46 protein-coding genes are annotated in these 51048 nt (G+C 72.3%); 22 read left to right on the top strand and 24 right to left on the bottom strand.

Annotated elements, in window-relative coordinates; translation table 11 throughout:
* From IEZ31_RS25260 to IEZ31_RS25175, 18 genes are all read left to right on the top strand, one after another.
* Positions 1 to 324 (top strand): hypothetical protein (locus IEZ31_RS25260; protein WP_229835828.1); only part of this gene is annotated, 324 nt, incomplete at its 5' end.
* Positions 321 to 1676, top strand: a complete 1356-nt coding sequence (locus IEZ31_RS25255; RefSeq protein WP_190252440.1) for a YcaO-like family protein — start codon at positions 321 to 323, stop codon at positions 1674 to 1676. The genes IEZ31_RS25260 and IEZ31_RS25255, both read left to right, overlap by 4 nt.
* On the top strand, positions 1651 to 2337 hold the full coding sequence (locus tag IEZ31_RS25250) for a CPBP family glutamic-type intramembrane protease (RefSeq protein ID WP_190252439.1): 687 nt from the start codon (positions 1651 to 1653) through the stop codon (positions 2335 to 2337). Before IEZ31_RS25255 ends, IEZ31_RS25250 begins: the two co-directional genes overlap by 26 nt.
* Positions 2334 to 3095 carry a CPBP family intramembrane glutamic endopeptidase gene (locus IEZ31_RS25245; protein ID WP_190252438.1) on the top strand — a complete coding sequence of 254 codons (762 nt, stop codon included), beginning with the start codon at positions 2334 to 2336 and terminating at the stop codon, positions 3093 to 3095. The genes IEZ31_RS25250 and IEZ31_RS25245 overlap by 4 nt, the downstream gene beginning before the upstream one ends.
* A 15-nt stretch (positions 3096 to 3110) precedes the next feature.
* The gene (locus tag IEZ31_RS25240; protein ID WP_190252437.1) at positions 3111 to 4070 is read left to right on the top strand and encodes an ABC transporter ATP-binding protein; all 960 of its coding nucleotides are present in this window, start codon (positions 3111 to 3113) and stop codon (positions 4068 to 4070) included.
* Position 4071: 1 nt separating this feature from the next.
* Complete coding sequence (locus IEZ31_RS25235) at positions 4072 to 4794, top strand: ABC transporter permease (protein WP_190252436.1); 723 nt, start codon at positions 4072 to 4074, stop codon at positions 4792 to 4794.
* Positions 4791 to 5594: a class I SAM-dependent methyltransferase gene (locus tag IEZ31_RS25230; RefSeq protein WP_190252435.1), complete on the top strand. Its 804-nt coding sequence runs from the start codon at positions 4791 to 4793 to the stop codon at positions 5592 to 5594. The genes IEZ31_RS25235 and IEZ31_RS25230 overlap by 4 nt, the downstream gene beginning before the upstream one ends.
* Before the next feature lie 57 nt (positions 5595 to 5651).
* Positions 5652 to 6059: a four-helix bundle copper-binding protein gene (locus IEZ31_RS25225; RefSeq protein WP_190252434.1), complete on the top strand. Its 408-nt coding sequence runs from the start codon at positions 5652 to 5654 to the stop codon at positions 6057 to 6059.
* A gap of 99 nt (positions 6060 to 6158) precedes the next feature.
* A complete protein-coding gene (locus IEZ31_RS25220; protein ID WP_190252433.1) occupies positions 6159 to 6800 on the top strand; it encodes a hypothetical protein in 642 nt (213 codons plus the stop codon).
* A 319-nt stretch (positions 6801 to 7119) separates the two neighbouring features.
* Positions 7120 to 8235, top strand: coding sequence for an AI-2E family transporter (locus IEZ31_RS25215; RefSeq protein WP_190252432.1), 1116 nt, complete (start codon positions 7120 to 7122; stop codon positions 8233 to 8235).
* Positions 8236 to 8357: 122 nt separating this feature from the next.
* On the top strand, positions 8358 to 8744 hold the full coding sequence (locus IEZ31_RS25210; protein ID WP_190252431.1) for an SHOCT domain-containing protein: 387 nt from the start codon (positions 8358 to 8360) through the stop codon (positions 8742 to 8744).
* Between the two features lie 52 nt (positions 8745 to 8796).
* Positions 8797 to 9303, top strand: a complete 507-nt coding sequence (locus tag IEZ31_RS25205) for a DUF1269 domain-containing protein (protein WP_190252430.1) — start codon at positions 8797 to 8799, stop codon at positions 9301 to 9303.
* Positions 9304 to 9354: 51 nt separating this feature from the next.
* On the top strand, positions 9355 to 10800 hold the full coding sequence (locus IEZ31_RS25200; protein ID WP_229835827.1) for an MFS transporter: 1446 nt from the start codon (positions 9355 to 9357) through the stop codon (positions 10798 to 10800).
* A gap of 71 nt (positions 10801 to 10871) precedes the next feature.
* Positions 10872 to 11558, top strand: a complete 687-nt coding sequence (locus IEZ31_RS25195) for a FadR/GntR family transcriptional regulator (protein WP_229835826.1) — start codon at positions 10872 to 10874, stop codon at positions 11556 to 11558.
* On the top strand, positions 11555 to 12757 hold the full coding sequence (locus IEZ31_RS25190) for an MFS transporter (protein ID WP_190252428.1): 1203 nt from the start codon (positions 11555 to 11557) through the stop codon (positions 12755 to 12757). Before IEZ31_RS25195 ends, IEZ31_RS25190 begins: the two co-directional genes overlap by 4 nt.
* Before the next feature lie 473 nt (positions 12758 to 13230).
* Positions 13231 to 14034 carry a WecB/TagA/CpsF family glycosyltransferase gene (locus tag IEZ31_RS25185; RefSeq protein WP_505661131.1) on the top strand — a complete coding sequence of 268 codons (804 nt, stop codon included), beginning with the start codon at positions 13231 to 13233 and terminating at the stop codon, positions 14032 to 14034.
* Positions 14035 to 14082: 48 nt separating this feature from the next.
* A complete protein-coding gene (asnB, locus tag IEZ31_RS25180) occupies positions 14083 to 15966 on the top strand; it encodes an asparagine synthase (glutamine-hydrolyzing) (protein WP_190252427.1) in 1884 nt (627 codons plus the stop codon).
* 46 nt (positions 15967 to 16012) lie between these two features.
* A complete protein-coding gene (locus IEZ31_RS25175; protein WP_190252426.1) occupies positions 16013 to 17026 on the top strand; it encodes a sugar transferase in 1014 nt (337 codons plus the stop codon).
* Here the strand turns inward: IEZ31_RS25175 and murJ are convergent.
* Complete coding sequence (murJ, locus tag IEZ31_RS25170) at positions 16965 to 18599, bottom strand: murein biosynthesis integral membrane protein MurJ (RefSeq protein ID WP_190252425.1); 1635 nt, start codon at positions 18597 to 18599, stop codon at positions 16965 to 16967. The genes IEZ31_RS25175 and murJ overlap by 62 nt on opposite strands.
* A gap of 24 nt (positions 18600 to 18623) precedes the next feature.
* Positions 18624 to 19856: an LCP family protein gene (locus tag IEZ31_RS25165; RefSeq protein ID WP_229835824.1), complete on the bottom strand. Its 1233-nt coding sequence runs from the start codon at positions 19854 to 19856 to the stop codon at positions 18624 to 18626.
* Between the two features lie 336 nt (positions 19857 to 20192).
* Here IEZ31_RS25165 and IEZ31_RS25160 point away from each other — a divergent pair, with 336 nt between their 5' ends.
* On the top strand, positions 20193 to 21824 hold the full coding sequence (locus tag IEZ31_RS25160) for a DUF2142 domain-containing protein (RefSeq protein ID WP_190252424.1): 1632 nt from the start codon (positions 20193 to 20195) through the stop codon (positions 21822 to 21824).
* 60 nt (positions 21825 to 21884) lie between these two features.
* On the opposite strand, the gene IEZ31_RS25155 is transcribed toward IEZ31_RS25160, so the two are convergent.
* Positions 21885 to 24734 (bottom strand): M36 family metallopeptidase, encoded by a 2850-nt coding sequence (locus IEZ31_RS25155; protein WP_229835823.1) that lies wholly within the window; start codon positions 24732 to 24734, stop codon positions 21885 to 21887.
* A 785-nt stretch (positions 24735 to 25519) separates the two neighbouring features.
* Between IEZ31_RS25155 and IEZ31_RS25150 the strand changes: the two genes are divergently transcribed.
* Positions 25520 to 26884, top strand: coding sequence for a glycoside hydrolase family protein (locus tag IEZ31_RS25150; RefSeq protein WP_190252423.1), 1365 nt, complete (start codon positions 25520 to 25522; stop codon positions 26882 to 26884).
* A 41-nt stretch (positions 26885 to 26925) separates the two neighbouring features.
* On the opposite strand, the gene IEZ31_RS25145 is transcribed toward IEZ31_RS25150, so the two are convergent.
* The 3 genes from IEZ31_RS25145 to IEZ31_RS25135 form a co-directional block, all read right to left on the bottom strand.
* Positions 26926 to 27072 carry a hypothetical protein gene (locus tag IEZ31_RS25145; RefSeq protein ID WP_190252422.1) on the bottom strand — a complete coding sequence of 49 codons (147 nt, stop codon included), beginning with the start codon at positions 27070 to 27072 and terminating at the stop codon, positions 26926 to 26928.
* A gap of 83 nt (positions 27073 to 27155) precedes the next feature.
* Positions 27156 to 28616, bottom strand: a complete 1461-nt coding sequence (locus IEZ31_RS25140; protein ID WP_229835822.1) for a multicopper oxidase family protein — start codon at positions 28614 to 28616, stop codon at positions 27156 to 27158.
* Positions 28617 to 28619: 3 nt separating this feature from the next.
* Positions 28620 to 29051, bottom strand: a complete 432-nt coding sequence (locus tag IEZ31_RS25135; RefSeq protein WP_190252421.1) for a COX15/CtaA family protein — start codon at positions 29049 to 29051, stop codon at positions 28620 to 28622.
* Positions 29052 to 29328: 277 nt separating this feature from the next.
* On the opposite strand from IEZ31_RS25135, the gene IEZ31_RS25130 reads away from it, so the two are divergent.
* Positions 29329 to 29949 carry a helix-turn-helix domain-containing protein gene (locus IEZ31_RS25130; protein WP_229835821.1) on the top strand — a complete coding sequence of 207 codons (621 nt, stop codon included), beginning with the start codon at positions 29329 to 29331 and terminating at the stop codon, positions 29947 to 29949.
* A 16-nt stretch (positions 29950 to 29965) separates the two neighbouring features.
* Here the strand turns inward: IEZ31_RS25130 and IEZ31_RS25125 are convergent, their stop codons facing one another.
* Genes IEZ31_RS25125 through IEZ31_RS25100 form a run of 6 tightly spaced genes read right to left on the bottom strand, consistent with a single transcriptional unit; the run spans position 29966 to position 34984 of the window.
* The gene (locus IEZ31_RS25125; protein ID WP_190252420.1) at positions 29966 to 31024 is read right to left on the bottom strand and encodes an alpha/beta hydrolase family protein; all 1059 of its coding nucleotides are present in this window, start codon (positions 31022 to 31024) and stop codon (positions 29966 to 29968) included.
* Positions 31021 to 32046 carry an LLM class flavin-dependent oxidoreductase gene (locus IEZ31_RS25120; RefSeq protein ID WP_229835820.1) on the bottom strand — a complete coding sequence of 342 codons (1026 nt, stop codon included), beginning with the start codon at positions 32044 to 32046 and terminating at the stop codon, positions 31021 to 31023. Before IEZ31_RS25120 ends, IEZ31_RS25125 begins: the two co-directional genes overlap by 4 nt.
* Positions 32043 to 32366 carry a TIGR04076 family protein gene (locus tag IEZ31_RS25115; RefSeq protein ID WP_190252419.1) on the bottom strand — a complete coding sequence of 108 codons (324 nt, stop codon included), beginning with the start codon at positions 32364 to 32366 and terminating at the stop codon, positions 32043 to 32045. Before IEZ31_RS25115 ends, IEZ31_RS25120 begins: the two co-directional genes overlap by 4 nt.
* Before the next feature lie 4 nt (positions 32367 to 32370).
* Positions 32371 to 33345: a zinc-binding dehydrogenase gene (locus IEZ31_RS25110; RefSeq protein ID WP_190252418.1), complete on the bottom strand. Its 975-nt coding sequence runs from the start codon at positions 33343 to 33345 to the stop codon at positions 32371 to 32373.
* Positions 33342 to 33770: a nuclear transport factor 2 family protein gene (locus tag IEZ31_RS25105; RefSeq protein WP_229835819.1), complete on the bottom strand. Its 429-nt coding sequence runs from the start codon at positions 33768 to 33770 to the stop codon at positions 33342 to 33344. Before IEZ31_RS25105 ends, IEZ31_RS25110 begins: the two co-directional genes overlap by 4 nt.
* A complete protein-coding gene (locus tag IEZ31_RS25100) occupies positions 33767 to 34984 on the bottom strand; it encodes an amidohydrolase family protein (protein ID WP_190252417.1) in 1218 nt (405 codons plus the stop codon). Before IEZ31_RS25100 ends, IEZ31_RS25105 begins: the two co-directional genes overlap by 4 nt.
* A 56-nt stretch (positions 34985 to 35040) precedes the next feature.
* Here IEZ31_RS25100 and IEZ31_RS25095 point away from each other — a divergent pair, with 56 nt between their 5' ends.
* Positions 35041 to 36345: an RNA-guided endonuclease InsQ/TnpB family protein gene (locus tag IEZ31_RS25095; RefSeq protein WP_229835818.1), complete on the top strand. Its 1305-nt coding sequence runs from the start codon at positions 35041 to 35043 to the stop codon at positions 36343 to 36345.
* Between the two features lie 14 nt (positions 36346 to 36359).
* Here IEZ31_RS25095 and IEZ31_RS25090 read toward each other — a convergent pair whose 3' ends face one another.
* From IEZ31_RS25090 to dmpG, 12 genes are all read right to left on the bottom strand, one after another.
* A complete protein-coding gene (locus tag IEZ31_RS25090; protein ID WP_190252416.1) occupies positions 36360 to 38018 on the bottom strand; it encodes a hydantoinase B/oxoprolinase family protein in 1659 nt (552 codons plus the stop codon).
* The gene (locus IEZ31_RS25085; protein ID WP_190252415.1) at positions 38011 to 39690 is read right to left on the bottom strand and encodes a hydantoinase B/oxoprolinase family protein; all 1680 of its coding nucleotides are present in this window, start codon (positions 39688 to 39690) and stop codon (positions 38011 to 38013) included. The genes IEZ31_RS25090 and IEZ31_RS25085 overlap by 8 nt, the downstream gene beginning before the upstream one ends.
* The gene (locus IEZ31_RS25080; RefSeq protein ID WP_190252414.1) at positions 39687 to 41723 is read right to left on the bottom strand and encodes a hydantoinase/oxoprolinase family protein; all 2037 of its coding nucleotides are present in this window, start codon (positions 41721 to 41723) and stop codon (positions 39687 to 39689) included. The genes IEZ31_RS25085 and IEZ31_RS25080 overlap by 4 nt, the downstream gene beginning before the upstream one ends.
* On the bottom strand, positions 41720 to 43612 hold the full coding sequence (locus IEZ31_RS25075) for a dipeptide ABC transporter ATP-binding protein (protein ID WP_229835817.1): 1893 nt from the start codon (positions 43610 to 43612) through the stop codon (positions 41720 to 41722). The genes IEZ31_RS25080 and IEZ31_RS25075 overlap by 4 nt, the downstream gene beginning before the upstream one ends.
* A gap of 10 nt (positions 43613 to 43622) precedes the next feature.
* Positions 43623 to 44480, bottom strand: coding sequence for an ABC transporter permease (locus IEZ31_RS25070; protein ID WP_190252413.1), 858 nt, complete (start codon positions 44478 to 44480; stop codon positions 43623 to 43625).
* The gene (locus IEZ31_RS25065; RefSeq protein WP_190252412.1) at positions 44480 to 45490 is read right to left on the bottom strand and encodes an ABC transporter permease; all 1011 of its coding nucleotides are present in this window, start codon (positions 45488 to 45490) and stop codon (positions 44480 to 44482) included. Before IEZ31_RS25065 ends, IEZ31_RS25070 begins: the two co-directional genes overlap by 1 nt.
* Positions 45491 to 47125 (bottom strand): ABC transporter substrate-binding protein, encoded by a 1635-nt coding sequence (locus tag IEZ31_RS25060; RefSeq protein ID WP_190252411.1) that lies wholly within the window; start codon positions 47123 to 47125, stop codon positions 45491 to 45493.
* 255 nt (positions 47126 to 47380) lie between these two features.
* On the bottom strand, positions 47381 to 48373 hold the full coding sequence (locus tag IEZ31_RS25055) for an amidohydrolase family protein (protein ID WP_190252410.1): 993 nt from the start codon (positions 48371 to 48373) through the stop codon (positions 47381 to 47383).
* The gene (locus IEZ31_RS25050) at positions 48370 to 48888 is read right to left on the bottom strand and encodes a 3-hydroxyanthranilate 3,4-dioxygenase (protein ID WP_190252409.1); all 519 of its coding nucleotides are present in this window, start codon (positions 48886 to 48888) and stop codon (positions 48370 to 48372) included. The genes IEZ31_RS25055 and IEZ31_RS25050 overlap by 4 nt, the downstream gene beginning before the upstream one ends.
* Positions 48881 to 49294 carry a RidA family protein gene (locus IEZ31_RS25045; protein WP_190252457.1) on the bottom strand — a complete coding sequence of 138 codons (414 nt, stop codon included), beginning with the start codon at positions 49292 to 49294 and terminating at the stop codon, positions 48881 to 48883. The genes IEZ31_RS25050 and IEZ31_RS25045 overlap by 8 nt, the downstream gene beginning before the upstream one ends.
* Positions 49294 to 50034 (bottom strand): 2-keto-4-pentenoate hydratase, encoded by a 741-nt coding sequence (locus IEZ31_RS25040; RefSeq protein WP_190252408.1) that lies wholly within the window; start codon positions 50032 to 50034, stop codon positions 49294 to 49296. Before IEZ31_RS25040 ends, IEZ31_RS25045 begins: the two co-directional genes overlap by 1 nt.
* Positions 50031 to 51044 (bottom strand): 4-hydroxy-2-oxovalerate aldolase, encoded by a 1014-nt coding sequence (gene dmpG / locus IEZ31_RS25035; RefSeq protein ID WP_190252407.1) that lies wholly within the window; start codon positions 51042 to 51044, stop codon positions 50031 to 50033. The genes IEZ31_RS25040 and dmpG overlap by 4 nt, the downstream gene beginning before the upstream one ends.
* Positions 51045 to 51048: the final 4 nt, after the last annotated feature.

Here is a 51048-nt window from a genome sequence, read left to right as displayed (position 1 = left end):
CGGCTGGAGGACCACGTGTCCTACCACGACTTCGCCCGCTCGCCGGTCGGCGCCGCGGCGCCGCGCGCGGCGGACGCGCCGATGATGAGCCTGCTGACCACGATGGCGCTCACCGAGGGCTACCTGCACGCGGCGGTGGGGGTGTCGCGGCTGTCGGGCCGGGTGCTCAGCGTGCACCTGCCCACGCTGGAGATCCAGACGCAGGACCTGCTGCGCATGCCCGCCTGCCCGGCCTGCGGCAAGGTGTCCCGCCAGCGCGTGCGCGAGATCAACTTCAACAGCCGGGCGGCCGTGGACCGCATCGTCGGCGGGGTGCTGCGGTGAGCAACCTGGCGCACTACCCGCCGATGAACCGGCTGCTGCGGCGATACCAGCACCTGGGCGCGAACCAGACCGGCATCATGCCCGGGTTCTTCGTCGCCGTCGCCGACATCCCGGGCGAGCCGCAGATGCGCGCCATGACCGCGACCATGCCGCACTACCACCGTCTGATCATGGACGACCCGCACCTTCAGGTGCAGTATCACCTGAGCGGTTACGGCCTCTACCAGGAAGAGGCCATGATCAAAATGATGGGCGAGAGCGTCGAGCGGTACGCCGCGATGGTCGCCATCCGCCTGTTCGACCACGACTTCCGGTACGCCTCACGGCGCGAGCTGTCCAATGAGGGCGAGTGCCTCCCGCTGGAGTACCTGGGCATCCTCGACCCGGAGCAGCAGCGCGTCCTCAGCTCGCGGCTGCACCGGTACGCCGACCGGCCGCCGACCGAGGACGACGTCATCGCGTGGGTGCGCTGCCCGGCGCTGACCCGGCCGGGCGAGGACCTCTGGGTCCCGGCGCAGCTGTTCTTCCTCGGCTTCACCACCTCGGCCACGCACGGCGACCTGCTGTTCACGCCGTCGTTCTCCACCGGCACGGCCGCCCACGTGAGCCTGGAGAACGCGCTGCGCAACGCGCTGATCGAGGCCGTGCAGATCGACTCGTTCATCCTCAACTGGTACACCCCGAATCCCTCCCCGGCGGTGGTCATCGACGATGACGACGCGCTGCGGGTGCTCGCCACGATGCGGCTCGGGCCGGACTCCGACTACCGGGTCAAGGCGATCCACCTGACCCGGCCCGACCTGCCGCTGCCGACCATCGGCGTGTACATGGACCGCAAGACCGACGCGCTGCCGATGCTCAGCTTCGGGGTGCAGGGCGACGCCGACCCGCGCTCGGCGCTGCTGCGCGGGGCGATGGAGAGCGCGGCCATCCTCGGCCTGGGCATGTACAGCGCCATCTTCGACACGACCGCGGTGCACGCGGCGACGAACACCTCGCCGTACCTGGACCTCGACTCCAACGTGCTGTTCTACGCCGGTCCGCAGGACGCGGAGCACAAGCGTGCCATCATCGCCGAGCGGTTCAGCGGCTCGGTGAAGCTGTCGGAGATCGCCCCGCTGTCCGGGCCGTCGACGCTCGAGTCGCTCGTCGAGATGGTGGCCGGGGTGAGCCGCTGGGCGACCTACCTCGACATCACCCCGCCGGAACTGGCCGACACCGACTGGAAGGTGGTCCGCGTCCTCATCCCCGAACTGCTGAGCATGTGTCTGCCGGGGATGCCACCCAAGGCCCATCCGCGCATGGTCGCGCACGGCGGAGTGACGAATGACCACCCGCACCCTCTGCCTTAGTGTGCTGGTCCTGCTCTGCGCGGCGTTCCCGGCGCAGGCGTTCCGGCTGACCCTCGCCGGCGTGGTCGGCGGCACCGGCGCGCCCGGCTGGGCGCCACGCCGGCTCGACCGCGCGGTGACCGGGCAGCTGGTCTTCACCGTGGCACTGATCGCGACGGCGGCGCTGGTAGCCACGCTGGCGCCCATGCGATGGGAGCTCTCCTCGCCCGTCGACTGGCGCTGGTACGCCGCCGCGGTCGCCTTCGGGGCGATCGCGCCGGTGCTGGAATGGGCCGCCGGCGCGGGCCTGCTGGCGATCCGGCACCGGCGGCTCGCCCGCATCGCGCTGCATCGCCTCGCGGGCGACCGGTCGTTCTGGGTGGTGCTCGCCTCGGTCGGCGCCGCCGCCGCGGAGGAGGTGCTGTTCCGCGGCGTCGCGCTGCACCTGCTGGACCGGGTCCTGGGCTGGCCGGCCGCGGCGGCGCTCGCGGTCACCGCCGTCGTCTACGGCCTCAACCACCTGTACTTCGGCGCCATGACCGTCGCGCAGAAGACCCTCACCGGCGTCGGCTTCGGCCTGCTGTACCTGCTCGGCGGCCACAACGTGCTGGTGCCGCTCGTGGCGCACGCGGTCCAGAACATCGTGGTGCTCACCGTGCTGCCACGCAGGGAGGGCGCGTGACCCACGACGCGGTGGTGTTCGCCGCGACCGCGACCGTCGCCACCGCGGTCTGGCTCGCCCTGTACCGCCTGCCCTTCCGGCGCAACCGCACCCGCCAGCGGGTCCGCATGGCGGTCGCCGGCCGCACCGGGCTCCCCGGCAGATACGTGTTCCCGATCCTGGGCACCCTGGTCTACCTCGCCGGTGGTGTGCTGGCATCGGTCGTCGTGCTGTACGCCGGCGACGTCAGCCTGGCCGGCCTGGCCGTCTGGCACGTCACCCCGCACGGCGTCGGCCTGCTGCTGCTCACCGCCGTCGGCGCCAGCGCACTGACCGCGTTCGCGATGTCCACCCTCTACGCCCTGCGACCCCGCATCGACGTGCCCGGCGCGGTCACCGGCGTCCGCTGGATCACCGAGATCCTGGCGCTGCCCCGGCTGTGGCGCTACGCCGTTCCGGCGGCCAGTGCGGCGGTCGAGGAGTTCTTCTTCCGGGGCGTGTTCCTCGGCGGCCTGCTGGCCACCGGCGCACCGGTCTGGGCGGCGATCGCGATCAGCGGCGCGGTGTTCACCGCCGGCCAGGTGCTGCTCACCGAGACGGCTCTGCAGGCCACCGTGCTCGCACTGTCCAGCGCGGTGCTCGCGGTGGTGTGCGGGCTGCTGGTGGCCGTCGAAGGCAGCGTTCTTCCGGCGATCGCGGTCCACGCCTCGTTCGCCGCCTACTACACCCAGACCAGCGCGCGCCGGGCCGCACCCGTCACGGCCGCAGTGCCCCGATGAGGAGGCCCGATAACGGTGACTGAACCAACAGCCGAACCCTTCGTCGACGCCCGGAACATCACCGTTCGCTACGGTGACCTGACGGCCGTCGACGGCGTCGACCTGAGCGCCGCCAAGGGCCAGGTCGTGGGACTGATCGGTCCCAACGGCGCCGGCAAGACCTCGTTGCTGGAGTGCGTCGAAGGGCTGCGGAAGCCCACCACCGGCACGATCCGCGTCGGCGGCTTCGACCCCGCCGCCGACCGGACCCGGATGACCCGCATCGCCGGCGTCCAGCTCCAGCAGCTCGTCTACCCGCCCCGCGCCACCGTCGAGGAGATGTGCCGGCTCTTCGCGTCGTTCTACCCCGACCCGGCCGACCACCGCGAGCTGCTCGACCGGTTCGGCCTGAGCGAGCAGCGGCGCAGCCAGGTCGTCAAGTTGTCCGGCGGCCAGCAGCAGCGTCTGTCGCTGGTCCTGGCGCTGCTGAACAACCCACAGGTCGTCTTCCTCGACGAGCTCACCAACGGGCTGGACCCCGCCGCCCGGCGCGTGGTCTGGGACGAGCTGCGCCGCCGCAACGACGAGGGCCTCACCGTCGTGATCACCTCGCATCACATGGAGGAGGTCGAGTACCTCTGCGACCGGGTCGACGTGCTGCTGAAGGGCCGCGTCGTCGCCTCCGGCACGCCCACCGAACTGATCCGCGACCACGCCGGCGACACGGCCCGGCTCGTGCTCGACGGAGCCGGTGGCAATCGTCCGCTGCGCGACAGCCTCACCGCGCTCGGGACCGGTGTGCGGGTGCAGCAGGCCGGGCAGCGGCTGCTCCTCGACGTGCAACCGCCGCGCCGGGCGGAGGTGGACCGCCTCCTGGCCGACCAGGGCTGCACGCCGCGGGTGCTGCCGCCCTCGCTCGACGACGCGTACCTGAACCTGACCGGACAGGCCGCCGGACCGGCCTCGAACGAAGCGGACAACGTGAATGTTTCCTAACGTGCTGGCGTTCGAGTCGAAGCGGATGCTGCGGAACTTCCCGCCGCTGTTCTTCGGCCTCGCGTTCCCGATCATGGTCCTGGGCATCTTCGGCGGCATCTACGGCAACGAGCCCTCGGACCTGTGGGACGGCCTCGGCACCGTCGACGTGTCCGTCCCCGCCTACGTCGGCCTCGTCCTCGCCGTCGCCGGGCTGATGAGCTTCCCGCTCGGCATGGTCGAGTACCGCTCCCGCGGGTTCCTGCGCCGGCTGCGTGCCACCCCCGCCCGGCCCACCGCGTTCCTCACCGCACAACTGCTGATCAACATCGCCATCTGCGTGCTGGGCATCGTCCTGCTCATCGTCGTCGGCGCACTCGTGTTCGGGCTGCACGCACCGGCCCGGCCGCTCGCGTTCGCCGGTATCGCGCTGCTGTCCGGCGCCGCCATGTTCGGCATCGGCCTGCTCATCGCCTCGATCGCGCGCAGCGAGCAGACGGCGCTGGTCATCGCCAACCTGGTGTACTTCCCGATGATCTTCCTGACCGGCGCCACCGTCCCGCTCGAGCTGATGCCCGACTGGATGCGCAAGATCAGTGACGCCCTCCCGTTGACGTACGCGATCGAGTCCCTGCAATGGGCGTGGCTCGACCGTGGTGACTCGATCGGCGTCGCCCTCGCGGTGCTGGGCGGCACCGTCGTGATCTGCGCCGCCGGCGCCGCCAGGCTGTTCCGCTGGGAATGAACCCCGCCGTCGACCGGACCGTGCAGGCCACCGCGTACGCCGCGGCGGCCTGCCGGGCGGCGGAGAGCCGCCGTCCCCGCCCGCGGCTGTCGGACCCGCTCGCCGAGCTGTTCACGCCCGGCGGTGCGGCCGCACAGGTCGCGAGGCTCGCCGACGCCGGGCTGGACGAGGTGGTCGGCCGGACCGTCCTCATCGACCGGATGCTGGTCGAGGCGCTGGACCGGTGGCCGGGGGCCGCCGTGGTGAACCTCGGCGCCGGCTTCTGCACGCGGCCCTACCGGATGCGGCTGTCCGGATGCCGCGAGCTCGTCGAGGCCGACGACCCGGCCGTCGTCGAGCTCAAGGACCGGACCCTGCACGGCCGGCAGTCCAATTGTCCGGTGCGCCGGGTCGGCCTGGACGTCCGCGACGACACCGCGGTGACCGCCCTGGTGGACGAGACGGGGCGATCCGGCGAGGTCATCGTGCTCACCGAGGGCTTGCTGGTGTACCTGCCGGCCGCGGCGGTCACGGCGCTGGCCACCACGCTCGCGGACCGGCCCGCGGTCGTGCACTGGCTCGCCGACATCGTCAGCGAGGGCTCCGCCCAGCAGATGCAGACCCTCGCCCAGCGCGTCCCCGGCGCGCTCACGCTCTTCGGGCTGGAGACCCTCGCTCCGCTGGAGGGACCAGGCTGGCAGGTGGTGGGCTACCGGGCCCTGCCGGCGTCGCGACCCAGGTACGGCCCCGCCCCCGGCGCCTCCAGCCGGGCGCTCGTCGACGGCGTGGTCGCCCTCGACCGGCCCGGCTCCGGGGTTTGACGCGCCGCTGCCGCGGTACATGTGTGCGACGTCGTATCCGGCATCGGGAGGACCGCCATGTCGCAGACCCGGGACCTGCTCGACACGTTCGCCATCAGCTTCCGTCCACAGGTGAGCAGCGAGCGGCTGGCGGCGGTGATCGACGAGCTGGCGGCGTGCGAGGAGGCCGTCACCGCCTGCGCGGCCGCCATGGTCGCCGAGGACGACGTCCGGGTACTGCAGGACGCGATCATCCGGGATCTCAACTGCGCGGACGTCGTGGCGGCGACCCGCCGGGTGGTCACTCGCGGCGGCGACGCCGTGTTGCTGAGCTCGCTGCTGGAGACCTGCGTGACGGCCTGTGAGCACAGCGCAGAACTGTGCGCCAAGCACGCCCACCACCACGACCACTGCCGGCTGTGCTCGCAGGCGACGGCACGGTGCGCGGAGATGTGCCGCGAGGTGCTGCGCGGCCTGCACGGATAGCGGTCGGCTGGAACCGGCGATCCGGATGCGAACCCGAGGCCGGCATGCCGCGGTGGGGCCCGCCGGGTGTCCGGCGCGGGCCGCGCTTACCGTGGCGCGATGGGAATGTACCCGGAGTACAAAGAGATACCCGCGGCCCTGCTCGCCCGGCTCCTCGAACACCCCGATGACGAGGAGTGGGTCGACGGGCTCCTGTTCGAGGCCGGCGATCCGGACTCGGGTGCCGCACCGGGCTGGAGCGCTGCGGCGAGCTCCTCGCCCCTGACCGACGACGAGCTTCGCACGCGCTTCACCTGGCCCCACCTGACCTTCTCGGCCGATCAGCAGCGCCGGCTCGGCGGCCTCGGCCTCGGCAAGTACCCGGACCCGGACTGGTTCAGCCATCTCCTCGTTGCGGCCGACGCCCCGGAGCGGATCGATCTGACGGGGGTGCTCAGCGACGACTGGGACGAGAGGAACGCCGCCTGGGAGAACATCGTGGAGGTGCCGGTCCAGGTCGCGCACCACAGCGCCTATCGCACAGGAGACGTCGAGTACGGCTTCCACACGGACGTGCCCTGCTACGGCATCGACGGTTACCGCACAGCCCAGGACCTGACCTCCGTGTGGGACACGATCGAACGCGTCCTCGCCGCCTACCCCGAGTTCGCCAGCCGCATCATCGGGCAGTTCGAAGCGGAGATCAGGTACTACCACGGCTGCGTTGCCCGGGGCAGCGTCGACCTGAGCGTCTGCTGGTAGCGCGCCGTCGCCGGCTGACGGTGGGTTGTCCAGGCCCTGCGGGGGTATGTCGAACCACCGCCCGACGTTGTGGACGCCGACGGGGGCGACGCGTGGCGCGACCTGTTGAGCGGCGCCGGCTGAGCGGAGGGGTGCCGAGCATGGCGGAGCAGCAGCCACAACGGGGGCCGGGGGCTGGCCGGGACGCCGACGCTGCCGGCAGTCGACGTCGATCGCCGTCGACCACCACACTCCCACGGCCGGACCGCGCGCGCCGGGACCGTCGCGGGGCGGCCACGAACGGTCCGGCCGATCGCTATGGACCCCGCCGGGGCCGGCGATGGTGAGCCGTCGACTGTCGGACCGGCTCCAAACGGTGGGCTCGGCGGCCTGGTCACTCGTCGGCGTGGCGCTGCTGGTGGTCGCAGCGATCGCCCTGGTCATCGTCCTGCGGTCCATCGTGATCGCGCTGCTGGTCGCCCTGTTCCTGGCCATCGCGTTCCTGCCGGTCGTCGACGGCCTCGCGCGGCGCCACGTGCCTCGCAGTGTCGGCGCCGCTGCCACCATCCTCCTCGTGATCGTGCTGGGCGCCGGCGCGATCGTGCTCGTCCTGTGGGGCGTGGCGAGCCAGCGGGAACAGATCAGCCAGAACCTGAACGCGGCCGTCGGCGAGCTGCACGGCATCCTCACCTCGGCCGGGGCCAACGGCAACATCGCCGAGGCCGGCCGGCAGTCTGTGGGCCGGTCGGGGAACACCATCCTGGCCGGCCTGCTGCCGGCGCTGGGCAACCTGCTCGGCACCAGCGTCAACCTCCTGCTCGGCCTGTTCGTGGCGCTGTTCGTCTGCTTCTTCCTGCTCAAGAACGGTCACGCCATCGCCGCCCGGGCCGCCGGACGGCTGCCGCTGCCCGAGCACCTGGGCCAGCGCCTGCTCGGCCGGGCCGCCACCGTCATCCGGCGCTACTACGTCGGGCTGACCCTGATCGGGGCATTCAACGCCGTCGCGGTCGCGATCGGCGCCCTCATCCTGCGGGTACCGCTGGTGGCCGCGATAGCGGTGATCACCTTTCTCGGAGCGTATGTGCCGTACCTCGGCGCGGCCGTCGCGTCGGCGTTCGCCGTGCTGATCGCGCTCGGCAGCGGCGGGCAGACCGCCGCGCTGTGGATGATCCTGGTCGTCATCCTCGCCAACGGCCTGCTCCAGAACCTCGTCAGCCCGCTCGCCTTCGGGGCCGCGCTGCGCATGAGCGCACCGGCCGTCCTGCTCGCCACGCTGGTGGGCGGTGCCCTGGCCGGCGTCGCCGGGCTCGCACTCGCCACGCCGGTGACCGCCATCGTGGCGCGCAGCATCGAGGTCCTGCGCGAGCCACCTCCAGCGCCGGACACGGACGACCAGCCACTGCCCGAGGGACCGGCGCCCGGCGGCCAGCCGGCCCGACCGGACCCGGAGCAGTAGTCACCTGCACGCGCCGCCGGGTGCCGTCACTCCTTCCGGGCGAGGCGGTTCGGCGACGAAGTGATGAAGGTTGCAGCTAGGCGGACACGCCCGCACGGGCAGCAGCCGTGGAGGGAGGGCAGATGTCTTCGTATCCACTGTTGGATGTTTTCCTGACCATGCTGTGGTACTTCGTGTGGTTCCTCTGGATCTTCCTCGTCATCACGGTGCTCATCGACGTCTTCCGCAGTCGTGATCTCAGCGGATGGGCGAAGGCAGGCTGGACGGTCCTCACCGTCGTCCTGCCGTTCGTGGGCGTGCTCGTCTACCTGATCGCACGTGGCGAGCGGATGTTCGTGCGAAAGGTCGGCGAGTTGCAGTCGCGCGAGGAGCAGTTCCGTGCCTACGTCCGGGATGCGGCGGGCGGCGCAGGAACTGCCGAGGAGCTGACCAAGCTCGCCGAACTCCACCAGCACGGCGTCATCACCGACGCCGAGTTCGAGCGGGGCAAAGTCAAGATTCTCAGCTGATTCGGTACCGAACGGCAGGTGCCATCGGCCGGCGATCTGGAGAGGACGCGACATGAGTGATCTGGTTGCGATCGGATACCGGGACCTGAACACGGCAAACGCCGCCAGGGAGAAGGTTGTCGACCTGCAGCGGCAGGGGCTCATCACCGTGCGCGACGCCGCCGTGGTGGACGTTGGTCCCGACGGCAAGGTCCGGCTCCATCAGGCAGCTTCCGCGACGGGTGTCGGGGCGGCCGGTGGCGCCTTGTGGGGTGGCCTCATCGGGCTGCTGTTCTTCGCCCCGTTCCTCGGCATGGCCGTAGGTGCGGGCGCCGGCGCGCTCGCCGGCAAGTTCACCGACGTCGGGGTGGACGACAGGTTCATGAAGGACGTCGGCGCGGCGCTGCAGCCGGGGTCGGCGGCGCTGTTCCTGCTCATCGACCAGGTCACCGTCGACAAGGTCATGACGGAGATGGCGCAGTACCAGTTCGGCGGCAAGCTGCTGCGCAGTTCGCTGAGCACGGAGGCGGAGCAGCGCCTGCGCGACGCCGTCCAGGCCCTGCATCTGACGCCCGCGTGACCAACGGCCCGCACGGTGTGACAGACCGCCACCACACCTGAAGATCGACCGGTGCCGTCCCGCCAGCCTGCGGACGCCGCGCGGGCGATGATCCTGCCCCTCGCGCTGGCCCAGTTCATCTGCAGCTACGCCGGCACCGCGATGAACGTCGCCATCACACCGATGGCCCACGACCTGCACACGAGCGTCTTCGGCGTGCAGACGACCATCACCCTCTTCACGCTCACCATGGCCGCCCTGATGATCCCGGGCAGCAAGCTCACCGACGTGTGGGGCCGCAAGCGGTGCCTGGTGGCGGGACTGCTGCTGTACGGCCTCGGCGCGCTCCTCGCCACGATCGCCCCCGGCCTCGGCGTGATGCTCCTCGGCAACGCCCTACTGGAGGGCGTCGGCTCAGCCCTGATGATCCCGCCGATCTACATCCTCATCACCGTCACGTCCCCGGACCTCGCCACCCGGGCGAAACACTTCGGCATCGTCAGCGGCGCCGGCGCACTCGGCGCCGCAACCGGCCCGCTCATCGGCGGCCTCATCACCAGCCTCGTCACCTGGCGAGCCTCGTTCCTGCTACAGGTCCTCGTCATCGCCTGGATCGTCGCACTGGTCCGCCACCAGCCCGACCCCGCCCGCCCGGGCCCGGCCCCGCACTTCGACGTGACCGGCGCGGCGCTGTCCGCGATCGGGCTGCTGTTCGTCGTGCTCGGCGTACTGCTGTCCACCACCTACGGCTGGGGCGCCGCCCGCACGGACTTCGCCGTCGCCGGCCACGTCGTCATCGCGCAGGGCGGCATCTCCCCGGTCTGGCCCTCACTGGCCCTCGGCGTGCTGACCCTCGCCGCCTTCGTCCTGCACCTGCGCCGCACCGAGCGTGCCGGCCACGAACCCCTGCTGCACCTGCGCATGTTCGGCAACCGCGCCGCCAACCTCGGTCTGGGCACGCAGGCGGTGCAGTGGCTCATCATGCAGGGCACCTTCTTCGTCACCGCCGTCTACCTGCAGAACGCCCGCGGCTACAGCGCCATCGTGACCGGTCTCGCCCTCACCCCGGCCACGGCCGGGATCCTGGCCTCCTCGGCCGCCGCCGAACGCTTCGCCCGCCGCCGCAGCGAACGCACTCTGATCGTCGGAGGCTTCGTCCTCACCGTGACCGGCATGGTCACGCTGCTCGTGCTGGCCGCCGGCGGCACCGGCGTCTGGCGCAGCGTGCCGGGCCTGCTCCTCGCCGGCGTCGGCCTCGGCACCATGCTCACCGCCTCGGTGAACCTGGTCCAGTCGGCGTTCCCCGACCGCGACCAGGGCGACATCTCCGGCCTGTCCCGCGCCGTGTCCAACCTCGGCTCGTCCCTCGGCACCGCACTGGCCGGCTCCGTGATCGTGTCCGCCGCCCACCCGGGCCGCCACCCCTACGCCGCATCACTGACGGTCCTCGTCGTCCTCGCGGTCGCCGGCCTGATGCTGGCCGTCCTGCTCCCACGCAGTCCAGCGCCGAACGCCTAGGCCGACGACGCGGCCATGCCAACGGACGGTAAATGTCCTACAATCCAACCGTCCAACATTTGGAGGTCGGTATGCTGTCGAGCCCACGCCGGGCCGCGCCGCTCGCCACGCAGGTCGCCGATCAGCTCAAGGCGCTGATCGCGGCCGGTGACTGGCCGGTCGGCACCCGCATCCCGGCCGAGCACCGGCTCACCGAAGAGCTCGGGGTCAGCCGCAACACCATCCGGGAGGCCCTCAGCGCGCTGGTGCACGTGGGGCTCCTCGAAGCGCGACCGGGAGACGGCACCTACGTGCGGGCCGACAGCGAGCTGCAGGTCTCGCTCGGCCGCCGGGTCGCCGAGGCCGACCCGGACGACGCGTTCGAGGTCCGCGCCCTGCTCGAGCACCGCGGCTCCCGCCGGGCCGCGCTGCACGCCACCGCCGAGGACGTCGCCCGGCTGCGTGAGCTCCTCGAGCACCGCGACGCGGCCCGGGGCGCCGGCGACCTGCCCGGCTTCGTCGAGGCCGACTTCGCGTTCCACCGCGCGGTCGTCATCGCCGGCGGCAACCCGCTGCTCGCCGAGCTCTACCAGCATCTCAGCCCGGTCATCACACAGACCATCAACAAGACGGCCGCGCTGCACGAGGACCGCGCCGTCCACGAACTGCACCACCGGCTGGTCGATGCGATCGCCGCCGGCGACCCGGCCGCCGCCGAGGCGTGCAGCGTCGCGCTGGTCGACGAGGGCCGCGACATCCTGCGCGGGAGCGCCGCATGATCACATCGGTGTCGCCCGTCGGCGTCCCGTCCCGTCAGCGCGCCGGCCTGCTGGTGGTGGGCATCCTGCTGATCGCCACGAACCTGCGGGCGGCCCTGACCTCGGTCGGCCCGGTGCTCGACGACGTCCGTGCCGACCTCGGCCTGACGGCCACCGCGGCGGGCGTGCTGACGGCCCTGCCGCTGCTCGCCTTCGCGGGCTTCTCGCCGGTCGCGCCCCTGGTCGCCAGGAGGCTCGGACTCGAGCGCACCGTCGGGCTGGGGCTCGCCGTGCTCGCCGCCGGCATCGTGCTGCGGTCGCTGCCGGTCGTCGGCGCGATCTGGGCCGGCACCGTCGCCATCGGCGCTGCGATCGCGTTCTTCAACGTGCTGCTGCCCAGCCTGGTCAAGCGCGACTTCCCGGATCGGGTGGCGCAGCTGTCCGGCAGCTACTCCGCGACGCAGAGCATCGTCGCCGCCATCGCCTCCGGCGTGGCGGTGCCGATCGCGGGCCAGTCCCCCGCCGGCTGGCGGATCGCGCTGGGCTGCTGGGTCGGGCTGACCGTCATCGCCGCGGCCTGCTGGCTTCCGCAGCTGGGCACGCGCCGGCCCGGCCGGGGCGGCGACGGCGGCGCCGAGGTGGCCACCCAGCGTTCACCGTGGCGCAGCGCCCTCGGCTGGCAGATCACCTTGTTCATGGGCCTGCAGTCGCTGGTCTTCTACGTGATGATCGCGTGGCTGCCCACCATCGAACAGGACCACGGCGTGGCCCCGGCGACCGCCGGCTGGCACCTGTTCGTCTACCTGATCTCCGCGGTCGTGGCCAACCTGGCCGCACCGCACGTCATGCGCCGCCTGCCCGATCAGCGGCTGGTCGGCCTGCTGTGCGCCGTGCTCATCCTGCTCGGGGTCGGCGGCCTGCTCTGGGCGCCCGGCGCCCCCGTGCTGTGGCTGGTCTGCGCCGGCTTCGGGGCGGGCACGTCCCTCGTGCTGTGCTTGTCGCTGTTCAGCCTGCGCGCGGTGGACCATCGGCAGGCGGCGGCGCTGTCCGGGATGGCGCAGTCGATCGGCTATCTGCTCGCGGCGTGCGGGCCGGTCCTCATCGGCGCGCTGCGCGACGTCAGCGGGGCCTGGACCCTGCCGCTGTCGGTCCTGTGCGCACTGATCGCGGTGATGGGCGTGTTCGCGTTCCTCTCCGGCCGGCCGCGGGTGGTCGGCTGACCCCAGCCGCCCGGTGCATCGCGACGCACCGGCGACGGCCCGGCCGGGCGGCGCTCGACGTCCAGCTCCGCCCGGAAGACGACCATGCGCCCCGCAGGCGCCGAGTCGTCGAACGCCCGCTGATCCGGCGCCCACCCCGCTCGACCCACGCGGCGATCGCCCTCGATCGCCGCGTCATCGCGTCCGCCGCTCGCCGCGCGGACCGCCGCCGGGCTGCGCCGGTGCCCCAGCGCGGCCGCCGCCGGCCCGCGTTCCAGCTCACCTCGCGAAGCCACCCCTCAAGGTGCCATCTCGCGGCGTGATCGGCCGCCGAAGGGGTACGGCCCGGCTACGTCTCGCAGCGAGTCCGGCGGGTGATGTGCCGGCGTGCGGCGTGCTGGTGGGCGACGAAAGGAACGCGTTTGGCTACCGGGTCCGAGCTGGACCGCTCCCGCGCGGCGGGCGGACCGGCGCTCCGGCGTGCTCCGCAAGGGATCGATGCCGGCAAACGTAGCGTGCTGGGCGTCATGGTCGACGTCGTCGACTACGACGCGGCGGTCGAGAAGGTCGTCGCGGCCGCCGTCGACCGGCGCCCGTTCATCCTCACCGCACTGGCCGTGCACGGCGTGATGACCGGGGTCTCGAACCGCGCGTTCGGCGCCAGGCTGAATGCCTTCGACGTGGTGGCGGCGGACGGCCAGCCGGTGCGGTGGGCGCTCAACCTGCTGCACGCGGCGGGCCTGCGGGAGTGGGTCAGCGGGCCCGAACTGACGCTGCGGGTCCTGCGGCGGGCGGCCGCCGAGGCGTTGCCGGTCTATCTGTACGGCTCGACGGCGCGAACCGTCGAGGAGTTGGCGGCGTCGCTGACCGGGATGCTGCCGCAGCTGCGGATCGCCGGCGCCGAGGCGTCGAAGTTCCGTTCCGCCCGGCCCGGGGAGCCCGCGCAGATCGCCGATCGGATCAACCGTTCGGGGGCCCGCCTGGTCCTGGTCGGCCTCGGCTGCCCGCGGCAGGAGACCTTCGTCCATGCGATGCGACCGCTGCTGGCCATGCCGCTGCTGGCCGTCGGGGCGGCATTCGACTACCACGCCGGCCGGCTCGCTCCCGCACCGCGCCCGATGCAGCGGTACGGCCTGGCCTGGCTGTGGCGGCTGATGGTCGAACCGCGCCGGCTCTGGCGCCGCTACCTGCTCCTCGGACCCGACTACCTGCTCCGGTTGTCCGCGCAGAAGGTGCGGCTGTGGACGCCGGCCGCGCCGGAGCCGGTGTACCGGCTGTCCGACCCGCCGCCGGTCTGATCGCCCGCCCGCCACCGCAGTCACCGACCAATCGAAACGGAGAATCCGATGTGCGGGATCACCGGCATCGTGACCGCCGAGGCGGGCACGGTCGACCCGGACCGGTTGCGGGTCATGTGCCGCACCCTGACCCACCGCGGCCCCGACGAGGAGGGCTTCTACGTCGGCGACACGGTCGGCCTGGCCGTGCGGCGCCTGGCCGTCATCGACGTGGTGCACGGGCAGCAGCCGGTGCGGTCCGAGGACGGGACCGTGCACGCGGTGCTCAACGGGGAGATCTACAACCATCGGCAGCTGCGCCGCGAGCTCGCCGCTCGCGGCCACCGGTTCGCTTCCGGCAGCGACGCCGAGGTCATTCCGCACCTGTACGAGGAGCACGGCTCGGACTTCGTGCGGCACCTGGAGGGCATGTTCGCCATCGCGGTGTTCGACGAGACCAGACGCCGTCTGGTGGTGTGTCGTGACCGCGTCGGGGTCAAGCCGCTCTACTACGCGGAGCGCGACGGTGGTCTGGTGTTCGGCTCGGAGATGAAGGCGGTGCTGTGCGCCGTCTCCGACCGCTCGCCGGATCTGCAGGCGTTCAGCGCATACCTGTCCCTGATGTACGTGCCGGCGCCCCGGACCATGTACCGGAAGATTCGCAAGCTGGAGCCGGGCACGGCGCTGGTGTGGCAGGACAACGCGTACACCGTCGAGCGCTACTGGGCCCTCGCCGACGTGGCGCCGCGCCGCGACCTGACGGCGGCCTCGACGCGTCAGCTGCTGCGCGACCTGCTGGTCGACAGCGTCCGCCAGCAACTGGTCGCCGACGTGCCGCTCGGCTTCTTCCTCAGCGGTGGCATGGACTCCAGCACGGTCGTCGCCGCGGCCCGCCTGGCGGAGCCGGACGCCGTCCTCAAGACGTTCTCGATCGGCTTCGCGGACCGCTCCTACGACGAGCGCAGCGCGGCCGCCCTGGTCGCGCGACGGTTCGACACCGAGCACACCGCGCTGCTGGTCGAGCCACGGGCGCAGGACGTGGCGGAGGGCATGCTGCCCTCCTTCGACGAGCCGTTCGCCGACCCGTCCATGGTGCCCACCTACTACCTGTGCGAACTCGCCCGGCGGCAGGTGACGGTGGCGCTGAGCGGGGACGGCGGGGACGAGCTGTTCGCCGGCTACCTGACGTACCAGGCGGACAAGCTCGCCCGCTACTACCGGCACCTGCCCCGGGCACTGACGGTCCGGATCGCTCCCTCGCTGCTGCGCTTCCTGCCCCGCTCGAGCGCCCGGGCGAGCTTCGACTTCAAGGCGCGACGGTTCGTCGAGAACGCGGTCCAGCACCCGGGCCGCAGTCACTACCTGTGGCGGGTGGTCTTCCGCGAGGCGCACAAGGCGCGGATCCTGCAGCCCGACGTGTTCGCGGAGATGAGCGACACCTACGACACGCACGAGCCGCACGACCGGGCCGGCGCGGGCTTCGACCAGTTGACCCGGTTCCAGTACACCGATGCCCAGGTGTACCTCCCCGACGACGTGCTGACCAAGGTCGACCGGCTGAGCATGGCGCATTCGCTGGAGGTGCGGGTCCCGTTGCTCGCCACCTCGATGATCGAGTTCGCGTTCTCCCTGCCGGGCCGGCTGAAGTCCCCCGGCCTGCGGCCGAAACTCCTGCTGCGCCAGACGATGGCCGACCTGCTGCCGCCGGAGATCATCGCGATGCGCAAGAAGGGCTTCAACGCCCCGCTCCCCAGGTGGCTGCGCGGCGTGTTCAAACCACTGCTCCGCGAGTACCTGAGCCGGGATGTCGTGCAGCGGCAGGGCTACCTCCAGTTCGACGAGGTGGACGCGATCGTCAACCGGCACCTGAGCGGCACGGCCGAGCATGCCCGGGAGATCTGGATCCTGTTGCTCTTCACCATGTGGGCCGAGCAGGAGAAGGCGTACCTCTAGCGCCTGCATCCGCCATCACCTGTAGGACTGCCGAAGGTAAGGAACCGTGAACTACTGGGTGTTGCTCCTGTCGATCGTCCTGGCGTTGCTGCCAGCGGTCGTCCTCACATCCCTGATCTCCCGGACGGCGCGGGCCTGGACCTGCCGGATCGCCTTCCTCCTCTCGGTCGGGCTGATCCTCTCCCCGTGGCTCTGGGTGCGCCTGGGCTACGACGTCCCGGCGCGAGCCGCGCTGCTGATGGTGACCGGGGCATTCGCGTGCGGGATCGTGCTCAGCGCCGCCACGGCCGGGATCGTGGAGGACAACGCGCCGCCCTCGCTGGGGGTCCAGCGCATGGTCCTCGCCTACCACACCCCGAGCCGGATCCGTCGGCGCCGGGCGCCGCGGGGAAAACGGCTGCTCGACATCGTCGGCGCGTCCGTCGGGCTCGCCCTCACGCTGCCGCTGTGGCCGATCATCGGGCTGCTCATCTGGTTCGAGGAGCCGGGCCCGGTCTTCTTCACCAAGAACTCCGTCGGCCTGGGCGGCGCCACGTTCCGGCAGTTCAAGTTCCGCAGCATGCGGTACGGCGCGGAGCGGCTCACCGGCCCCGTGGCGTCGCCCGCGGGTGATCCGCGCACGCTGCGCGTCGGCCGCCGGTTGCGCCGCTGGCACCTGGACGAGCTGCCGGAGCTGATCAACGTCCTGGGCGGCAAGATGAGCCTGGTCGGTCCGCGCCCGCTGCGGACGATCCTGGTGCTCTCCCATCTCGAGGCCGTGCCCGGCTACGCCGAGCGGCACACGGTCCGGCCGGGGATCGCGTGTATCGCCCAGATCGAGAAGTTTCACATGCCGCCCCAGGAGCGGCTGGAGAAGGACCTCTCCTACATCGCGCACCAGAGCGTGCTGTTCGACCTGAAGCTGCTCGGCCGCGCGGTGCTGACCACGATCCGCGGCGAGCGCCGGTACCACAGCGACCTGCCGCTCGTGCCCGCCAACCGCGCCGCGACCGATCCGATCAACCCGTCCGGCGGGCCGTCCGACCCGATCGAACACGCGGGTCAGCGGCCCGGCGCGTGATCCCCGCGGTGGCGGTGGCCACGAGCCGGCCGAGTTCGGTGAGGCGCAGGAGCCGCGCGGCGACGAGGTAGGTGATCGCGCCGAGCACGCCCGCCGCGGCGACGACGACGAGCGGCCCGGTCAACGGGGTCAGGAGGCGGGCGACCGCGGCGGCGACGCCGGCGGCGACCGCCGTCGCGAGCAGCACCCGGGCGTGCGTGCTCACCAGCCGGTGACCGTCGATGCGGCCCAGCCGGTGGCGCAGGACCAGGCCCGCGGTGACGAGGCCGGTGGTGTAGGCCGCCCCGTAGGCGATCGCGATGCCCACGACGATGTCCGGGCGGGGCAGGAACGCGCCGGCCGCCAGGCAGCCGGCCACGCCGACGGCGCTGACCCCGCCGGTGATCAGCGCCGGCGTCCTGGTGTCCTGCATGGCGTAGAACCCGCGCAGCAGGATCGTGTAACCGCTGAACGGCACCAGGGCCAGTCCGAACGCCGCCATGACCGTCCCGACCAGCCCGACGGTCGATGCGTCGCTGCGCCCGTGGGCGAACAGGAGCGCGGCGAGCTGCGGTCCGAGGGCCACCATGGCCGCCGCGACCGGGGCGAGGGCGACGACGGCCAGCCGGATGGCCAGCGACAGGTCGTCGGTGATCCGGCGGTGATCCAGGCGGGCCGCGCTGCGGCTCAACCGTGGCAGCATCACGGTCATCACCGACAGGGTGATCACCGCGAACGGCATCTGGAACAACGCGTACGCGTTCTGGTAGGCGCTGATCCCGCCCGGCCCGCTGATCGATGCCGATCTGGTGGCGACAGTGAACAGCACCTGGGCCGCGGCGACGGACAGCAGCATCCAACCGCCGAGCCGGCCGATCCGGCGCATGCCGACACCCCGGGGATCGAGCCGGGGCCGGAACGGGAAACCGCTGCGGGCCAGCGCCCACATCACCACGGTCAGCTGGGCGAAGACTCCGGCCGTGGTGCCCAGGCTCAGCAGCAGCAGCTGGGGCGTGGTCAACGCCTGCATGCTGGTCGCGCCGCCGACCACGAAGTACAACGACCCGACCCCGGTGACGACCAGGCTGTTGGCCACCGGCGCCCACATCGGTGCGGCGAACCGGCCCCGGATGTTCAGCACGGCGCCCGCCGCGGCGCTCATGCCGTAGAACAGGATCTGCGGCAGGAAGAACCTGGTGAACACGACCGCCAGCTGCCGCTGCTCCGCGGTGAAGCCGGGCGTGAACAGCTCCACGAGCAAGGGGGCCAGCAACGTGGCGACCAGGGTGACCGCTCCCAGACCGTACCCGATCATCGACAACAGTCGCTGGGCGTAGATCACTCCGCCGTCGGGCTCGCTCAGCGCGGCCCGGGTCAGCATCGGCACGATGACGCTCGCCATCGCACCCCCGACCACCAGGTCGTACACCACGTTGGGCAGCGCGTTCGCCAGGTTGTAGCTGTCCAGCAACCGGCTTCCCAGCCCGAGCACGGCCGCCAGCACGAGGATCCTGACGAATCCGGCCGCCCGCGACGCCAGCGTCGCGACGGCCGCTCCCCGGCCCGCGCGTCCCAGGGACGATCCGGCTGTCACGCTGACCTTCACGACGCGGGCCGGTCAGCCGCCGGCGACCAGTTCGGGGTGAGCGGCGAGGAAGCCCTTGACACGGTCGGTGCGTACGGCGGCGAGCAGGTTGATGGTGTTCTGGTCGAGGTCTTCGGCGGTGCCGTGGCCGGCCGACTGGTTGAACGTGCCCTCGTTCGTCTTGACGGTGACCACGTCGTCGCCGCTCACGCCGCGCATGGCGTAGGCCCAGTCGGCCAGGTCGATGCCGCCGCTGTCGATCGTCATCGCCTTGCCGGCGACGTCGAGGACCTTGTTGAACCGCACGGGGTTGGTGAGCACGTCCTTGCTGAGCATCCGCTTGAAGACGGCCTTGATGAACTGTTGCTGGTGGCGTTGCCGGTCGTAGTCGCCGTTGGGCAGGGTCTCGCGCTGCCGTACGTAGTCGAGGGCCTGCCACGGTTCGAGGTGCTGGTTGCCGACGTGGTAGACCACCGGGGTCACTCCCGGAACCGGATCCAGGCCCTGGCCGCCATCGTCCCTGGTGTACTGCCGGAACGGGACCACGGTCTCGCCCTTGCTGTTGTGACCGATGCTCACCGACGTGGTCTCCTGGTCCACGTACATGTCGACCCCGCCGAGCACGTTGACGACCTGCTGGAAGCCGGTGAAGTCGACGATCCCCGCACCGTCAAACGTCACCCCGCACAGTTTCTTGATCGTCAGGGCGAGCAGCTCGACGGCATGGCTGCGGGCGGCCGGCCCGGTCAGGCCGTTACCGCCGTAGGCGAACGCGGCGTTGATCTTGTCGTAGCCGCCGTCGTACTGCCTGGCCCCGTTGTCGTACGGCGGAATCTCGACCCAGGTGTCCCGCGGGATCGAGATGAGGAACGCGGCGTCGTAACTCGCCGGGATGTGCAGGATGATGATCGAGTCGGAGCGTACGGGTTCGCGCGGGTCCTGGCCGGGGCGGGCGTCGACACCCATGAGCAGGATGTTCTTCGCCCCGGTGACCGACGCGTGGCCGGGCTGCTGGGCCCGGTTGCCGGTGTCGCCGAGCAGATTCTGCTGGGCGACGCTGCGCAGCGCGTAGGAGAGCAGGGCCTCCTTCGCCACGATCACGGCGCCGGCCAGCAGGGTCAGGACCGTGCCGAGCACGATGCACCACCGCGCCCACGACGGATCCTTGGGCCGGGCGGGCCGATCCCCGCCGGTCACCACGGTTGCCCGGCCGGTCGCCACGGCACCCCGCCCGGTCGCCACGGTCGCCCGGCCGCGCGGGCGCACGGGCCGGCCGTTCGTTTCTCGCCCGGGCCGGGGACCGAGCCGGCTGTTCGCCGAACCACCGGATCGGTGCTGTTCATCCGGAGTGGTCACTGGGCCGGCTCCTGTTCACAAGGGACATCGGACAGCAAAAATCTACGGACCGGGTGGACAAGCGGCGGCGGCGTCCCGCGACACCAACCCCGAATTCCACCCGCGCGGAACCGGTGCCCGCGCCGGTGCCGGTGCCGGTGCCGCGGTGTATCCCGCCGGTGCCCGGGTACGAACGTGCCGCTCGCAATACGTGTCGGTCAGCGAACGTCACTCACGGGGATCCCATGCCGGTACTTCCTGTCCTCCATGCGGCCCGGTAGCGCCGCGGGGTCCGCGCCGCCACGGTGGTGGCGCTGGTGGTGGCCCTATCTGTCGGCGTTCTTCCTGATCGCGGCGGGGTGGGCGCTCGGGCTGCCGGCCAACGGCACGTACGACGAGAAGGACCACATCGCCCGCGCGTACGCCGTGGCCACCGGGCAGCTCACCAGCCACCGCACGGTCGTCGACCGGCGCGACGACCGCAAGCCCGCGTTCCTGGTACCGGCGAGCCTGTTGCCCAGCAACAGCAACGTCGACTGCGCCTGGTCGCCCCGCCCGGCGCGCTCGGCCGACTGCCAGCGCTGGACCGACGATCGGGTCCGCGTCCTCACCCCGAGCGGGGCGGCGAGGTACAGCCCGGTCTACTACCTGCTCGTCGGTGCGCCGCTGGTGCTCGCGCCCGGCCCGACCGGCATCCTGCTCGCGCGGCTCATCTCGGCGCTGGCCGCGGCCGCGCTGCTGGCCGGCGCGGTCGGGGCCGCGCTGCAGCTCGGCAGCCGGCTGCTCGCGCTCGGTGTCGTGCTCACCGCGACGCCGATGGCGGTGAACCTGGCCGGCTCGGTCAACCCGAACGGCCTCGAGATCGCCGCGGGCGTCGCCGTCTGCTGCGCGCTGCTCGCCCTGCTGCGCACGCCCGGCGCACGGCTCGGCGACCGCGCCGTGCGCCGCCTGCTGGTGCTGGCCGGGGTCGGCTCGCTGGTGCTGCTCACCGTCCGCCAACTCGGGCCCGTGCTGCTGGCGCTCATCGTGGCGGTGTGCGCGGCGCTGGCCCGGCCCGGCCGGATCGCCGGGATGTGGCGGCGTCGCGAGGCCCGCTGGATCGTTGCCGGCTCGTGGTCGCTCGGCCTGGCCGGCTCGCTCGGCTGGATGGCGTACTCCGGCGTGGCCGGCGTCGCCCCGGTCGTCCGCGACGCGCAGCACCTCGCCCCGATGCAGCTGGCGCAGGTCCTGGCCACCCGCCGCATCCCGTTCTATCTCAAGCAGGTCATCGGCCAGTTCGGCTACGGCGAGACCAAGCCGTCGCTGGTGGTCATCGCGGCGTGGTACCTGCTGCTGGGCGCCGTGGTGGTACCGAGCCTGATCCACGGCGGCCGCCGGCTCACCCTCGTCGCCGCCTCGCTCGGCGCCGCCTGCATCGGCCTGCTCGTGGCGCTGGAACTGCACTACCTGCCGATCATCGGCTGGTTCGCGCAGGGCCGGTACGCGATGCCGGCCGCCGCCGGCGTGGTGCTGTGTGCCGCCGGCGCGCCGCAGTTCGAGCAACGGCTGGCCCGGCGGCGCCGGCTACGCCCCTACTGCGCGGTCCTGACGTGCGTGGCCGTGGCGCTGCACCTGTACCTGCTGGCGTTCGTGATGACGCGGTTCCAGTCCGGCCCGGGCGCGCGCCTCGACCCGTTCGCGGGCGCCTGGCGGCCACCGACCGGCGGGCTGCTGCCGTTGCTGGCGGTGCTGGCCGGCGGCACGATCCTCGTGGTGCTGGCCGTGGTCGTGGCCGGCGACGACGGATCCGCTCCCGCACGCGCCGGGCGTCCCCGCACCATCAGGTCGGCACACGCCGGGGCGCGCGGCGGCCACGCCGGGGCGCGCGGCGGCCGCGCCGGCGCGGCTCGGGCGGGATGAGCGCCGATCACACGCGCGGGCCCCGCCGGACGACGCCGACGGGGCCCTGGACGGTGTTGCCTACTGCTCCGGCGTGATCTTGCCGCTGGAGCCGAAGACCTGCACCTCGGCGATGCGGACCTGGTCGCGGAACTGGCTGTTGGTAGCGCAGTCCGTGTTCGCCCGCGGGTCGTTGTCCTGCTCCCCGGCGTACAGCGGGTTGCCGGTGCACTGGCTGGACAGCACGACCACCCGCACGTGCGTGGCCAGCGTCGGGTGGATGTCGAAGGTGCGCAGGTTCAGCTGCGGCGACGTCGGCCGGAAGGCACCACCCGGGAAGGCGTCGTCGCTGCTGCGGTACACCTCCTTGAAGGCCGAGTCCTTGCTGCAGTCGGCCGTCGTGGCGTTGCACGTGAGGACCGCGAACGAGCGCAGGGCGCTGAACCGGTTCTGCGTGCCGGGGTCGACGTCGCCGTTGATGGCCGGGCGCAGCAGGGCGCTGACGTTGAGCGACTGGACGTTGACCGGCTTGTCACCGGCCAGGTCGATCGTGATCTGCTTGCCGGCCACGCCGTTGAGCGACGCCCAGTCCGTGCCCTCGGTCTCATCGTTGATCTTGCTGATGTTGACGCCGTCGCCGGACGCCACCGCGCCCAGCGCCGAGGAGGCCACGTTCGGCGGCAGCTTCAGCTTCAGGTCCTGCGACTTGCCGGGCTTGAAGGAAGCGGTGAACTTCTGGCTGCCCCAGCCCTTGCCGTTGACCACGAAGTGGAAATTGGTGTTGGGCAGGATCTGGAACGTGTCCGGCAGCGGGGTCGACGGGTCGGTGTCGGCCACCGGAGTCACCCGAGCCTCGTAGTCGCCGACGTACAGCGTGACGTTCGCGCCGGCGGAGCCGGCCATCGGCCGCAGGGTCACGGTCGCGTTGTCGGCGTAGGGCGAGTGGAAGCTCGGCGTGGGGTCGGTGTCCGACGCCGTGGCCGTGGCGCCCTCGCCCAGACCGGACTCGGCGAACGCCTTCCAGATGATGTCCTGGTTGGCGCCGCCGAAGCGGACCAGGTCCGCCGCGAGCATGTTGTCGCGCATGTTGACCATGGTGACCGCGCTGGAGGCCTGCAACAGGAACGAGTCGAACATCAGCTGGATCCAGCGCCGGTTGCCGGGGCAGGAAGCCGCGTCGACGACGCCGTCGGCGCACTGCTGCTGCAGCTCGGGCGTGCCCAGGCCGTAGCGGTTGACGAACTCCTGCCGCACCCGCAGGTTGGTGGCCACCCAGATCTCGCCGTCGGCGTGCACCTCGGGGCCGACCAGGTCGAACCCGAAGTCCGAGTAGTTCAGCGGGCTCTTGCTGGCGTCATAGTCACGGATGCCCTCGTGCATGTTGCCGGTGGCGTACGCGCCGGTGACGAACGGGGTGTCGCCGGGGGCGCGCAGGCCGTTCTCGAACAGGTACTCGGCCGCGACCAGGTCGCCCCAGCCCTCGCCCATCGAGCCGCCCTGCGTGCCGGAGATCCCGCTGTTCGGGCCGGCGATCATGCGGTTGGTGATCGCGTGGGTGTACTCGTGGCCGATGACGGTCATGTCGTAGTCGCCGTCGACGCACGGCGGGTACGCCGAGCCGGCCACCGGCTGCCACAGGTACATGTTGGTCGTCGGCGGCTGGCCGTCGCGGCCCGTGCTCTGGTTGGCGTTGTTGCGGCTGCCGCTGAGGGCACCGGACTGCGCGCGCCCCTGCTCCGGGTCGTTGCCCAGCCCGCCGGGCGCGACGTTGACGACCTGCATGTTCCACGTGGCCTCGGTGAAGCCCAGGTGGTAGCTGAAGTCGTGCATCCGGTTGTGCATGGCGAACAGGTTCGACACCGCCGCGTCGCCGTCGTTGCGCGCGGCCGCGGTGAACACGTCGGGGTTGCACTTGGCCTCGTGCCACGCGTCCGTGAACGGGTAGGTGTAGTTCCGGTCCGTCCGGGTCGCCGCCGGGAAGGCGGCGACGCCGCCGCCCCACTGCACCACGTTGTTGGCCGCGTTGCCCGACGAGGTGTACGTCGGCTGACCGGTGAGCTGGTTGACGTCCCAGGCCTTGCCCGAGGCGGCGTCGCTCACGGTCTTGACGCAGTTGAGCGCCGGCGTGAAGCACCAGGTCACCCGCGGGTCGGTGCCCGCCGTGAGCGTCTGCGGCGCGGACGCCGGGAAGACGGCCCAGGTCGGGTTGTCGGAGTCGAAGTCGACCATGTCCTCACGGATCAGGATGCCGCCGGTGCGTGCGTCGACGAAGGTCTCGTACGCGATGGGGTTGTCGGCATCGGTGGAGATCAGGGACACCTGGTAGGCGGCGCGCACGCCGTCCTCCGGAGTGGGCACGCCCACCTCGAGGACGTCGGGCGCGCTGATCTGACCGGCCGTGAGCCCGGCGTCGGCCAGGGCCGCGGCGACCGCGTCGGCCGCCGACAGCGTCGCCGGCTCCGGCGCGGCGGTGTCCCGGGAGAGCGACGACGTGACCCGCACGACGTTGCCCTTGTCGATCAGGATCGACACGAGCCCGTCGTGGCCGGCCGGCAGGTCGCCGAAGCGCTGCCGCAGCAGCACGACGTCGCCGGTGCCGAGCTTCTGGACCAGCAGCGGGTCCATCGCGGCGACGGCCGGGGCGTCCAGCGCGTACAGCTCCTGGTTGTCGAGCAGGTACTGGCGGGCCGCGGCGACCGGGTCGCCGTTCAGGCCGGTGGCCAGGGCCTTGTCCGGGCCGACGGCTTCGGGCTCGCCGAGCGAGTTCCAGCGGACCTTCCCCGCGCCGACGCGGTCAGCAGCCGCCTTCTGCTTCGCGGTCGGTGCCTTGCCACCGCGGCGGTTGTCGACGTCGCGCGGGCCGTGCCCGTCGACGTCATGGGCTTTTCCGGGGTTGGGCTTGGGATCGGCGACGGCGGGCGCGGCGGTCACCGCACTCGTCGCCACGACCGCGGCGGCTGTGAACGCGGCTAGCGTCCTGCCCCGCCAGCGCCTGGGGTTCAACCCAGATGTGCGCACGATCGGTTCTCCTCTTGCTAGATGGGGGCGCGTGTTGCTCCATGGGGGCGCCAAGTTGATCTCATAGGGCCTATCACGGCCCGGCGCAGGGACACCAGGCTGCGCATATCCTGGTCCACAATGGACAACACGGCGACGGTCCGGCCCGGCCGAGGGTGCCGTCGCGGCGCTTCGGGCGACAACGGACAAATCGATCAACGGTCCTGCCCGGCGATGTACCAGCGCGTCCGGACACGGTGCGATTTGCGTGAATGTTCACCAGCCGTGATGTGCGACATTCGGCCGCCGGGCCGATGAACGGGCAACCGCTCGCGCCGCAGTTCATCATGCCAGATCGCTGATCGACACCTGTCGGGTCACGTCCTCCAGTGCCGCCGGCATCGAAGGCGATCGCGCTCCACCTAGATAATACGTATTATCGCCTTGACTGGCCGCAGCGCGCCGTCCAACATTCGATAACACGCCGGTAGCACCCAGGGGCGGGAGGGACAGATGACGCACGGCTGTGACCGGCCCGCGCGGAGTGTCCACCGGCATCCGCGACCGCCGGCGGCGTCCCCGTCCATTGTGGACCTTCCGGTTCCACCGCCGCGCTCCTAGCCGATTTCCACCGTTCGCCGTTCATCGACCGGACGGTCTGTCGTGCCCGTCGTACGACCGCGCGCCACGCCCACCACCGTCCGCCAAGGGAGAACTCTGTGACATCTCAGCGCCTCGCCCGCCGCACCGCCTACGCCGCGGCGACCGGACTCGTCACCGCCGCCCTCGCCGCGACGCCGGCCGCGACCGCGGCGCCGGCCGACACCGCCCCGTTCAGCTTTCCCACCTTCAGCTATGCCGGCACGGCGTTCGACAAGAGCCGGCTGACGTACAACCCGACGAACGAGTTCATCTTCCCCAGCGTCATCCGGGCGGCCGACTACTTCGCCAACCCGCTCGGCGCCTACTACCTGTACTACGCGCCGCACGAGCGGCCGGGCGGCATCTCGCTGGCCTACGCCGATTCCATCGACGGCCCCTGGACCGAGTACCCGGTCAACCCGCTGATCTCCAACAGCTGGCCGCCGTACTACAACACGGTCAGCCACATCTCCTCACCGCACGCCGTGTGGATCGAAGGCGAGCAGAAGCTGTTCCTCTACTTCCACGGCGAGAACTCGATCACCCGGTACGCCACGTCCGACGACGGCATCCATTTCGAGTACGGCGGCACGGCGGTCCAGCGCGACGCCAGCACCGGCGGCGAGACCTCGTACGCCCGGGTCTTCGAACAGTCGATCCCGCGGCTCGGCAGCCGGTACCTGATGCTGTTCATGGACAACCCGACGGCCGCGCCGCCCGGCCCGACCGGTCCGGTGTCGCGGCGCATCCGGTGGGCCGTCTCCACCGACGCCCGGACCTGGACGATCCAGCCGCAGCCGATCGTCGTCCCGCAGGGCGACGAAGGCCCCAACGCGTCCGGCCCGTTCTACCTGCGCTGGCAGGGCCGCAACCTGGTGATCTTCCATGCCGCCGACGGAAACATGCACGCCGTGGACGTCGGCGACGACTTCGACCAGGAGATCCACCTCGGCGTCGTGCACGACTCGATGGCGGCCGCACCGGACCTGGGCCGCTCCGCGGCACCCACCTTCTACTTCGACGGCACCACCGTCCACATGTACTACGAGGCCGGTGGGCGGCTCACCGCCACCATCGGGCACGCGGTGGCCACCCTGGACGAACCGCTGCCCGAGCGGCAAATGAACTGCACCGTCGACCGGCCGCGGCTGTGGCCGCCGAACCACCGCATGGTCGACGTCAACGTCAGCGTCGACCTCCCGGACGGCGTCCTCGGACCCCGCGCGTTCGAGCTCGTCGGCATCACCGGTGCAGACGCGGCGGACGTCACGGGATTCGTCCCGGGACAACCGTCGCTGACCGGGCGGCTGCGTGCCGAACGCGCCGGCAACGGCGGCGACCGGGTCTACACCCTGACCTATCGCGGCCACGACGAGATCGGCCGCCCGGCCGGCTGCACCGTCACGGTCACCGTTCCGCACGACCAGCGACAGGACCGGTGAGCGCCGCTACCCGGGGGCGATGCGTGGGGCGCTGACGATCGCTACCGGCGTGCGAAGCGGGCGGCGATCGCGTCGACGACGGCCGGGGCGTCGGTGAAGACCGGGTCGTCGGAGCGCGGGTCGTGGAAGACGATGTCGGTGAAGCCGAGGCGCTCGTACCGGCCGGCGAAGTCCTCGAACGCGGCCACGCCGGCGAGCGAACGGCGTGGACACGTGAGGCGGGCCGGCGCCGGGTCCGCGGGTGCGGAACGGGGCGCCGGCCCGGACGGGATCATTCGGGGTGGTTGCGATGGTCGCCGATGCGGTACGGGGTGGTGACGCCCACGTAGGACAGGTGGGCCAGCAGACCCTCGGCCGCGTGGTCCAGGTTGTGGCAGTGGTCCACCCACACGCCCGGGTTGTCGGCCACGAAGGCGATCTCGTACCGCTCGCCGTCCGCGACCTCCAGCGAGTCCGTCCACCACGGGCTGCCGGTGGCCGCCGTGCCGTTGCGGCTCAGCACCACCGCGTGATGGCCGTGCAGGTGCATCGGGTGGGTCTCGCCGCTGTCGTTCGCGATGCTCATGCGGACGACGTCGCCCGGGCCGACCATGAACATCGGCACGTCGGGGTACAGGTGACCGTTGATCGTCCACCACAGGCCCGGCCGGCCGTCGAGGAAGCCGGGGCGGCGGCCGATGCGGTACTCGAACCGGCGGGTCGCCGCGGACGGGTCGAAGCCGAGCGGGGCCGGTGCGCCGTACGACAGCAGGTCGACCGCCGTGCGGGGCTCGGGATCGGCCGGGGCCGTCGCGCCGTCCGGGCCGAACACGAGCGCGGTGCCCGCCCCGACGTCGACGCGCACGGCGCCGCTTCCCTGCGGTACCACCAGCTCCAGATCGGCCCGGGCACCCGCGGCCAGGACGATCGCCGCGGCGGTGACCGGCGGTGGCGCCGTGACCTCGTGGCCGTCGACCGCGACGACCCGATAGGGCGCGCCGGACACCCACGCCCGCAGCGTGCCCTGGTCGGTGTTGACCAGGCGGACCCGCACGGTCCCGCCCGCGGCCGCGGAGACCCTGGTCTCGCCCGGCCGGCCGGCGATCGTGCGACGGCCGGCGTAGGTGTGCACCAGCGCGAGCCGGTCGACGCCGGCTCGGGTGCCGCCCGGCGGGCTGACCACGAGCGCGCCGAACAGCCCCAGCCGCACCTGCTCGTGCGAGACCTGATGGGAGTGGTACCAGTAGGTGCCCGCATCGGCGGCGACGAACCGGTAGACGTGCTCCCCGCCCACCGCGACCGCGTCCTGGGTCACGCCGGCCACGCCGTCCTCCGCGTTGGGCACGTCGTAGCCGTGCCAGTGGAGGGTGACGCCGTCCGGCACGGACTCGTTGACCAGGCGTACCTCGACCAGCTGCCCCTGCTCGGCCCGGATCTCGGGGCCGGGCGAGGCGTGGTTGAGGGTGTAGCCGGCCACGCTGCGCCCGTCGGGGAGCTGGATCCGCTCGGCCCGGGCGACCAGCGTGACGGACACGTCGGCGGGCCGGTCGCGCGGGCCGGTGAGGGCGGTGACGGCCGTGCCGCCGTGGTGCATGCCCTCGTGGCTCACCCCGCCGCCGTAGTCGGCGTAGCCCATGTCCATGATGGAGTAGGCGTCCGGCACCAGGCTGTCCTGCCACCACCACCCGAGCGGGCTCAGCACGGCCAGGGCCGCCGTGACGGAGACGGCGGCCCTGAGGTGTGTGCGTCGCACCGCTCAGACGGCGACCGGCTGCGGCGCGGGCGCCGTGACCGCCCGCTGCACCCGGTGCCCGGCGATGACGGCGACGGCGAGCAGCGCGAACGCGTTGAGGCCGTGCAGCGTGCCGACCACCGGCGCGCTGAACGCGACGAAGGCCAGCGCCACCTGCAGCGCCGTCAGGCCGAACGTGATGGCCGCCCACTTCACGCCGCCGGGAATCCGGGCGAAGAAGGACAGGATCAGGAAGATCAGTGCCACGAGCGGAATGACGGTCATGCCGGTGACGCCGTGCGTGAGGTGCCCGGGATTGGCACCGGCGTTCTTGTCGAAGACACCGCCGGCGTCGATGTCCTGAATGACGGTGAACCAGGCGAACGCGACGCTGGCCACTTGCACCAGCACGCCGGCCGCGACCAGGTAGGCGAAGACTCTATAGGTGGATCGCATGGGTTCTGACTCCTGAAGAAGGCAAGCAGTTGCCCGCTCAGCGTCAGCCACCCCACCGCGATCATGCCGTCGCATATTTGACCCGTTCGAGCCCACAAGACGTCGGTGCCGAGCCGCTTCGCCCGGATCCGTCGCGGCGCACGCACGGCGCGGCACCGCCGGTGCGGGAGAACGCCGGAACTGTGGCGCGGATGACCGAGGATCGGGGGCGCTCGGGGGTCCTCAGCGCCGGACCAAGTTCGATAGGATCGAACAAGTTTCGGCAGGAGGTTCGAAGGTGCGCGCGACGGCAAGGCAGGACCGCGTCGACAACAACGGGCAAGCGCTGGTCGGTGCGCGGATGCGTCAGTTCCGCAAGGAGCGCGGGCTCACGCTGCGCGGCCTGGCCACCCAGTCCGGCCTGTCCATCGGGTTCCTCTCCCAGGTCGAGCGGGGCATCTCGGCGATCGGCCTGACCGCCCTCAACGGCGTCGCCGCGGCGCTGGACCGCCCGGTCGCCGAGTTCTTCCACGAGGAGGACCAGGCGGCGCCGCCGCCGGCGCCGACCGACGACCTGCCGGACCATTTCACGTTGACCCGCGCCCAGAACGGCGCGACGGAGTATGTCTCCGGCCAGACCACCTACCGCATGCTCTCCGACCGCGGCCCGCACCTGGTGCTCGAGCCGATGGTCGTGCACATCGCCCCCGGCGGGCGCCGCGAGGAGGCCTACGGCCACGCCGGCGAGGAGTTCGCCTACGTGGTGTCGGGTGAGCTGCTCTACGAGGTCGACGGGGTCGAGCACCGGCTCTACCCGGGCGACAGCCTGCACCTGCGCTCCAGCACCCCGCACCGGCTCTACAACGACACCGACGAGGTCACCACCGTGGTCTCGGTGGTGACCCCGCGCCTGTTCTGAAGATCGTTGTTCACTCTCACGTCAAAATTTTGGTGACCGCGTCCATCGTGGCCGTCCAGGCCGGCGTGCGGGGGTCGATCACGTCGAAATGGTCGGCGGCCAGTTCGAGCCGGACCACCCGGTCGCCCGCGGCCAGCGCGGCCCGGGCGTAGCGGCGGGACATGTCGACGAGGTCCAGGCCGTCGGCCCGGCCCTGCACCACGACCACCGGCACACCCAGCGGCAGACGCAGCAGCGGGTCCGCCGCCGCCAGCGCGGCCTCGTCGCCGCGCAGCGCCGCGGCGACCGCCCCGGTGCCGATCCCGCGCCGCTGCCCCTCGGCCAGGTCGAGCACGCCCGCCTGCGACACGACCACCGAGACCGCCCCGGGCGCGTCGGCCGCCGCCCGCACCGCGAGCTGCCCGCCGGCGGAGTGCCCGAACAGCACCAGCCGCGACGGGTCGACCCGGGCGTCGGCGGCGCCCGCGAAGGCCAGGCCCGCGGCCACGTCGGCCGTCGTCGCGGCCCAGCCGTGCCGGTCCGGGCGCCGGTACTCGAGGTTCCACGCGGCGAAGCCGCGCTCGGCCAGGTCGATCGCCATCGCGTCCATGAGGTCGGCGCCCCAGACCGAACGCCAGAAGCCGCCGTGCAGCAGCACGGCGACGGGCACCGGGCCGGTGCCGGCGGGCAGCCGCAGCTCGCCCCACTGCTCCGCGTCCGGGCCGTAGGCGATGCGCCGGGCCGGGTGCCGCAGCCGGTGCACGGCCCGCCGGACGGCCCAGGTGACGCCCCAGATCTCGCGGCCCTGGTGGTGCTCCGACCCGGCCGCGACGGGCTGCGGCCCGGTCGCGGTGAGGTCGAGCCACACCGTGCGCGCGGCGTGCCGGCCCGGCGCCGTCATCAGCCGCCGGGCCGGTGCCGTGGGCCCCGGCAGCGCGACGACGGCGCCGGTCGTGCCCTCCAGCGCCGCCGCGAGGTCCGGCGCCTCCCGGACGGCGCCGGCCACACCGAGCCCGGCGAACTCGGCCGCGGCCAGCTCGCCCACCAGGTCGAGGTCGGCGACCAGGTCCGGGCCCACGATCACGTCGACGTTCACGGCGCCTCCCGTCGCAGCAGGGGCAGCACCGCGCCGCCCAGCAGGTCCACGCCGCCGTCGTCGGTGAGCCCGTGCGGCGTGCCGAACTCCACCCGCCCGACGCCGGCGTCGATCAGCGCCTGCGCCTGCGCCGCGACCTGCTCCGGCGTGCCGGAGAACGCGAACAGGTCGAGCACGTCGTCGGGCACGAGCCGGCCGGCGGCCTCGTGCTCGCCCCGGTCGACCAGCTCGGCGACCCGGCGGACGAGATCCGCCGGCACGCCCGCGGTCGGGTCGAGCTCGGCGACCACCGCGAGGTACATCGCGACCTCGGTGCGGGCCCTGGCCCGGGCGGCGGCCCCGTCCCGGTCGACCACGGTCACCGCGCCGAGCACGATCCGCACGTCGCTCACCGACCGGCCGGCCGGTTCGGCGCCGGCCCGCAGCCGCTCGCGCACCACGCCGGCCATCGCCGGGTTGGCGCTGCCGCCGACCTTGATCTCGGCGGCGATCCGGCCGGCGAGCGCCGCGCCCTGCGGCCCCCACGCGCCGATCAGCAGCGGCGGGTCGGGGCGCTGGGTCGGGTAGCGCAGGGCGACGCCCGGCGCGAGCCGGAACACCCGGCCGTCGAAGCCGTCGGTCCAGCCGCCGAGCAGCCGGTAGACCACCTCGGCCGCCTCGCCGAGCGCGGCGATCGGGCGGGGCTGGTCGATCCCGACCGCGCCGAGCCAGGTGCCCCGGGCCAGCCCGAGGTAGGCGCGGCCGGCCGAGGCGAGGTCGAGCGCGGCGACCTGCCCGGCGATCTCGTAGGGCGCCATCGAGTACGGGTTGAGGCAGGCGGCGCCGAGGCGCACCCGGGAGGTCGCGCCGGCCATCTCCAGCAACGGGAAGATCGGCGGCTGGAACATGAGGTCGCCGAAGACGGTCAGCACGTCGAAGCCGTGCGCCTCGGCCGCCCGGGCCAGGCGGGCGTAGTCGCCGGGCCGCTTGTCGCTCTGGATGCCCAGGCCGATCTCGACCACGGCCCTCGGCCGGGGGCTCACGTCAGGTCGCCCGATCGCATCCCGCGCCGCCGGGTGCGCTCGACCCGCATCACCAGGCGCTCCTCCGGATCGGGGCAGCAGAACAGGGTGTCGCGCTCCAGCCAGTCGCCGTCCGGCAGCGCGCGCTGCTTGGCCGCCAGGAACGGCAGGACGGCCGCCAGGGCGTAGACGCAGAAGTGCTTGCCGTCGGGCAGCCGCAGGTGGGCGCTGTTCTCGAGCTCGAAGCAGTCGCCGACCGCCATCCCGCAGACCGAGCGGCCCTCGATGTGATCGACGGTGACCCTGAGGTCGTAGAGCTCCATGTCGTTGTCTTCGGACATTTCCTCACGCTCCGATCCGGACGACGATCTTGCCGGTGGTACGCCCGGCGGCCAGGTCCTGCAGGGCGGCGGGCGCCCCGTCCAGCGGCTCGACCCGGTTGACCGGCGGCCGGACGGCGCCCGAGGCGCACAGCGCGAACAGCGTCGCGTAGGCGGCGGCGACCTCGGCCGGCCGCTGCCAGGGATAGGCCGAGCCCCACGAGAGGCCGACGAGGGTCGCGTTGCGGGCCACCAGGCGCATCGGGTCGACCGCCGGCGGCGGCCCGGCCGCGGCGCCCACGGCGACGATCCGCCCCTCGAGGGCGAGGCAGTCCAGCGAGCGGGCGAACACGTCGCCGCCGACGGGGTCGACGACGACGTCCACGCCCGTTCCGCCGGTCGCGGCGTCGACGGCCGCGACGAAGTCCTCGGCGTGGTAGTCGATCGCGACGTCGGCGCCGTTGGCGCGGCACAGCTCGACCTTCGCCGGGCCGCCGGCGGTGCAGATCACCCGGGCGCCGCGGGCGAGCGCGAGCTGGGTGGCCGCGACGCCGACCCCGCCGGCCCCGGCGTGCACCAGCACGGTGTCCCCGGCGGACACCCCGGCGCGCTCCAGGCTGAACCACGCGGTCTGGTACGTCACCGGGATCCCGGCGGCGATCACCGGGTCGAGCGCGGCGGGCCGCGGCACGAGCAGGTTCGCGTCGATGGTGACGATCTCGCCGAGGGCGCCGTGCGGCAGCGCCGGGCAGCCGATCACCGCGCGGCCGGCGTCCGGCCCGCTCAGCACCCGGCCGCTGAACTCGACCCCGGGCGTGACCGGAGGCTCCGGCCGCACCGGGTAGGTCCCGCGGCACAGCATGACGTCGAGGAAGTTGAGGCCGACCGCCTCGACCGCGACACGCACCCGGCCCGGGCCGGGCTCCGGGTCGTCCGGCACGTCGGCGACGGCGAGCACGTCGAGCGGCTCGCCGTCGCGGTGGGCGACGAGGCGCTTCACGGCCGCACCAGCTCCGCGTGGTGGTGGACGATCCGCCAGCCGTCGCCGGTGCGGCGCAGCACGTCGGTGACGCGCGTGACCGACACCTGCTCCGGCCGCTGGTCCTCGGCGCGGGCGTGCAGCTCGTAGCGGGCCACCCCGACGTCGCCCCACACGTCGATGCGCTTGCCCCGGGCGACCAGCTCGGCCAGCAACGGCCGGCGCCCGGCGGCGTCGCGCCGGTCGCGGTACTCGTCCAGCTCGGCCCGGGTGCGCAGCGGCCCGGGCAGGTGCGACTCCCAGGTGGTGACGTCCGGGTCGAGGTGGGCGTCGAAGCGGCCCCGGTCCCCGGCGAGGAACGCCGCGTACATGTCGTCGATCGCGGCGGAGATCTCGCCGGCCGTCTCGGGAGCCGGCTCGGCGGCCGGCTCGGGGCGCGCCGTCACGGTCGCACTCCCGACCGGTCGTCGCGCACCACGGCGCCCCCCTGCATCACCCACCGCACACCGCGGAAGGCCGAGGTGTCGGCGGCCGGGTCGCGGTCCATCGCGATCAGGTCCGCGAGCTTGCCCGGCTCGACCGTGCCCAGGTCCTGCTCGGCCCGCAGCCAGCGCACCGGCCCGAGCGTGCCGGCGTAGAGCGCCCGCTCGGGCCCGATGACGGCCGACATGTGCTCCAGCTCGCGGACGGTGGCGTTGGTGCCCTCGAACGGCCAGAACGGCGGCATGTCGCTGCCCAGCAGCACCTCCACCCCGGCGGCGACGGCCATGGCGAAGCTCTCCAGGTGCCGCTCGCCCGCGCCGAGCGAGCGCCGCTGCATCCAGTCGGGCACGCCGAGCTCGTCGAAGAACTCCTTGCACCGGGTGACGAGCAGGGTCGGCACGAGGGCGGTGCCGCGTTCGGCCATGAGTGCGGCCAGTTCCGCGGTCAGCTCGTAGCCGTGCTCGACACAGTCGAGGCCCAGTTCCACCGCCTCGGTGATGACCGGCGCCGGGCCGGCATGGGCGGTGACCCGCCGCCCCCAGTCGTGCGCGGTCTGCAGTACCGCCGCCAGCTCGTCGGGATGCAACTGGCGGGTGTCGATCGACTCGTGCCGGCCGGCGATGCCGCCGGAGATCATCACCTTGATCAGGTCGGCGCCGGCCCTGACCTGCTGGCGTACCCCGCGCCGGAACCCGTCGACGCCGTCGCACTCGAGAGTGTCGCTGCTCTCGTGGCCGTGGCCGCCGGTGCACACCAGGGCCTGACCGGCGGTGAAGATCCGCGGTCCGGGCGTGCGGCCGGCCTCGATCGAGCGGCGCAGCGCGAAGTCGGCGTGGTCCTTCTCGGCGACGCACCGGACCGTTGTCACTCCACAGTGGAGGGTACGGCGGGCGCCGTCGGCCATGTACAGCGCGAGCTCGTGCGGGCCCATCCGCTTGAGCCGGTCGCCGGCCGCGCCGGGCAGGGTGAGCGACAGGTGGGTGTGCATGTTGGCCAGGCCCGGGGTGAGCCAGGCGCCGTCGAGGTCGATGCGGGTCGCGTCGCCGCCGGCCTCGGCCAGCACCCGCTCGCGGGGGCCGACGGCGGCGATCCGCTCGCCGACCACCCAGACGGCGGCGTCCTCGACCGGCTGGATGCGCCCGTCGACGACCGTGCAGTTCTCCAGCAGCAGGCTCATCGGAATACCTCCGTGGAAACCCCCGGCTTCAGCCGTGAGAAGGAAACGGAACCCCTGTGGGGCAGGGCAGGGAAACTCGACCGCAGCCAAGGCGGATCGGCGTATACGCGCGTGTCACGGCAAGGTTCATCAATAAGCCTGCTAGGTTGTGGGCTGTGTCCAGGGCTGTGAAGCGGGCGTTCAAGTACCGCTTCTACCCGAGCCCCGCCCAAGCCGCCGAGCTTGCCCGCACGTTCGGGTGCGTCCGGCTGGTCTACAACATGGCGTTGCAAGCCCGTACCGAGGCGTGGACACTGCGCGAGGAACGGGTCGGCTACAACGCCACCTCGGCCATGCTCACCGCCTGGAAGCAGACCGACGATCTGGCGTTCCTTAACGAGGTCTCGTCCGTGCCGTTGCAGCAGGCGTTGCGGCATCTGCAGGCGGCGTTCACCAACTTTTGGGCCAAAAGCGCCAAATACCCGACGTTCAAGTCCAAGAAACGCTCGCGGCGCTCGGCGGAGTACACCACCAGCGCGTTCCGGTGGCGCGACGGCCGGTTGACCCTGGCGAAGATGGCCGAGCCCCTGGACATCGTGTGGTCGCGGCCGCTGCCCGAGGGCGCCTCGCCGTCCACGGTTACCGTGTCGCAGGACGCCGCCGGCCGCTGGTTCGTGTCCCTGCTCTGCGACGACGTCATCGACCAAACGCCGGCCACCGGCGCCGTCGGCATCGACGCCGGGCTCGACAGCCTCCTCACCCTCTCCACCGGCGAAAAGATCACCAACCCCCGCCACGAGCGGGCCGACCGTGCACGGCTGGCCCGCGCCCAGCGCAACCTCGCCAGGAAGGAGCAGGGCTCCGTAAACTGGGCCAAGGCCCGGCTGCAGGTGGCCCGCGTCCACGCCCGGATCACCGATCGGCGCCGCGACCACCTGAACAAACTGACCACTCGGCTCGTTCGTGAGAACCAAACGATCGTGATCGAGGACCTGACCGTGCGCAACATGGTCACCAACCACAGCCTGGCCCGCGCAATCTCCGACGCGGCCTGGCGGCAGTTGCGCACCATGCTGGAGTACAAGGCCGGCTGGCACGGCCGGAACCTGGTCGTCGTGGACCGCTGGTTCCCGTCGTCCAGGCTGTGCTCGGTCTGCGGTGCTCTCGCTGAGCCGATGCCGCTGCACATGCGGTCGTGGACCTGCCGATGCGGGCAGACCCACGACCGTGACGTCAACGCGGCCCGCAACATCCTCGCGGAGGGGCTCTCCGTGATCGCCTGTGGAGGCGGTGTAAGACCTCAACGGGAGTCCTCTCGGACGGGGCAGTCGTCGGTGAAGCAGGAAACCCAGCGGGCGACCGCCGGAACCCCCCGCCTTTAGGCGTGGGGAGGATGTCAAGGTTCCACTCCGTAGATCGTGCGGGCGGCGTCGGCGGAGACGTAGCCGTCGGCCACGTCCTCACGGACCGCGTCCGGATGGCGCAGGGCGGGGTCCCCGTGTCCCCCGCCTCCGGCGGTTAGCACCGTCACCCGGTCGCCGGCCGCGACGGTCGTGCGCCTGGTGCTCACGGCGCGCTCCCGCGCGGTGCCGGGGAAGACCACGACGCGGTTGGCCTCCGGGGCAGCGCCGCCGTCGCTCGCCCAGGGCCGGGACCTGGTCTTCTTGATCACCGACAGGAACTCGCCCGGGGTCACGAACCGGATGTCCCGGCGCAGCCCGGGCCCGCCGCGGAACCGGCCGGCCCCGCCCGAGTCGGTGCGGATCTCCATCCGCTCGAAGAACATGCCGGTCTTCGCCTCCAGCACCTCGACCGGCGTGATCCGGGCCTGGGTCTGACACGGGTGGTTGGCCGGTCCGATGCCGTCGTGGTCGGGCGTCCCGCCCCAGCCGACCGGCTCGTTGTTGGACACCGCGAACAGCGAACCGGTGTCCGGGTGGACGCCGACCATCATGAACCCGGGCACGTCGCCGCCCGACGAGGCCGGCAGCCGGCCGCTCATGCCCTGCGCCAGCGCCTTGTAGATCAGCTCCAGCGCGACGGTGCCGGTCCACTGGGTGAACGTCGCGGCCGGGTAGACGGCGTGGAAGAGCGTGCCCGGCTCGGCGCGGACGACCAGCGGCGCGAAGTGGCCGGCGTTCGTCTGCTCGGTCGGCGTGGTGATCGCCTTGAACGCCACCCGGCAGGTGGCGATCGTCGCGCCGAGGGGCAGGTTGACCGGGCCCGGCACGGCCGGCGACGAGCCGGCGAAGTCGACGGTGAACGTGCCGCCGGCGATCGTCACGGTGACCCGCATCAGGATCGGGTCGTCGGTGATCCCGTCGTCGTCGAGCCAGTCCTCGGCCGTCCACGAGCCCTGCGGCAGGGCGTCGACGGCCTCCCGGGCGGACTGCTCGGCGGCGGCGACGACGGCGTCGACCACCGCGCCCACCGTTGCCCGGCCGTAGGTGCCGAACAGCTCGGCGACCCGCCGCTCGCCGGTGCGCAGGCACGCCACCTGGGCGTGCAGGTCGCCGAGCACCGCGTCGGGCATGCGCGAGTTGAAGCGGATCAGCTCGAGGATCTCCCGGACCGGCTCGCCACCCGCGAACACGCGGGTGCCCGGGAACAGCAGGCCCTCCTGGTGTACGTCGGTGGAGTCGAGCACGTAGCCGGGGTCCTTGGCGCCGAGGTCCATCCAGTGGGCCCGGACGCAGAGGAAGGCCACCAACTCGTCGCCGACGAACACGGGCGCGAACAGCGTCGCGTCGTAGGCGTGCGCGGCGTTCCAGTACGGGTAGTTGAGCAGCACGACGTCGCCCGGTCGCAGCGTGTCCCGGCCGACGTACGCCACGCCCTTGCGGATCGAGTAGTCGTTGGCGCCGAGGAAGCGCGACAGGCCCGTCGACTCGGCGACCAGGCGCAGGCCGGCGTCGTAGATCGAGATGCCGAAGTCGTGGACCTCGTAGATGACCGGGTTGAACGCGGTGCGCACGAGCGCGGCACGCATCTCCTCGGCCGCGGCCACGAGGTAGCTGCGCACCACCTCGGCGGTGGCGCCGTCGACCTCAGGCATCGTCGACCCCGTAGACCTCGCGGGCCTGCTCCGCCGACACGTACCCCTCGGCGACGTCCTCGCGCACCAGGTCCGGGTCGCGCTCGCGCGGGTCGCCGTGCCCGCCGCCACCGGCGGTCAGCAGCGTGACCCGGTCGCCGGCGGCGACGACGGTGCGCTTGGTGCTGACCGACTGTTCCCGGTCGGTACCCGGGAAGATGATCACCCGGTTCGCCTCCGGGGACCGCCCGCCGTCCAGCGCCCACGGCCGGGACCTGGTCTTCTTGATGACCGACAGGAACTCCCCCGGCGTGACGAACCGGATGTCCCGGTGCAGGCCCGCCCCGCCGCGGAACCGGCCGGCCCCGCCCGAGTCGGTGCGCATCTCCATCCGCTCGAAGAACATGCCGGTCTTCGCCTCCAGCACCTCGATCGGCGTGATCCGCCCGGTGCTGCCGGAGACGTGGGTGGCGGCGTTCATGCCGTCGTGGTGCGCCGTGCCGCCCCAGCCGACCGGCTCGTTGTTGGACACCGCGAACAGCGATCCGGTGTCGGGGTGGATGCCGACCATCATGAACCCGGGCACGTCGCCGCCCGACGAGGCCGGCAGCCGGTCGGGCATGCCCTGCGCGAGCGCCTTGAGGATCAGCTCGACCGCGACGATGCCGGTCCAGAGCGTGAACGTCGGCTGCGGGTAGACGGCGTGGAACAGCGTGCCGGGCTCCGCCTTCACCACCAGCGGCGCGACGGTGCCGGCGTTGGAGGGCTGGTCGGCCGACGTCAGCGACTTGAGGATGACCTTGCAGATCGCCTCGGTCGCGCCGTAGGGCATGTTGACCGGCCCGGCCACGGCCGGCGACGACCCGGCGAAGTCGACCGTGAACGCCCCGTCGGCGATCGTGACGGTCACGTTCATCCGGATCGGCTCGTCGGTGATCCCGTCGTCGTCGAGCACGTCCTCGGCGGTCCAGGAGCCCTGCGGCAGCGCGGCCAGGGCCGAGCGGGTGCGGGCGGCGCCGTCGGCGATCATCCGCTCGACCGTCGCCTCGACGGTCGGCCGGCCGAACTTCTCGACGATCTCCAGCAGCCGGCGCTCGCCGGTGCGCAGCGCGGCGATCTGGGCGTGCAGGTCGCCCATCACCTCGTCGGGCATGCGCGAGTTGAACCGGATCAGCTCGTGGATCTCGCGGACCGGCTCGCCGCGCGACACCACCTTGGTGCCCGGGAAGAGGATGCCTTCCTGGTGTACGTCGGTGGAGTCGAGCACGTAGCCCGGGTCCTTGGCGCCGAGGTCCATCCAGTGCGCGCGGACGCAGAGGAAGCCCAGCAGCGGCCCGCCGGGCTCGAACACCGGGGCGAACAGCGTCGCGTCGTAGGCGTGCGCGGCGTTCCAGTACGGGTAGTTGAGCAGCACGACGTCACCCGGGTGCAGGTTCTCCCGCCCGACGTACTCCACGCCCTTGGCGAGCGAGAAGTCGTTGGCGCCGAGGAAGAACGTCAGCCCGGTCGCCTCGGCCACCAGGCGCAGGTCGGCGTCGTACAGCGAGAGCCCGAAGTCGTGGACCTCGTAGATGACCGGGTTGAACGAGGTGCGGATGAGCGTCGCGCGCATCTCCTCGGCCGCGGCGAGCAGGTAGGAGCGCACGACCTCGGCGGTGGCGCCGTCCAGCTGGGTTCGCTCCGAACCGGTCATGCCGCACGCACCAGCAGGTAGCCGTGCGCGTCGACCGACACCCGCTGGCCCGAGGGGACCACCGTCGTCGACGTGCCCTCGTCGACCAGGGCCGGGCCGTCGAACGCGTCGCCCGGCGCGAGCAGCGCCCGGTCGTAGACGTCGAACGGCACGACCGCGCGGGCGCCGAAGTCGAACGCGTCCCGGCGCCCGAGCAGGGCCCGGGCCGGATCACCGTCGCCCGGCGGCGGCTCGACCAGCGTCGGGCTCGCCGTGCGGCCCACCGCGCGCAGCCGCAGGTTCAGGATCTGCAGGCGGTTGGCCATCGCGTGGCCGTACCGGGCCGTGTGCAGCTCCTGGAAGGCGGCGCGCACGCCGTCGGGGTCGAGGGTGTCGCGCCCGATCGTGACCGTGAGGCTGTGCTCCTGCCCGAGGTAGCGCAGCTCCAGCTGCCGCTGCAGGACCGCCAGCTCGGCGGGCACGCCCTGCGCGCTCAGCGAGGCCAGCGCCTCGGCCTCGACCTCGGCGAAGGTCGCCTCGACCGCGGCCGGCTCGACCTCGTCGAGCGGCGTCATGAGGGTACGGCTGAAGTTGTCCTCGATGTCGGCGCTGAGCATGCCCCACGCCGAGAAGCCCGACGGCGCGAACGGCACGATGACCTCGGCGATGCCCATCTCCCGGGCGAGCAGCGGCGCCAGCAGCGGCCCGGCGCCGCCGAAGGCGAGCAGCGAGAACTGCCGCGGGTCGCGGCCGCGCTCGACGGTGATCTGGCGGACCGCGCCGACGGTGCGCGCGAGCAGCACGTCGAAGATGCCCGCGGCCGCGGCCTCGACCGCCAGCCCGAGCGGCGCGGCCACCTGCTCGTCGAGGGCCTTGCGGGCCGCGTCGGCCTGCAGCCCCATCTCGCCGCCGAGGAACCGGTCGGGGTCGACGAAGCCGAGCGCGACGGCCGCGTCGGTGACCGTCGGGCGGGTGCCGCCGCGGCCGTAGCAGACCGGGCCCGGGTCGGCGCCGGCGCTCTGCGGGCCGACCTTGAGCAGCCCCCGGTCGAGCCAGGCGATCGAGCCGCCGCCGGCGCCGATGGTGCGGATGTCGTACGTCGGGATCAGCAGCGGGAAGTGCTCCAGCTGCGCCTCGTGGGCGGCGACCGCGCTGCCCTGCTCGATGACGCACGCGTCGAGCGAGGTGCCCCCGATGTCGAAGGTGAGGAGGCTGTCGCGGCCCAGCGCGCCGGCGAGGTACGCGGCGCCGACGATGCCGCCGGCCGGTCCGCTGAGGACGGTGTGGGTCGGCGAGCGCTTGGCCGCCTCGCTGGTCATCGACCCGCCACCGGAGCGCATGATGAGGAAGCGCCCGGCGAAGCCGCCGTCGGCCAGCCCCCGCTCCAGCTCGTCGACGTAGCGCTCGAAGATCGGGCGGATGTACGCCTCCAGCACGGTGGTGCTGGTGCGTTCGTACTCGCGGTACTCCCGCGCGATGTCGGTCGACAGCGAGAGGCTGACGTCGGGGTACCGCTCGCGGATGAGAGCCGCCGCGGCGCGCTCGTGCGACGGGTCGAGGAACGCGTGCAGGAAGCAGATGGCGATCGACCGCACGCCCTGCACCTCGACCAGCTCGCGGGCCGCGGCCAGCACCGACTCGGCGTCGAGCTCCTCGACCACCCGGCCCTTGTAGTCCAGGCGCCCCCGCACGCCCGCCGTGTGCCGGCGCTTCACCAGGCTCGGCGGGCGTTCGTACTGGAAGTCGTACATGTGGTCGGACGGGACGTTGCCGCGCCCGATCAGGAACACGTCCCGGAAGCCCTCGTTGGTGATGATGCCGGTCGCCGCGCCACGGCGCTCCAGCACCGCGTTGAGGCCCAGCGTCGTGCCGTGGATGAACAGCTCGACGTCGGACAGGTCCGTGCCGAGCGCGGCCACCGCGGCGAGCACGCCGTCGGCCGGGCGGGCGGGGGTCGTCGACGCCTTGCGGAACCGTACCCGGTTGGTCCGGGTGTCCAGCTCCATCGCGTCGACGAACGTGCCGCCGATGTCGACGGCCAGCCTGAGGCTCACACCAACTCTCCGATCTCCGGCACCCGCCAGCAGGCGGCCCGGCTCTCCCCGTACTGCTGCAACTGCTGGTCCTCGCCGCGGCACCGGTCGGTGACGAACGGGCACCGGGCGGCGAGGGCGCACCCGGCCGTCGCGTCGGCCTCCTCCAGATCGCGCACCAGGGCGACGCCGCGCGACAGCAACGCCCGCGTGTAGGGGTGCCGCGGCCGCGCGAAGACCTCCCCGACCGGCCCCTCCTCGACGATCCGGCCGAGGTAGAGCACGACGACCCGGTCGGCGAACCCGCGGACGGTGGCCAGGTCGTGCGAGATGAACACCGAGCCGTGCGAGCGGTCCGCGGCGACCTCGTCGATCACCGCGAGAATCTGCGCCTGCACGGTCACGTCCAGCGCCGACGTCGGCTCGTCGAAGACGATCAGGTCCGGCTCGGCGACGAGCGCGCGGGCGATGCCGACCCGCTGCGCCTGGCCGCCGCTCAGCTCGTGCGGCCGCCGGGCGAGGATCGAGCGGTCCAGCTCCATCCGGTCGAGCACGGCGGCCGCCCGGCCGGCCCGCTCGGCCGCGGGAACGCCGAGCGCGCGCAGCGGTTCGCCGATCGCGTCCTCGACGGTCCGGCGCGGGCTGAGCGAGCCGACCGGGTCCTGGAAGACCAGCGAGCTGCGGGCGGCCGTGACGCTGCCGCGGGTCGGCTTGGCCAGTCCCACGATGAGCCGGGCGAGGGTGGACTTGCCGCACCCGCTCTCGCCGACGACGCCGATCCGCTCGCCCTTGGCGACGGTGAGGCTGACCCCGCGCAGTGCGTGGTGCCCGCCCCGGCCGAACCGGCTCTTGTAGACCACGTGCGCGTCGTCCACGACGAGCACGGGCTCGGCGCCGGCGGCCGGGGCGGGCCGCCGGGCGGGGATGCCGACCGTGACGTCGGTCGCCTGGCCCGCCTCGACGGCGTCGTGCAGCGGGTGGAAGCAGGCCGCCGTCCACTGCCGGCCCTGCTGCGCCGGCCGCGGGCGGGCGGTGCGGCAGTCGTCCTCGGCGTGCGCGCAGCGGGGCGCGAAGGGGCACGCGGCCGGGGCCTCGCGCAGCAGCGGCATCGCGCCCGGCGTCACCACCACGGGCCGGCCGTCGAGGTCGGGCACCGAGCGCAGCAGGGCCCGGGTGTACGGGTGCGCCGGCGCGGTCAGCACCTGCCGGGCCGGGCCGGTCTCGACGACGGTGCCGGCGTAGAGGACCACGATGCGGTCGCACACGGCCGCGATCGCGTTGATGTCGTGGGAGACCAGCAGCACGCCGCGGCCGTCGGAGTCGGCGGCGTGGCGGAACTGGCGCAGGATCTCGGCGGTCAGCGTGACGTCGAGGCCGGTGGTCGGCTCGTCGGCGATGAGCAGACGCGGCGCGCACCCGGTGGCGAGCGAGATCATCACCCGCTGCGCCATGCCGCCGGACAGCTCGTGCGGGTAGGCGCCGAGGCGACGGCGGGCGCTGCGGATGCCGACCGCCTCGAACAGCTCCAGCGCCGACTTGCGGGCCCGCTCGTCGTCCATCTCCTGGTGGGTCCGGAGCCGGTCGATCAGCTGCCGCCCCGCGGTCCGGGTCGGGCTGAGCGCGCCGCGCGGATTCTGGAAGCACATCGCGGCGCCGTGGCCGCGGTGGTGGGCCAGCCGCTCGGGGGACATGGCCAGCACGTCGATGCCGTCGAAGCCGACCCGGCCGGTGGCCACCGAGCCGGTGGGCAGCATGCCGACGATCGCCCGGCCGACCATGCTCTTGCCGCCGCCGCTCTCCCCGACCAGCCCGACGACCTCGCCGGCGTCGACGGCGAACGAGACGTCACTGAGCGCGGCGACGCGGCCGCCGATGACGACGGAGAGGTTGTCGATCGAAAGCAGGCTCACGTGCGGCTCCTCACCGTCGGACCCGGTCGGCGCGCTCCTGCAGGCCCTCGCCGAGAAGGCTGAAGCCCAGGACGCAGACGAGCAGTGCGATGCCGGGCGGCACCGAGGTCCACCACCGGCCGGCGACCACGTCGCCGGTGCCGAGGCTGATCATGGCGCCCCACTCGGCGTCGGGCACCGGGATGCCCAGCCCGAGGAACGACAGGCCGGCCAGGGTGAGCATCGCCCAGCCGCAGTTGAGCGGGGCGATCACCCGCACCGGCGTGATGCTGTTCGGCAGCACGTGCCGCCACAGCAGCCCGATCGTCGAGGCGCCGGAGGTGCGCGCGGCGTCAACGTAGGTCAGGTCGCGGATCGTGCGGACCTCGGCGCGCACCAGGCGGGCGTAGGCGGGCGCGTTCACCAGCGCGATCGCGACGGTCAGGTTGACCGGCCCGCTGCCCAGCAGGGCGGCGACGGCGAGCGCCAGGATGAACGTGGGGAACGCCTGGAAGATGTCGGTCAGGCGCATCAGGACGTCGTCGAGCCAGCCGCCGAAGTAGCCGGCGACGACGCCGAGGACGCTGCCCAGCACGACGGCGACGGCGACCGCGGCGATCGCGATGCCGAGGTCGACGCGGCCCGCGTACAGCAGCCGGCTCCACACGTCCATGCCGTTGACGTCGGTGCCGAACAGGTGCGCGCCGCCGGGCTCGGCGAGGGTGGGTGCGGCCGTGTCGATCTCGTTCGGCCCCCACGCGGTGAGCAGCGGGCCGAGCAGCACGGCCAGCGCGACGACGGCCAGGATCCCGGCGCCGGTCGCCACCAGGACGGTACCGAAGCGGCCGTCGCGGTTCTCCCGGCGCCGGCCGCTGCGCAGCAGCGACATCAGATCCTCACCCTCGGGTCGAGCATGGCGTGCACGACGTCGGCGATCAGGAACACCACGACGTAGAGGAACGCGATCACCAGCACCGACGCCTGCACCACCGGGTAGTCGCGGTAGAGCAGGCCGCGCAGCGCCCACTGGCCGAAGCCCTGCCAGGAGTAGACGTACTCGATGAGCACCGTCGAGCCGATGGAGAAGCCGAAGACGAGGGCGGCCAGCGACGGCAGGCGCACCAGCGCCGCCCGCACCAGGTAGCCGCGGCGCAGCAGCCGGCCGGGCAGCCCGTGGGCCTCGGCCGCCGCGTAGGGCTCCGAGCGCAGCACCTCCAGGGCCGACGCGCGCACGCTGCGCAGCAGCGGGGCCACGATCACGATGACGAGCGTGAGCACCGGCAGCGCCAGGTGCCACAGCGCCGAGGTCAGCGCCGGCATGTTGCCGGTCAGCAGGGCGTCGAGCGCGTCGGCGCCGGTGATCGGGGTGAGGTCGGTGTCCGGGTCGACGCGGCCGCTCGGCGCCGGGAACCAGCCCAGGCCGGCGTAGCCGACGAGGATCAGCACCAGGCCGAGCCAAAACTCCGGCATCGAGTTGCCGATCAGCGCGAGCACCCGGATGCCGTGGTCGCCGGCCCGGTTCGCGTGCCGGGCCGACCACAGCCCGACGACGGTGGCGATCACCACGGCGATCGCCACCGCCAGCACGACCAGCTCCATGGTGGGGCCGATCCGCAGCGCCATCTCGCCGGCGACCGCCTGTCCACTCTGGATGGACGTGCCGAAGTCCCCGGTGAACAGGCCGCCGAGGTAGTCGGTGAACTGGCGCCACAGCGGCCGGTCGAGGCCGAACCGGGCCCGCGCCGCCGCCTCGTCGGCGGCGGTCGCGTTGGGCCCGAGAATGGTCCGGATCGGGTCGCCGGGCAGCACCCGGACCAGCAGGAATGTCAGCACGACCACCCCGAGCAGGACCGGAATGAGCTGGAGCAGCCGGCGGGCGACGAACCGGAGGACGCGCATCTACGCCGACGCACCCAGGTAGCGCAGGCGGGCCAGGCCGTCCATCGGCTGCACCCAGCCGGCCACCGACTCGCGTACCGGCAGGTTGAAGTTGGGCTGGCAGATCACCACCCACGGCACGTCCTCGGCCATGACCTCCTGCACCTGTGCCCAGAGCTGGTTGCGCGCGCCGGTGTCCACGGTGGTGTGCGACTGCTGGTAGATCTGCTCGATCTTCGGGTTGGTGTAGTTGGCGTAGTTGAGGTTGGCGCCCTGGACGAAGCTCGTCGCCAGCATGTACTCCACGTCGTTGACCCACAGCTGGCCGGACGTGATCTGCAGCGGGATGTTCTTCTTCCCGCGCCGGTCGGCGAGCGTCGCCGGGTCGAGCGGGGTCAGCTTGAGCTCGATGCCGGCCTTGCGGGCCTCGCTCTGCACCAGCACCGCGATCTGCTGCTGCTCGTCGTTGTCGGTCTGGAAGACCAGTTCCGAGGTGATCGACGGCTTGCCCGACGCGGCGAGCGCCGCCTTGGCCTTGTCGATGTCGTACGTGTACGGGTACCCCTTCTCGGAGTATCCCGGCATGTCCAGCGGCACGACGCTCTTCGTCGGCCGGGCGTCGCCGCCGTAGACGTTCTTGATGATCTGCTCGTACGGCGTGGCGTAGGCCAGCGCCTTGCGCACGTTCACGTCGTCGAACGGCGCGGTGGTCGTCGACATCTGGATGGCGACCTGCGAGTTGCTGGCCGCCGAGAGCACCGCGATGCCGGCGGCGCTCTTGAGGTCCTTGATGTCGCGCGGGCTCGCGCCCAGCGCGATGTCGATGTCCCCGGCCTGCAACTGCAGCCGCTGGTTGGCGGCGGCCGGGACGACCGAGATGCGGATCGTCTTGGTCTTGGCCGGGTCCGGGCCCGGGTAGGCGTCGTTCGCGGTGAGCTCGATCTCCTGGCCCTGGGTGGCCTTGGTGACGTTGAAGTAGCCGCCGGTGGGCGGGTTCTTCGCGAACCACTCCTTGGCCCACGGGTCCGCGTCGGTGGCGTGCTTCTTCGCCTCGACGGAGTCGAAGACGTACAGCGAGATGGCCTGGATCTGCTTGGTCAGCGCGCTCGGGAACTCCTGGTGGAACTCGACCGTGTAGTCGTCGACCACGACGACCTGCTCGGCCTTGGTGAGGCCGATCGTGCGGTAGATGCCGGCAACGTTGGCCTTGGCGGCGAACGCCCGGTCCTTCGACCACTTCACGTCGGCGGCCTTGAGCTCGTTGCCGCTGGGGAACTTGACGCCCTTGCGCAGCTTGAGCGTCCACACCTTCTTCTCGGCGTCCGGCTCGAAGGACTCGGCGAACGTCGGCATGACGTTCTCGGTGTCGAGGATCCGGCTGCCGCCGACGGTCTTCACGCCGTAGTCGATCATGTATGGGAAGACGTTCTTGTACAGCATCAGGGCGGTCAGGTCGAAGCCGACGAAGTCCTGGTCCCAGCTGCTGATGTAGCTGGACACCGCGATCTTCAGGGTCGACGACTTGGCGCCGCCGGAGGCTGACGACGAAGGGTTGTTCTTGCTGCCGCTCGCGCAGGCGCCGGTGGCGAGCAGGAGCGCGCCCACGCCGCCGAGCTGGAGTACGGAGCGGCGGGAGAGAAGGGGAGAGTCTGCCATGTTCACTCCTCTGTTAGCCCGACCTGCTCGATGTTCTATCAGGCGCGAGTTCAGTGAACAAGATGCGTCTCGCAGTGAACAGGAAAGATACTGCTCATGGCGGCACTGTCCGGCCGTACGGGGGATGCCGCGGATCGGGTTTGTTCACGGGATTTCACAAGTACGAAACCGCGGTCTGAGCGGCCCGGAAACGGGGCCGGGCCGTGCGACGACGTCGTCGCACGGCCCGGTGTCCGCCTGCCCGCGGGCGGCCCGTCAGCGCCCGAGGAACCGCAGCGCGTTGGCCCCCAGCAGCTTCGCCCGCTGGCCCTCGTCCAGGAAGCCGGCCCGGTCGACCACCGCGCCGACCGGCCGCTCGCCCAGGGGATACGGGTAGTCGCTGCCGACCATGACCCGGTCCTCCCCCAGCGTCTCGACCAGCAGCCGCAGGGCGGCCGGGTCGAACACGACGGAGTCGACCGAGAAGCGGTCGACGTAGTGCGACGGCGGTTGGGCCGAGCGGCCCCGGACCACGTCGCCACGGCGGTGCCAGGCGTTCTCGGCCCGCCCGAGCCAGAAGGCGAAGCTGCCGCCGCCGTGCGCGAAGCAGATCCGCAGCGACGGCGGTACCGCGTCGAAGACGCCGCCGAGGATCATCGCCACGATCGACAGGTGGGTCTCGGCGGGCATGCCGGTCAGCCAGCGGGCCATCCACCGGTCCAGGCGCGGACCGGCCGGCATGTCCCACGGGTGCACGAACACCGGCGCGCCGACCGCCGCGCAGTGCTGCAGGAACGACACGATGCCCGGATCGTCGAGGTCACGCTCGCCGACGTGGTTGCCGATCTCGACGCCGACGTGCCCGTTGGCCAGGCAGCGGTCGAGCTCGACGCAGGCCGCGTCCGGGTCCTGCAGCGGCACCTGGCAGAACGGCACGAACCGGCCCGCGCCCTCGGCGGCCAGCTTCAGCGTCAGGTCGTTGAAGATCCGGGCGACCTTGACCGCCTGGCTCGCCGGGCGGTCGTAGGAGAAGAACACCGGCGTCGGGGAGATCACCTGCAGGTCGACGCCGTCGGCGTCCATGTCCTCCAGGCGCGTCGGCGCGTCCCACGCCGGCGGGCCGATCGGCCGGAACTCGGTGGACCCCACCATGATCATCGCAGCGCGCTCGGAGTCGACGCGCAGCCACGGCCACCCGGTGCCGCCGCACTCGGCCGCGAGATCCGGCCAGCCGAACGGCACCAGGTGGGTGTGGACGTCGACCCTCATCCCTTACCCGGGTGCACGGTGCCGCACCGCGTGCAGGTCCGCGCCTGCTCGTCCTCGTAGAACGCCTGGAACACGGGTGGCAGGTCGACCACGATGTCACGCACCTGCAGCTCGACCTCGTGCACCTTGTTCCCGCAGGACGGGCAGTACCACTGGAACTTCTCCAGGGTCCCTTCCTCGCGCACCCGCTCCACCACGATGCCGATCGAGCCGGCCTCACGCTGCGGCGAGTGGGGCATGTTGCCGGGCAGCAGCCACATCCCGCCCTCCTTGATGTGCACCGTGTCCGGGCCCTCGGGCGTGATGACGTCGAGGTGCATGCTGCCCTTGATCTGGTAGAAGAACTCCTCGTACGGGTCGACGTGGAAGTCGGTGCGCTGGTTGGGCCCCCCGACGACCATCACGATGAAGTCCGAGCCGGTCGGGAACAGCTGCTTGTTGCCGACCGGCGGCTTGAGCAGGTGCTGGTTCTCGGCGAGCCAGTCGGGAAAGCTCACCGGGGACATGTCAGTCATCTCCACCTCCACGGGGGATCAGCGCGACGGCCTGGATCTCGATCAGCAAATGCGGGTGCGGCAGCTGGTGCACCGCCACGGTGGTGCGGGCCGGCCCGGTCTCGTCGAAGAACTCGCCGTAGACCTCGTTGTAGCCGCCGAAGTCGTTCATGTTCACGAGGTACGTGGTCACCTGCACCACGTCGGCGAGCGACGCGCCGACCGCGGCGAGGATGCCGTCGATGTTGCGCAGCACGGCCCGGGTCTGCTCGCGGATGTCGAGGCTCGTCGTGCCCATCGCGTCCACCGACGCCCCGGCGATGCTGTTGTCGGGCCGGCGCGACGACGTGCCGGAGACGAACGCGAACCCGCCCGCGACCCTCACGTGCGGGAAGCGGCCGCGCGGCCGGGCCGCGCCCTCGACGATCACGACAGCGCCCGCAGGGAGGCGGTGCCGAGGCCCTCGACGACCGCGCGCACGTGGGCACCGGGCGCCAGCGGCACCGCCGCCGTCGCGGCGCCGGCGAGCAGCACCCAGCCGTCCTCCAGCGGTACACCCGCCGAGGAGGCCAGCGTGGCCGCGGCCGTCAGAGCCCGGCGGGGGTCGCCCAGGATGGCGGCCGTGGAGCCGATCTGGGCGACCCGCCCGTCGACCTCCAGCAGCACGCCCAGGTTGTCCAGGCCGGCCGGCAGCGGTTGCCAGGCGCCGACGACGAACCCGGCCGCCGAGGTGTTGTCGGCGATCACGTCGGGCAGCGTGAACCTGAAGTCGGCGTAGCGCGAGTCGATCAGCTCCAGCGCGGGCGCGACCGCGGTGGCGTTGCCGTCGGCGTCGAGGCGGAAGGCCACCTCCGGCTCGACGCGGGGGTGGATGTACCGGCCGGCGTCGACCGTGCCGCCGTCCTCGATCCGCATCGCGTCGGTGAGCCGGCCCCAGATCACCTGGTCGACGCCGACCTGCACCATCTTGGCCCGGCTGGTCAGGCCCAGCTTGAGGCCGGCGAGCCGCTCGCCGCGGTGCATCCGCAGCGCCACGAGCGCCGCCTGGATGCGGTACGCCTGGTCGGCGTCGGCGCCGCTCTGCGAGACCACCTGGGGGATCGCCGTGCGGGTCCGCTCGGCCTCGTCGAGCCGCTCTGCCAGGTCTGCCAGGTCTGCGCCGCTCATCCGCGCTCCTTCACCAGGTCGAGGGCGACGTCGACGATCATGTCCTCCTGGCCGCCGACCATCCGCCGGCGGCCCAGCTCCACCAGGATGTCCCGCACGTCCACGCCGAAGCGTTCCGAGGCCCGCTCGGCGTGCCGCAGGAAGCTGGAGTAGACCCCGGCGTAGCCCAGCGAGAGGGTCTCCCGGTCGACCCGCACGGGACGGTCCTGCAGCGGCCGCACCAGGTCCTCGGCCGCGTCCATGAGCGCGAACGTGTCGCAGCCGTGCTCCCAGCCCATCAGGTCGGCGACCGCCACGAACACCTCCAGCGGCGCGTTGCCGGCGCCGGCGCCCTGCCCGGCGAGGGAGGCGTCGACCCGCACGGTGCCGTGCTCGACGGCGACGACGCTGTTGGCGACGCCGAACGACAGGTTGTGGTGGGCGTGGATGCCGATCTGGGTGGCCGGGTCGAGCACCTGGCGGTAGGCGTCCACGCGCTCGGCGACGTCGCGCATGAGCAGCCGGCCGCCGGAGTCGGTGACGTAGACGCAGTGCGCGCCGTAGGACTCCATCAGCCTGGCCTGCTCGGCCAGCGCCGCCGGCGGGCTCATGTGCGACATCATCAGGAAGCCGGAGACGTCCATGCCGTGCTCCCGCGCCCAGCCGATGTGCTGGGCGGCGATGTCGGCCTCCGTGCAGTGGGTGGCGATCCGCACGCTGGTGACCCCGAGGTCCCGGGCCTGCTCGAGGTCGGCGATGGTGCCGATCCCCGGCAGCAGCAGCGTGGTCAGCCGCGCGTCGGTGATCGCCTCGGCGGCCGCCGCGATCCACTCGGCGTCGGTGGCGGCGCCGCGGCCGTAGTTGACGCTCGACCCGGCCAGGCCGTCGCCGTGCGCGACCTCGATGGCGTCGACCCCGGCCGCGTCGAGCGCGGCGGCGATCGTGCGCACCTGCTCGACGGTGTACCGGTGCGCGATGGCGTGCATGCCGTCGCGCAGCGTCACGTCCTGGATGTACAGCCGCTCGGTCATGCGA

It is taken from the genome of Dactylosporangium sucinum (assembly GCF_014647515.1).
Classification (GTDB): Bacteria; Actinomycetota; Actinomycetes; order Mycobacteriales; family Micromonosporaceae; genus Dactylosporangium; species Dactylosporangium sucinum.
The sequence above is the reverse complement of the archived record's forward strand: the minus strand, read 5'-3'. Positions and strand labels throughout refer to the sequence as shown.

What these genes read in the sequence shown, in the direction of transcription:
- IEZ31_RS25055 (WP_190252410.1), bottom strand. Translation starts at nt 48,373, where the DNA reads ATGAGGGTCGACGTCCACACCCACCTGGTGCCGTTCGGCTGGCCGGAT.
- IEZ31_RS25135 (WP_190252421.1), bottom strand. Translation starts at nt 29,051, where the DNA reads ATGCGATCCACCTATAGAGTCTTCGCCTACCTGGTCGCGGCCGGCGTG.
- IEZ31_RS25115 (WP_190252419.1), bottom strand. Translation starts at nt 32,366, where the DNA reads ATGTCCGAAGACAACGACATGGAGCTCTACGACCTCAGGGTCACCGTC.
- IEZ31_RS25215 (WP_190252432.1), top strand. Translation starts at nt 7,120, where the DNA reads ATGGTGAGCCGTCGACTGTCGGACCGGCTCCAAACGGTGGGCTCGGCG.
- IEZ31_RS25085 (WP_190252415.1), bottom strand. Translation starts at nt 39,690, where the DNA reads ATGACCGGTTCGGAGCGAACCCAGCTGGACGGCGCCACCGCCGAGGTC.
- IEZ31_RS25230 (WP_190252435.1), top strand. Translation starts at nt 4,791, where the DNA reads ATGAACCCCGCCGTCGACCGGACCGTGCAGGCCACCGCGTACGCCGCG.
- IEZ31_RS25250 (WP_190252439.1), top strand. Translation starts at nt 1,651, where the DNA reads ATGACCACCCGCACCCTCTGCCTTAGTGTGCTGGTCCTGCTCTGCGCG.
- IEZ31_RS25065 (WP_190252412.1), bottom strand. Translation starts at nt 45,490, where the DNA reads ATGCGCGTCCTCCGGTTCGTCGCCCGCCGGCTGCTCCAGCTCATTCCG.
- IEZ31_RS25070 (WP_190252413.1), bottom strand. Translation starts at nt 44,480, where the DNA reads ATGTCGCTGCTGCGCAGCGGCCGGCGCCGGGAGAACCGCGACGGCCGC.
- IEZ31_RS25160 (WP_190252424.1), top strand. Translation starts at nt 20,193, where the DNA reads ATGCGGCCCGGTAGCGCCGCGGGGTCCGCGCCGCCACGGTGGTGGCGC.
- asnB (WP_190252427.1), top strand. Translation starts at nt 14,083, where the DNA reads ATGTGCGGGATCACCGGCATCGTGACCGCCGAGGCGGGCACGGTCGAC.
- IEZ31_RS25225 (WP_190252434.1), top strand. Translation starts at nt 5,652, where the DNA reads ATGTCGCAGACCCGGGACCTGCTCGACACGTTCGCCATCAGCTTCCGT.
- IEZ31_RS25100 (WP_190252417.1), bottom strand. Translation starts at nt 34,984, where the DNA reads ATGAGCCTGCTGCTGGAGAACTGCACGGTCGTCGACGGGCGCATCCAG.
- dmpG (WP_190252407.1), bottom strand. Translation starts at nt 51,044, where the DNA reads ATGACCGAGCGGCTGTACATCCAGGACGTGACGCTGCGCGACGGCATG.
- IEZ31_RS25040 (WP_190252408.1), bottom strand. Translation starts at nt 50,034, where the DNA reads ATGAGCGGCGCAGACCTGGCAGACCTGGCAGAGCGGCTCGACGAGGCC.
- IEZ31_RS25050 (WP_190252409.1), bottom strand. Translation starts at nt 48,888, where the DNA reads ATGACTGACATGTCCCCGGTGAGCTTTCCCGACTGGCTCGCCGAGAAC.
- IEZ31_RS25195 (WP_229835826.1), top strand. Translation starts at nt 10,872, where the DNA reads ATGCTGTCGAGCCCACGCCGGGCCGCGCCGCTCGCCACGCAGGTCGCC.
- IEZ31_RS25060 (WP_190252411.1), bottom strand. Translation starts at nt 47,125, where the DNA reads ATGGCAGACTCTCCCCTTCTCTCCCGCCGCTCCGTACTCCAGCTCGGC.
- IEZ31_RS25190 (WP_190252428.1), top strand. Translation starts at nt 11,555, where the DNA reads ATGATCACATCGGTGTCGCCCGTCGGCGTCCCGTCCCGTCAGCGCGCC.
- IEZ31_RS25210 (WP_190252431.1), top strand. Translation starts at nt 8,358, where the DNA reads ATGTCTTCGTATCCACTGTTGGATGTTTTCCTGACCATGCTGTGGTAC.
- IEZ31_RS25220 (WP_190252433.1), top strand. Translation starts at nt 6,159, where the DNA reads ATGGGAATGTACCCGGAGTACAAAGAGATACCCGCGGCCCTGCTCGCC.
- IEZ31_RS25090 (WP_190252416.1), bottom strand. Translation starts at nt 38,018, where the DNA reads ATGCCTGAGGTCGACGGCGCCACCGCCGAGGTGGTGCGCAGCTACCTC.
- IEZ31_RS25205 (WP_190252430.1), top strand. Translation starts at nt 8,797, where the DNA reads ATGAGTGATCTGGTTGCGATCGGATACCGGGACCTGAACACGGCAAAC.